This is a genomic window from Streptomyces sp. NPDC087310 (assembly GCF_044744405.1).
Taxonomy (GTDB): Bacteria; Actinomycetota; Actinomycetes; order Streptomycetales; family Streptomycetaceae; genus Streptomyces.
In genome coordinates this window covers 458,445-516,115 of record NZ_JBIUYF010000008.1, presented here as the reverse complement: position 1 = coordinate 516,115, position 57,671 = coordinate 458,445, and the positions used below count along the sequence as shown (strand labels likewise).

47 protein-coding genes and 1 pseudogene (1 of these 48 only partly in view) are annotated in these 57,671 nt (G+C 72.6%); 37 read left to right on the top strand and 11 right to left on the bottom strand.

Going from position 1 to position 57,671, the window contains the following annotated elements; genetic code table 11:
- Both ACIO3P_RS30870 and ACIO3P_RS30865 read left to right on the top strand, forming a co-directional pair.
- Window positions 1-391: the 3' portion of a hypothetical protein gene (locus ACIO3P_RS30870; RefSeq protein ID WP_401854079.1), read on the top strand. It extends 1,688 nt beyond the left edge of the window; 391 of the gene's 2,079 nt are visible here — the last part of the coding sequence; its start codon lies beyond the left edge, outside the window; its stop codon occupies window positions 389-391.
- Between the two features lie 119 nt (window positions 392-510).
- Entirely contained in the window at window positions 511-2,214 is a 1,704-nt protein-coding gene (locus tag ACIO3P_RS30865; RefSeq protein ID WP_401978240.1) for a hypothetical protein, read from the top strand.
- A gap of 119 nt (window positions 2,215-2,333) precedes the next feature.
- Here ACIO3P_RS30865 and ACIO3P_RS30860 read toward each other — a convergent pair whose 3' ends face one another.
- The gene (locus tag ACIO3P_RS30860) at window positions 2,334-4,142 is read right to left on the bottom strand and encodes a glycoside hydrolase family 15 protein (RefSeq protein ID WP_329824672.1); all 1,809 of its coding nucleotides are present in this window, start codon (window positions 4,140-4,142) and stop codon (window positions 2,334-2,336) included.
- A 422-nt stretch (window positions 4,143-4,564) separates the two neighbouring features.
- Between ACIO3P_RS30860 and ACIO3P_RS30855 the strand changes: the two genes are divergently transcribed.
- The 12 genes from ACIO3P_RS30855 to ACIO3P_RS30800 all read left to right on the top strand — a co-directional run bounded on the left by ACIO3P_RS30855 (window position 4,565) and on the right by ACIO3P_RS30800 (window position 19,230).
- The gene (locus tag ACIO3P_RS30855; protein ID WP_329824641.1) at window positions 4,565-6,259 is read left to right on the top strand and encodes a CTP synthase; all 1,695 of its coding nucleotides are present in this window, start codon (window positions 4,565-4,567) and stop codon (window positions 6,257-6,259) included.
- A gap of 100 nt (window positions 6,260-6,359) precedes the next feature.
- Window positions 6,360-6,986, top strand: coding sequence for an NUDIX hydrolase (locus ACIO3P_RS30850; protein WP_329824640.1), 627 nt, complete (start codon window positions 6,360-6,362; stop codon window positions 6,984-6,986).
- Between the two features lie 785 nt (window positions 6,987-7,771).
- The gene (locus tag ACIO3P_RS30845; protein ID WP_401854475.1) at window positions 7,772-9,940 is read left to right on the top strand and encodes a tetratricopeptide repeat protein; all 2,169 of its coding nucleotides are present in this window, start codon (window positions 7,772-7,774) and stop codon (window positions 9,938-9,940) included.
- Between the two features lie 155 nt (window positions 9,941-10,095).
- Window positions 10,096-11,211: an alanine dehydrogenase gene (ald, locus tag ACIO3P_RS30840; protein ID WP_329824639.1), complete on the top strand. Its 1,116-nt coding sequence runs from the start codon at window positions 10,096-10,098 to the stop codon at window positions 11,209-11,211.
- A gap of 383 nt (window positions 11,212-11,594) precedes the next feature.
- Entirely contained in the window at window positions 11,595-12,716 is a 1,122-nt protein-coding gene (locus ACIO3P_RS30835; RefSeq protein WP_329824638.1) for a ParA family protein, read from the top strand.
- Window positions 12,701-13,333: a hypothetical protein gene (locus ACIO3P_RS30830; RefSeq protein ID WP_401792672.1), complete on the top strand. Its 633-nt coding sequence runs from the start codon at window positions 12,701-12,703 to the stop codon at window positions 13,331-13,333. The genes ACIO3P_RS30835 and ACIO3P_RS30830 overlap by 16 nt, the downstream gene beginning before the upstream one ends.
- Before the next feature lie 57 nt (window positions 13,334-13,390).
- Complete coding sequence (locus ACIO3P_RS30825; protein ID WP_401854085.1) at window positions 13,391-14,452, top strand: segregation and condensation protein A; 1,062 nt, start codon at window positions 13,391-13,393, stop codon at window positions 14,450-14,452.
- Window positions 14,449-15,093 (top strand): SMC-Scp complex subunit ScpB, encoded by a 645-nt coding sequence (gene scpB / locus ACIO3P_RS30820; RefSeq protein ID WP_329824635.1) that lies wholly within the window; start codon window positions 14,449-14,451, stop codon window positions 15,091-15,093. Before ACIO3P_RS30825 ends, scpB begins: the two co-directional genes overlap by 4 nt.
- Complete coding sequence (locus ACIO3P_RS30815; RefSeq protein ID WP_329824634.1) at window positions 15,093-16,301, top strand: pseudouridine synthase; 1,209 nt, start codon at window positions 15,093-15,095, stop codon at window positions 16,299-16,301. Before scpB ends, ACIO3P_RS30815 begins: the two co-directional genes overlap by 1 nt.
- 251 nt (window positions 16,302-16,552) lie before the next feature.
- Window positions 16,553-17,326: an NUDIX domain-containing protein gene (locus ACIO3P_RS30810; protein ID WP_329824633.1), complete on the top strand. Its 774-nt coding sequence runs from the start codon at window positions 16,553-16,555 to the stop codon at window positions 17,324-17,326.
- Complete coding sequence (locus ACIO3P_RS30805) at window positions 17,323-18,345, top strand: ADP-ribosylglycohydrolase family protein (RefSeq protein WP_329824632.1); 1,023 nt, start codon at window positions 17,323-17,325, stop codon at window positions 18,343-18,345. Before ACIO3P_RS30810 ends, ACIO3P_RS30805 begins: the two co-directional genes overlap by 4 nt.
- A gap of 3 nt (window positions 18,346-18,348) precedes the next feature.
- On the top strand, window positions 18,349-19,230 hold the full coding sequence (locus ACIO3P_RS30800; protein ID WP_401854087.1) for a DNA polymerase beta superfamily protein: 882 nt from the start codon (window positions 18,349-18,351) through the stop codon (window positions 19,228-19,230).
- A gap of 15 nt (window positions 19,231-19,245) precedes the next feature.
- Here ACIO3P_RS30800 and ACIO3P_RS30795 read toward each other — a convergent pair whose 3' ends face one another.
- On the bottom strand, window positions 19,246-19,953 hold the full coding sequence (locus tag ACIO3P_RS30795) for a DNA polymerase beta superfamily protein (protein ID WP_401854089.1): 708 nt from the start codon (window positions 19,951-19,953) through the stop codon (window positions 19,246-19,248).
- Window positions 19,954-20,053: 100 nt separating this feature from the next.
- On the opposite strand from ACIO3P_RS30795, the gene aroH reads away from it, so the two are divergent.
- From aroH to der, 5 genes are all read left to right on the top strand, one after another.
- Window positions 20,054-20,425 carry a chorismate mutase gene (aroH, locus tag ACIO3P_RS30790; RefSeq protein ID WP_329824629.1) on the top strand — a complete coding sequence of 124 codons (372 nt, stop codon included), beginning with the start codon at window positions 20,054-20,056 and terminating at the stop codon, window positions 20,423-20,425.
- On the top strand, window positions 20,422-21,507 hold the full coding sequence (locus tag ACIO3P_RS30785) for a prephenate dehydrogenase (RefSeq protein WP_401854092.1): 1,086 nt from the start codon (window positions 20,422-20,424) through the stop codon (window positions 21,505-21,507). The genes aroH and ACIO3P_RS30785 overlap by 4 nt, the downstream gene beginning before the upstream one ends.
- Before the next feature lie 177 nt (window positions 21,508-21,684).
- Window positions 21,685-22,392 (top strand): (d)CMP kinase, encoded by a 708-nt coding sequence (cmk, locus tag ACIO3P_RS30780; protein WP_401854095.1) that lies wholly within the window; start codon window positions 21,685-21,687, stop codon window positions 22,390-22,392.
- Window positions 22,350-23,063: a lysophospholipid acyltransferase family protein gene (locus ACIO3P_RS30775; RefSeq protein ID WP_401854098.1), complete on the top strand. Its 714-nt coding sequence runs from the start codon at window positions 22,350-22,352 to the stop codon at window positions 23,061-23,063. The genes cmk and ACIO3P_RS30775 overlap by 43 nt, the downstream gene beginning before the upstream one ends.
- Window positions 23,064-23,134: 71 nt before the next feature.
- Window positions 23,135-24,595: a ribosome biogenesis GTPase Der gene (der, locus tag ACIO3P_RS30770; protein ID WP_329824625.1), complete on the top strand. Its 1,461-nt coding sequence runs from the start codon at window positions 23,135-23,137 to the stop codon at window positions 24,593-24,595.
- A 130-nt stretch (window positions 24,596-24,725) separates the two neighbouring features.
- On the opposite strand, the gene ACIO3P_RS30765 is transcribed toward der, so the two are convergent.
- Window positions 24,726-25,025, bottom strand: a complete 300-nt coding sequence (locus ACIO3P_RS30765; RefSeq protein ID WP_399295083.1) for a hypothetical protein — start codon at window positions 25,023-25,025, stop codon at window positions 24,726-24,728.
- A 152-nt stretch (window positions 25,026-25,177) separates the two neighbouring features.
- Complete coding sequence (locus ACIO3P_RS30760; protein WP_329824623.1) at window positions 25,178-25,969, bottom strand: hypothetical protein; 792 nt, start codon at window positions 25,967-25,969, stop codon at window positions 25,178-25,180.
- A 664-nt stretch (window positions 25,970-26,633) separates the two neighbouring features.
- Here ACIO3P_RS30760 and ACIO3P_RS30755 point away from each other — a divergent pair.
- Complete coding sequence (locus ACIO3P_RS30755) at window positions 26,634-26,849, top strand: I78 family peptidase inhibitor (protein ID WP_329824622.1); 216 nt, start codon at window positions 26,634-26,636, stop codon at window positions 26,847-26,849.
- Window positions 26,850-27,012: 163 nt separating this feature from the next.
- Here ACIO3P_RS30755 and ACIO3P_RS30750 read toward each other — a convergent pair whose 3' ends face one another.
- On the bottom strand, window positions 27,013-28,011 hold the full coding sequence (locus tag ACIO3P_RS30750) for a phosphatase PAP2 family protein (RefSeq protein ID WP_401854101.1): 999 nt from the start codon (window positions 28,009-28,011) through the stop codon (window positions 27,013-27,015).
- Window positions 28,012-28,438: 427 nt separating this feature from the next.
- Here ACIO3P_RS30750 and ACIO3P_RS30745 point away from each other — a divergent pair, with 427 nt between their 5' ends.
- The gene (locus ACIO3P_RS30745; RefSeq protein WP_401854104.1) at window positions 28,439-30,184 is read left to right on the top strand and encodes an MFS transporter; all 1,746 of its coding nucleotides are present in this window, start codon (window positions 28,439-28,441) and stop codon (window positions 30,182-30,184) included.
- Window positions 30,185-30,271: 87 nt separating this feature from the next.
- Window positions 30,272-31,483, top strand: coding sequence for an acyl-CoA dehydrogenase family protein (locus tag ACIO3P_RS30740; RefSeq protein WP_329824619.1), 1,212 nt, complete (start codon window positions 30,272-30,274; stop codon window positions 31,481-31,483).
- A gap of 10 nt (window positions 31,484-31,493) precedes the next feature.
- Here the strand turns inward: ACIO3P_RS30740 and ACIO3P_RS30735 are convergent, their stop codons facing one another.
- On the bottom strand, window positions 31,494-31,931 hold the full coding sequence (locus tag ACIO3P_RS30735) for a cell division protein SepF (protein WP_329824618.1): 438 nt from the start codon (window positions 31,929-31,931) through the stop codon (window positions 31,494-31,496).
- A gap of 276 nt (window positions 31,932-32,207) precedes the next feature.
- Between ACIO3P_RS30735 and ACIO3P_RS30730 the strand changes: the two genes are divergently transcribed.
- From ACIO3P_RS30730 to ACIO3P_RS30700, 7 genes are all read left to right on the top strand, one after another.
- The gene (locus ACIO3P_RS30730) at window positions 32,208-33,395 is read left to right on the top strand and encodes a DUF5685 family protein (RefSeq protein WP_401854106.1); all 1,188 of its coding nucleotides are present in this window, start codon (window positions 32,208-32,210) and stop codon (window positions 33,393-33,395) included.
- Window positions 33,396-33,822: 427 nt separating this feature from the next.
- Complete coding sequence (locus ACIO3P_RS30725; RefSeq protein ID WP_401854108.1) at window positions 33,823-35,829, top strand: FAD/NAD(P)-binding protein; 2,007 nt, start codon at window positions 33,823-33,825, stop codon at window positions 35,827-35,829.
- 7 nt (window positions 35,830-35,836) lie between these two features.
- Window positions 35,837-36,919: an LLM class flavin-dependent oxidoreductase gene (locus ACIO3P_RS30720; RefSeq protein WP_401854109.1), complete on the top strand. Its 1,083-nt coding sequence runs from the start codon at window positions 35,837-35,839 to the stop codon at window positions 36,917-36,919.
- Between the two features lie 68 nt (window positions 36,920-36,987).
- Window positions 36,988-38,295, top strand: a complete 1,308-nt coding sequence (locus ACIO3P_RS30715) for an NtaA/DmoA family FMN-dependent monooxygenase (RefSeq protein ID WP_401854477.1) — start codon at window positions 36,988-36,990, stop codon at window positions 38,293-38,295.
- Window positions 38,292-39,092: a DUF1684 domain-containing protein gene (locus ACIO3P_RS30710; RefSeq protein ID WP_329824614.1), complete on the top strand. Its 801-nt coding sequence runs from the start codon at window positions 38,292-38,294 to the stop codon at window positions 39,090-39,092. The genes ACIO3P_RS30715 and ACIO3P_RS30710 overlap by 4 nt, the downstream gene beginning before the upstream one ends.
- Before the next feature lie 249 nt (window positions 39,093-39,341).
- Window positions 39,342-40,241: a S1 family peptidase gene (locus ACIO3P_RS30705; protein WP_329824613.1), complete on the top strand. Its 900-nt coding sequence runs from the start codon at window positions 39,342-39,344 to the stop codon at window positions 40,239-40,241.
- A gap of 150 nt (window positions 40,242-40,391) precedes the next feature.
- Window positions 40,392-40,871: a hypothetical protein gene (locus tag ACIO3P_RS30700; protein WP_329824612.1), complete on the top strand. Its 480-nt coding sequence runs from the start codon at window positions 40,392-40,394 to the stop codon at window positions 40,869-40,871.
- Between the two features lie 57 nt (window positions 40,872-40,928).
- On the opposite strand, the gene ACIO3P_RS30695 is transcribed toward ACIO3P_RS30700, so the two are convergent.
- The gene (locus ACIO3P_RS30695) at window positions 40,929-41,849 is read right to left on the bottom strand and encodes a DUF4231 domain-containing protein (protein ID WP_401854113.1); all 921 of its coding nucleotides are present in this window, start codon (window positions 41,847-41,849) and stop codon (window positions 40,929-40,931) included.
- Window positions 41,850-42,079: 230 nt separating this feature from the next.
- Between ACIO3P_RS30695 and ACIO3P_RS30690 the strand changes: the two genes are divergently transcribed.
- The 5 genes from ACIO3P_RS30690 to fxsT all read left to right on the top strand — a co-directional run bounded on the left by ACIO3P_RS30690 (window position 42,080) and on the right by fxsT (window position 50,711).
- A complete protein-coding gene (locus tag ACIO3P_RS30690; protein WP_329824610.1) occupies window positions 42,080-42,244 on the top strand; it encodes an FXSXX-COOH protein in 165 nt (54 codons plus the stop codon).
- A gap of 61 nt (window positions 42,245-42,305) precedes the next feature.
- Window positions 42,306-44,615, top strand: coding sequence for a radical SAM/SPASM protein FxsBH, inactivated beta-hydroxylase extension form (fxsBH, locus tag ACIO3P_RS30685; RefSeq protein WP_401854116.1), 2,310 nt, complete (start codon window positions 42,306-42,308; stop codon window positions 44,613-44,615).
- A complete protein-coding gene (locus ACIO3P_RS30680; RefSeq protein WP_329824608.1) occupies window positions 44,608-45,405 on the top strand; it encodes an AAC(3) family N-acetyltransferase in 798 nt (265 codons plus the stop codon). Before fxsBH ends, ACIO3P_RS30680 begins: the two co-directional genes overlap by 8 nt.
- Window positions 45,406-45,439: 34 nt before the next feature.
- A complete protein-coding gene (fsxC, locus tag ACIO3P_RS30675; protein WP_329824607.1) occupies window positions 45,440-46,771 on the top strand; it encodes an FxsC protein in 1,332 nt (443 codons plus the stop codon).
- The gene (gene fxsT / locus ACIO3P_RS30670) at window positions 46,755-50,711 is read left to right on the top strand and encodes an FxSxx-COOH system tetratricopeptide repeat protein (protein ID WP_329824606.1); all 3,957 of its coding nucleotides are present in this window, start codon (window positions 46,755-46,757) and stop codon (window positions 50,709-50,711) included. The genes fsxC and fxsT overlap by 17 nt, the downstream gene beginning before the upstream one ends.
- A gap of 56 nt (window positions 50,712-50,767) precedes the next feature.
- Here the strand turns inward: fxsT and ACIO3P_RS30665 are convergent, their stop codons facing one another.
- Together ACIO3P_RS30665 and ACIO3P_RS30660 are read right to left on the bottom strand one after the other, a co-directional pair.
- Window positions 50,768-51,634, bottom strand: a complete 867-nt coding sequence (locus ACIO3P_RS30665; protein WP_329824605.1) for an alpha/beta fold hydrolase — start codon at window positions 51,632-51,634, stop codon at window positions 50,768-50,770.
- 205 nt (window positions 51,635-51,839) lie between these two features.
- Window positions 51,840-52,162, bottom strand: a pseudogene (locus ACIO3P_RS30660) (TetR/AcrR family transcriptional regulator C-terminal domain-containing protein); the annotation flags it as partial.
- A 24-nt stretch (window positions 52,163-52,186) separates the two neighbouring features.
- On the opposite strand from ACIO3P_RS30660, the gene ACIO3P_RS30655 reads away from it, so the two are divergent.
- Both ACIO3P_RS30655 and ACIO3P_RS30650 read left to right on the top strand, forming a co-directional pair.
- Window positions 52,187-52,333, top strand: a complete 147-nt coding sequence (locus tag ACIO3P_RS30655) for an SDR family oxidoreductase (RefSeq protein WP_401793344.1) — start codon at window positions 52,187-52,189, stop codon at window positions 52,331-52,333.
- Window positions 52,334-52,741: 408 nt separating this feature from the next.
- A complete protein-coding gene (locus ACIO3P_RS30650) occupies window positions 52,742-53,857 on the top strand; it encodes a S1 family peptidase (protein ID WP_401854119.1) in 1,116 nt (371 codons plus the stop codon).
- A gap of 68 nt (window positions 53,858-53,925) precedes the next feature.
- Here ACIO3P_RS30650 and ACIO3P_RS30645 read toward each other — a convergent pair whose 3' ends face one another.
- Window positions 53,926-55,068 (bottom strand): DUF3533 domain-containing protein, encoded by a 1,143-nt coding sequence (locus ACIO3P_RS30645; protein WP_401854122.1) that lies wholly within the window; start codon window positions 55,066-55,068, stop codon window positions 53,926-53,928.
- A gap of 333 nt (window positions 55,069-55,401) precedes the next feature.
- On the opposite strand from ACIO3P_RS30645, the gene ACIO3P_RS30640 reads away from it, so the two are divergent.
- Complete coding sequence (locus ACIO3P_RS30640) at window positions 55,402-56,280, top strand: alpha/beta fold hydrolase (RefSeq protein WP_329824602.1); 879 nt, start codon at window positions 55,402-55,404, stop codon at window positions 56,278-56,280.
- Between the two features lie 34 nt (window positions 56,281-56,314).
- On the opposite strand, the gene ACIO3P_RS30635 is transcribed toward ACIO3P_RS30640, so the two are convergent.
- The gene (locus tag ACIO3P_RS30635; RefSeq protein WP_401854125.1) at window positions 56,315-57,373 is read right to left on the bottom strand and encodes a lytic polysaccharide monooxygenase; all 1,059 of its coding nucleotides are present in this window, start codon (window positions 57,371-57,373) and stop codon (window positions 56,315-56,317) included.
- Between the last annotated feature and the right edge of the window lie 298 nt (window positions 57,374-57,671).

The following is a 57,671-nucleotide window of genomic DNA, read 5'->3' as shown; positions in this document are numbered from 1 at the left end:
GGGGGACCGGCACGGCATCGTCGTACAGAGCTACAACCTGGGGCAGGCGCTGCTCGCCGCCGGACGGGACCAGGAGGCGGCCGACACCCTGACGCGGGCCGCCGCCACGGCGGACGCGACCGGGGACGACGGGATGCGGTCGAAGATCGGCATCCACCTCGCCCGCGCCCAGCGCGCCCTGGGGGACCCCGCGCTCGCCCTGCGGACGATCGACGAGGCCGCGGTGTGGGCCGGACGGCGAGGCCAGTACACCAAGCTCGACCAGGCCCTGGAGCTCACCGCGGAACTGGCCGGCGAGACCGGCGACGACCGGCTCGCGGAGGAGCGCCTGCGCACCCTCCGCGAACTGCGCGCCCGCATGGGCCTGTCCCAGCCGCCGGGACCGGCCTGAGCAGGGCGCCCCGGTCCGGTTCAGTACGATCACCTGCGCACCCCTCTCCCTCCCCGCACCCGACCGCATGCCGCACCTGACCGCATGGCCACGTGAACCATGAACGCAACCGTCCGGAGGTGGCCGTGTTCCCGCCGCTCAGGAGCCGCGCCCGGCACGCCGGTCCGCGCTGGGACACCTACGAGCCGCCCAAGGCCCGGGTCCTGGCCGTCGCCCGCACCCTGACCTCCGCGACCCGGCTGCGGGACGTGACCCGGCTGCTGCGCCCGGAGGACGGGATCGAGGTGTCGTACACCGTCAACCCGGGCTCCGCGTTCGACGCGGGGCTGCCGGAGTACCTGGACGGGCTCGGCGTCACCGTCCTGAGCTGGCGCGAGGCCAGACGGCGCCGCTTCCATCTCGTCGTCGCCTGCGCCGTGCACCGCTCCATGTACCGCAGGGACACCCCGCTCGTGGTGCTGCCCCACGGCGCGGGCTACAACCGGCTCGTCACCGAGTCCACCGGCGACACGTCGTCACCGGCCGGGCTCTCGGCGCGGGAACTGATGCGGCGCGGCAAGGTCCTGCCGTCCTGCATCTGCGTCTCCCACGACGAGCAGATCGCCCGCCTCGCCGTCTCCTGCCCCGAGGCCGTGCCGTACGCGGTCACCGTCGGCGACCCGTGCTTCGACCGGATCAGGGACAGCCTGCCGCGGCGCGACATCTACCGCGAACGGCTCGGTGTCGTCGGCGGGCGCCGGCTCGTCGTCGTCCACTCGACGTGGAGCAGACACTCCCTGCTCGGCCGGTGCCCCGATCTGCCGGAGCGGCTGCTCGCGGAACTGCCCGCCGACGAGTACGCGGTGGCGCTCGTCCTGCACCCCAACGTCTGGGCCCGCCACACCACGGACGGCGTCCTCGAACGGCTGGCCAGGGCCATGGACGCGGGACTCCTCGTGATCCCTCCCCAGGAGGGCTGGCGGGCGGCCGTGGTCGCCGGGGACTGGGTGATCGGTGACCACGGCTCGACCACCTTCTACAGCGCCGCCCTGGACCGCGTGACCCTGCTCGCCGCCACCGGCCTGGACGAACTGGACCCGGCCTCTCCCACGGCGGCCTTCGCCCGGCGGGCGCCCGCCCTCGACCCCGGAGGACCGCTGCTCGAACAGCTCCTGGGTGCCGTGGACCGGCATGTCCCCGGTGAGCTGGACGACGTCTTCGCCCTCCAGCTCGGTGCCCGGGGCGAGGGCGCCGAACGCACCAGGCGGAAGCTCTACTCGTACCTCGAACACCGGGGCGTACGCCTCCCGCCGGAGGCGGGGCCACCGGATCCGGTCCCCGACCCCCGCCCCGTCCCGCACACCGTCTCCGCCGCCCACGACGTCGTCGGCAGCCGCCCGGCGGACGGGGTGGTGGAGCTGCGCCGCTGGCCGGTGGTCCCCGGCCGGCACGAGGCCGGCAGGGGCTTCTACGCGGCCCACGACCACGGTACGGACACCCGGTGGCGCGGATACGCCGAGGTCCTGGCCCGTACGACCGTGGAACCGCTGCTGCCCCCCGCCCGCTGGGCCGCCGTACGGTTCACCGCCCTCCCGGCGCTGAACGTCGCGGTCGCCGCCCTGGGCAGCCGTACGGCGCTGGTCGCGCTGCGCGACGGGACCCTGCTGGAGGCGTCCTCGGCGCGGCCGTGGGGCGGGCACCACGCGCCGCTGGACCCGGTCCTGCTGGGCGCCGCCGTGAACGTCCTGCTGGCGGAGGGGTGTTCCGCGAAGGAGATCGCCGAAGGCGTGACCGTCCGCACCGGGACCCGCGACGTCCGGGTGGAGTTCACCACCCCGCGGTGACCGCGCCGCCTGTCCCACCGGGCCCGACGGCGAGTCCTGACGGCGGGACGGGAAAGGCCCGGACGGGGGCGGCGTGAACCGCTCCGTCCGGGCCCCGCCCGTGGCCTTCGGCCCGGCCGTCAGCCGCCGTACGCGCCCGACGCCGTCAGCCGCAGCGCCGTGTCGATCAGCGGCACATGGCTGAACGCCTGCGGGAAGTTGCCCACCTGGCGCTGGAGCCGGGAGTCCCACTCCTCGGCGAGCAGTCCGAGATCGTTCCGCAGCGCCAGCAGCTTCTCGAAGAGCTTGCGCGCCTCGTCGACCCGCCCGATCATCGCCAGGTCGTCGGCCAGCCAGAACGAGCAGGCCAGGAACGCGCCCTCGTCGCCCTCCAGGCCGTCGACGCCCGCGTCGTCGCCGGACGTCGGGTAGCGCAGCACGAAACCGTCCTCCGTGGACAGCTCGCGCTGGATCGCCTCGATCGTGCCGATGACCCGCTTGTCGTCCGGCGGCAGGAAGCCCATCTGCGGGATGAGCAGCAGCGAGGCGTCCAGCTCCTTGGAGCCGTACGACTGCGTGAAGGTGTTCCGCTCCTTGTCGTACCCCTTCTCGCAGACATCGTGGTGGATGTCGTCGCGCAGCTCGCGCCAGCGCTCCAGCGGCCCGTCCGCGTCGCCCGACTCGATCAGCTTGATCGTCCGGTCGACCGCGACCCACGCCATCACCTTGGAGTGCACGAAGTGCCGGCGCGGCCCGCGCACCTCCCAGATGCCCTCGTCGGGCTGGTCCCAGTGCTTCTCCAGGTAGCGGATCAGCTTGAGCTGGAGGACGGAGGCGTAGTCGTTGCGCGCGAGCCCCGTCATGTGCGCGAGGTGCAGCGCCTCGGTGACCTCGCCGTACACGTCGAGCTGGAGCTGGTGCGCGGCCCCGTTGCCGACCCGGACCGGGCCCGAACGCTCGTAGCCCGGCAGCCAGTCCAGCTCGGCCTCGCCCAGCTCACGTTCGCCCGCGATGCCGTACATGATCTGGAGGTTCTCCGGATCGCCGGCCACGGCGCGCAGCAGCCACTCGCGCCAGGCGCGGGCCTCCTCGCGGTAGCCGGTGCGCAGCAGGGACGAGAGCGTGATCGCGGCGTCGCGCAGCCACGTGTAGCGGTAGTCCCAGTTGCGGCTGCCGCCGATCTCCTCGGGGAGCGAGGTCGTCGGCGCGGCCACGATGCCGCCGGTCGGCGCGTACGTGAGCGCCTTGAGCGTGATCAGCGAACGGATCACGGCCTCCCGGTAGGGGCCGTGGTAGGTGCAGTGCTCGACCCACTCGCGCCAGAAGTCGGAGGTCGCCTCCAGGGAGCCCTCCGGGTCCGGCAGCGCGGGCGGCCGGCGGTGCGAGGGCTGCCAACTGATCGTGAACGCGATCCGGTCACCGGGTGCCACGGTGAAGTCGGAGTACGTCGTCAGGTCCTTGCCGTGCGTCTCCGCCTCGGTGTCCAGCCAGACCGAGTCGGGGCCGGCCACGGCGACCGTACGGTTGTCCACCTTGTGGACCCACGGCACGACGCGCCCGTAGCTGAAGCGCATCCGCAGCGCGGAGCGCATCGGCACCCGGCCGCTGACGCCCTCGACGATCCGGATGAGCTGCGGCGCGCCGTCACGCGGCGGCATGAAATCGGTCACCCTCACGGTGCCGCGCGGCGTGTCCCACTCGGACTCCAGGATCAGGGAGTCCCCGCGGTAACGGCGCCGCGTGGCCCGCGGCGGTACGGAGCCCGCGGGATGCGCGGGCCCCAGTCGCCAGAAGCCGTGTTCGTCGGTTCCCAGCAGAGCCGCGAACACGGCATGCGAATCGAAGCGGGGCAGGCACAGCCAGTCGACTGTGCCGTCCCGGCAGACCAGGGCAGCGGTCTGCATGTCTCCGATGAGTGCGTAATCCTCGATGCGCCCGGCCACGTGCATCTCCAGTCGAACGGCCACGTCCGCCCCGCGGGGCGCTTACTGCGGTCAAGGGTCGTTGACGAGCTCATTTTCCGGGAAATCGGGCGGGGGTGGTGCCGTTTGCCGGCCGGACTCGGCAGCGAATGTTTGAGCAGGATACGACGCACGTCGGGGTTCCGCGTCACGGTCGGAAAATGAGCGGTCCGCCGAACGAGTGGGTCTGAGGGGACGAGGGGGAAAAAGTGTGACGAGGGGGAAAGGGGAGGCGGCGCGTGGCCGGAAGCGGCCTCCCGTCGTCGCTGTTACCCTGGTAGCCCGTGGACCGGTGGACTCCCTGCACAGCACAGAGACCCCGAAACCGCAGCGACGGCAGTCCCTTCGCCTCTCGGCCAGGGACACCGGCACGCACACCGAACCGCGACCACGGGAGCCCCCTCTTGGCCATGCCGACACGATCCTCGACATCCTCGACGACCAAGCACATCTTCGTCACCGGGGGTGTCGCTTCCTCCCTCGGCAAGGGCCTGACCGCCTCCAGCCTGGGCGCGCTGCTCAAGGCGCGCGGTCTGCGGGTCACGATGCAGAAGCTCGACCCGTACCTGAACGTCGACCCCGGCACGATGAACCCCTTCCAGCACGGTGAGGTGTTCGTCACGAACGACGGCGCCGAGACCGACCTGGACATCGGCCACTACGAGCGCTTCCTCGACGTGGACCTCGACGGCTCGGCCAACGTCACCACCGGCCAGGTCTACTCGCAGGTCATCGCCAAGGAGCGGCGCGGCGAGTACCTGGGCGACACGGTCCAGGTCATCCCGCACATCACCAACGAGATCAAGCACCGCATCCGGCGGATGGCGGCCGGCGAGGTCGACGTCGTCATCACGGAGGTCGGCGGCACGGTCGGCGACATCGAGTCGCTGCCGTTCCTGGAGACCGTCCGCCAGGTCCGCCACGAGGTGGGCCGCGACAACGTCTTCGTCGTGCACATCTCGCTCCTGCCGTACATCGGCCCGTCCGGCGAGCTGAAGACCAAGCCGACCCAGCACTCGGTCGCCGCCCTGCGGAACATCGGTATCCAGCCGGACGCGATCGTGCTGCGCGCCGACCGCGACGTGCCGCTCTCCATCAAGCGCAAGATCTCGCTGATGTGCGACGTGGACGAGGCGGCCGTGGTGGCCTGCGTGGACGCCAAGTCGATCTACGACATCCCCAAGGTGCTGCACTCCGAGGGCCTGGACGCCTATGTCGTACGGAAGCTGGACCTGCCCTTCCGCGACGTGGACTGGACGGTCTGGGACGATCTGCTGGACCGGGTCCACAACCCCGACCACGAGGTCACCATCGCGATGGTCGGCAAGTACATCGACCTGCCGGACGCGTACCTCTCCGTGACGGAGGCCATCCGCGCGGGCGGCTTCGCCAACCGGGCGCGCGTCACCGTGAAGTGGGTCACGTCGGACGACTGCAAGACCCCGGCCGGCGCCGCGAAGCACCTCGGTGACGTGGACGGCATCCTGATCCCCGGCGGCTTCGGCGAGCGGGGCGTGACCGGCAAGGTCGGCGCGATCCAGTACGCCCGCGAGCACAAGGTGCCGCTGCTCGGCATCTGCCTCGGTCTCCAGTGCATCGTCATCGACGCGGCGCGCAACCTCGCGGGGATCACCGAGGCCAACTCCACCGAGTTCGACGCGGGCACGGCGCACCCGGTGATCTCCACGATGGAGGAGCAGCTCGCGTACGTGGAGGGCGCGGGGGACCTGGGCGGCACGATGCGGCTCGGTCTCTACCCGGCGAAGCTCGCGGAGGGCTCGATCGTCCGCGAGGTGTACGAGGACCAGCCGTACGTGGAGGAGCGTCACCGTCACCGCTACGAGGTGAACAACTCCTACCGCGCGGAGCTGGAGAAGAAGGCCGGTCTGGTCTTCTCGGGCACGTCCCCCGACAACAAGCTCGTCGAGTACGTCGAGTACCCGCGCTCCACCCACCCCTACCTGGTCGCCACGCAGGCCCACCCGGAGCTGCGGTCCCGGCCGACGCGTCCGCACCCGCTCTTCGCGGGGCTGGTGAAGGCCGCGGTCGAGCGTCGTGAAGGGCTCCGTCAGGAGGCGGGCGAGCCGGTGGCCGCGCGGTCGTAAGGCACGTCACAGGCGATACGGTGGGAGCCGGGGTACGGGCACGTTCACGCGGGCCCGTGCCTCGGTTTCCGCTTGTGTACCACCGTGGGAGGACGCTGCCATGACCATCAAGGACACCCCTGAGGAATGGCGGGTCACCGCGACCACGACGCCCTTCCGCGGCAACAAGACCAGTGTCCGCACGGATGATGTGGTCATGCCCGACGGCACGGTCGTGAAGCGCGACTACCAGGTCCACCCCGGATCCGTCGCGATCGTCGCCCTGGACGACGCGGGCCGGGTCCTGGTCCTGCGCCAGTACCGCCACCCCGTACGCCAGAAGCTCTGGGAGATCCCGGCCGGACTGCTCGACGTACCGGGCGAGAACCCGCTGCACGCGGCCCAGCGCGAGCTGTACGAGGAAGCGCACGTCAAGGCCGAGGACTGGCGGGTGCTCACGGACGTCTACACGACGCCGGGCGGCTGCGACGAGGCGGTACGGATCTTCCTCGCCCGGGAGCTGTCGGAGGCGCAGGGCGAGCGCTTCCAGGTCTCCGAGGAGGAGGCCGACATGGAGCTGGCCCGGGTGGAGCTGGCGGAGCTGGTACGGGGCGTGCTCGCCGGCGAGGTGCACAACAACTGCCTCGCGGTGGGCGTCCTCGCGCTCACCGCGGCGCTGGCGGGGGAGGGCATCGCGGCGCTGCGGCCGGCGGAGGCGCCGTGGCCGGCCCGGCCGTTCGAGTCCTGATCCCGCTCATCCCCCTTATCCCCCTAGGGTCTTTTGATCTGAAGAAATGCTGATCCGATTGGGGGATGCATCGGCCGCGCTCCACCGGTTCCGTCGCAGAGAGTGAACTACGCTCGAACCGTCCGTGCGGAGACCCGCCGGGCTCGGATCGTGCGCAGGCGGACGGAGCGTGGCCCGTGACGGATCAGGCGGTGGACGTGAGTGGCCCCGGCCGTGCGCGAGCCAAGAAGCCCCCGGAGCCGGGGCCGGCCGGGGCCGGGCCGACGGAGTCCGACGCACCGCCGGCCAAGCGCCGAGGCCGTGCCACATCGGCCGCGAAGAAGAAAGGTACGGCCCGGGTGACCATCCCGGAGGGTCCCGAGGATGTGACCGATGTCGTGAGCGGTACGGAGAGCGGCGGCCCCAAGCCGCGCCCGGCCACCCGGCCCGCCCGCACGCGGCGGAAGGCGGCGCCGCCGCAGGAGACCGGCCCCGAACCGCCCGGGGCGGGACCCGCGGAGCCGGAACCGGAGCCCCCGGCCGCCACGCCCCCGGCCCCCACACCCCCGGCCGCCACGCCCTCGGCCGGTCCCGCCGAGCCGGCGCGGGAGCACCCCGGGGACGGGCCGGAGACCGCGGAGCCCGCACCGGTCGCGGAGCCCGCACCGGTCGCGGAGGCCGCGGCCCCGCCCGAGCCCGCGGCCGAAGCGGAACCCGAGCCCGATCCTGTGCCCGAGCCACTGGCCGAAGCGGCACCCGAAGCCGTCGTCGAAGCGGAACCCGAGCCCGAAGCGGCACCCGAAGCCGTGCCCGAGCCCGAGCCGGAAGAGTCCGCTCCCACCCCCGCTCCCGCGCCCGCTCCCGAACCCCAACTCGGGCCCCGTCCCGGTGTCGAAGGGCCGCAGGAGGGGCAACACCCGGTGGCCGACGGGGAGTTCTTCGGGCGGCTGCGGGAACTCAAGGCGCTGCACGGGGACATCGAGCGCGCCGGGCTCAACACGATCTCCGGCCGGAAGGAGCCCCGCGCGCGGGTCCTGCTGATCGCCGGGCGGCCCGGTTCCGGGCGGACCTCGCTCGCGCGGGAGCTGGCCCGGCAGTTGCGGGACGGCTATCCCGACGGGATCGTACGGACCCGCCTCACCGGGTCCGACGGCGAGCCCGTGCCCACCGAGCGGACCGCCCGCGAGATCCTCGGCGCGTTCGGCGTGGCCACGCCGCCCGGCGCGGGGGAGGACGAACTCTCCGAGATGGTGCGCGAGGCGCTGGCGGTGCGCCGGGTGCTGCTGCTCCTCGACGACGCCGTCGACGCCGAGCAGGTCGACCCGCTCGTGCCGGACAACCCGGAGTGCCTGGTCGTCGCCGTCTCGCAGGGGCCGCTGACCGGGATCCCCGACGTACGCCCGTGCACCCTCGGCGGGATGGACACCAAGGCCGCCATCGAACTGCTCACCCGGTTCACCGGCGCCGTACGGATCACGGTGGACCCGCAGGCCGCCGAGTCCCTGACCGAGGAGTGCGGCGGTCAGCCCGCCGCGCTCGTCCTGGCGGGCGGCTGGCTCGCGGCGCGCCCCATGGCCTCGGTCGCCGATGTCTCCAAGCGGCTGCGCGCCCTGCCGCAGGACCCCGAGTGCCCCGTCGGGAACCGTCCGCTCGCCCGCGCCTTCCAGCTCGTGTACGAGAGCCTGCCGCAGTCCGCCGCCCGGATGCTGCGGCTGCTCGCCCTCGCCCCCGCCGGGATCACCGACGCGCACACCGCGTCGGCGCTGGCCGGCTGCTCCATGGCGGACGCCGTGGTCCTGCTGGACGACTTCGCCGCCCGGGGGCTGCTGCGCACCACGGACGACCGGACGGTCCGGCAGGCCGCGCGGCCGTACCCGCCCGCACCCGAGCGGGCGTCCTTCGACCGCTCCCTCGACCAGTACGTCCTGCCGGGCTGCCTCGTCCCGCTGCTGCGCCCTCTGCTGGCCGAGGACCGCCCCGCCGAGGTGCAGCTCGCCCGCGCCCGGATGCTGGAGCGGACCGTACGGCTGCTCCAGTCCTGCCGCGCCGTCACTGACCCCGAGGGTTCCCCGGCCCGCAAGCGGCTCGCCGGGCTGCCCCGCGCGCTGCGCTTCCCGAACGCCGCCGAAGCGGCCGGCTGGCTGTACTCCCGGCAGCCCGCGCTGCTGGCCTCCGCGCGCCTCGCGGTCGCGGACGGCGAGCTGGACACCCTGGCCCGCCGGCTGGTCGCCGCGCTGGTCCGCGCGCTGGCCGCGCACCGGGGGACGGAGGCCGCCGCGCCCGAGCTGTACGGGCTCCACCAGCTCGTCCTCGACATCGCGGAGCGCCACGAGCTGTACCGCGAGCAGGCCGCGGCCCTGCTGAACATCGGCGACCTGGACGCCAGGACCGGCCGTACGCACGACGCGCTCGCCCGCTACCGCGCGGCGCTGGACGCCGGGCGCGCCGCGAACGACCTCTACGCGACCGGGCGCGCCATGGAATCCCTGGGCGGCGCCCACCAGGACCTGCGGGACTGGCAGCGGGCCGCGGACTGGTACGGGCGGGCCCTCTCCCAGCGGCTGAGCCGGGGCGAGCGGGCCGACGAGGCGCGGCTGTACGGCCGCCTCGGCACCGTCCACACGTACGCGGGCCGCTACGGCGAGGCGCTGCGCCACTGGCGTGCCGCCGCCGCGATCCACCGCAGGCTGGGCGATCTGCCCGGTCAGGCGCGGGCGCTCAGCGAGGCGGCCCGGGTCCAGGAGTACGCGGGCCGGCCGCAGGAGTCGCTCCGTACCTGCCAGGAGGCGGTCGAGTGGGCCCGGCTCGCCGGGGACCTGCGGCTCCAGGCCGCGCTCCAGCTCCGGGTGGCGGACACCCTGGACCGGCTCGGAGATCCCGCGGCGGCCCGGCTGCACCGTGCCGCCGCGGATCGCCTTCTCCTGGAAACGGAAGGAAACGCCTACGAAATCCGCAGCGCTTCGGTCGAGGACTGATGTTTTGTAAGGCTAGACAGCAGGAAATCCTTCATTAGACTGGCTCTGCCGCATACGTCAGCGGTGCCTTCCCGTGTGCCACCTGTGCCCGGGTATGTATGGGATTGCGCCCGGAAACCCCGCGGAATCCCCCGAGCCAAGGACCGTGATCTGCCGTGTTGGTCGGTATCCCCCGCGAGGTCAAGAACAACGAGTTCCGGGTGGCCATCACCCCCGCCGGTGTGCACGAGCTGGTGCGCCACGGACACCAGGTCGCCATCGAGCGGGACGCCGGGGCCGGTTCCTCGATCACCGACGGCGAGTACACCGCCGCCGGCGCGCGGATCCTGCCCACCGCCGACGCGGTCTGGGCCACCGCCGACCTGCTGCTGAAGGTCAAGGAACCGGTCGCCGAGGAGTACCACCGGCTCCGCAAGGACCAGACGCTCTTCACCTACCTGCACCTGGCCGCGTCCCGCGCCTGCACCGACGCCCTGCTGGCGTCCGGCACCACCGCCATCGCGTACGAGACCGTCGAGACCGCGAACCGCGCGCTGCCGCTGCTCGCCCCGATGTCGGAGGTCGCGGGACGGCTGGCGCCCCAGGTCGGCGCGTACCACCTGATGAGCTCGGCCGGCGGACGCGGTGTGCTGCCGGGCGGCGTGCCCGGTACGGCCGCGGGCCGCGCGGTGGTCATCGGCGGCGGGGTCTCCGGCTGGAACGCCACCCAGATCGCCGTCGGCATGGGCTTCCACGTGACCCTGCTCGACCGGGACATCAACAAGCTGCGCGAGGCCGACCGGATCTTCGGCACGAAGGTCCAGACCATCGTCTCCAACACGTTCGAACTGGAGAAGGCGGTCACCGAGGCGGACCTCGTGATCGGGGCCGTGCTGATCCCCGGAGCGAAGGCGCCGAAGCTCGTCACCAACGCGCTCGTGGCCCGGATGAAGCCCGGAAGTGTACTTGTCGACATTGCGATTGATCAGGGTGGCTGCTTCGAGGATTCACGCCCCACGACGCACGCCGAGCCGACCTTCCGGGTGCACGACTCGGTCTTCTACTGCGTGGCCAACATGCCGGGCGCCGTACCGCACACCTCCACGTACGCCCTGACCAACGCCACGCTGCCCTACATCGTGGAGCTGGCGAACCGTGGCTGGGCCGGTGCGCTGCGCCGTGACCCGGCCCTCGCCAAGGGGCTCAACACCCATGACGGCCAGGTCGTTTACCGCGAGGTGGCCGAGGCCCATGGGCTGGATCACGCCGAACTGAGCACGCTTCTCGCCTGACGCGTCAACCCACGTCGTCAACATCGTGCCGACGGCCGGACCTTGCGCGGCGAGGTCCGGCCGTACGTGTCCGTCGAACCCTGTGCGAGCGCCGGCCAACTCGCCTCGAACGTAACAATTTCAACCGTTTCGTATGACGGTAAATCCTCGCCGCCCTGCCTTGGTGAGAGGGCTGTGCGCCCTTGACAGAGGGGTGTTCGGTTGCCGACACATCGGGTCCGGTCCGGCGGATTGTGTTGCTGCGGAGTGGTGACACGCCATAGAGTCGCCAACCGTCGGCATGGTGCCACGCTGACCTATCGATAAGTTTCCTGGTCCCGTCCAAGGAGGTAAGACGACTTGTGAATGAGTCGACATTTACTCCCGGGGGTGGTCAACCAGGAATGCCGGTGAGGGGCCAGAGCCCGTCGTCCGGGTTCGAGGCTGTCGGCTCCGTAGCTGTCCGCACCTTCGCCACCCACCAGCACATGACGACAGCCCACCAGATGATGGACGGCCAACACGTGAACGCCATGGCCGGCAACGAGGGTGGCCGAGAGTCCACTTCGTTCGCCGACTTCGACGAAGCGCCCGAGGGGCACTTCTACGACCCTGACGCCGAATACGAGCCGGACCCCGAGTACGCGGCCACCCTCGCCCCCGACGCTGCCCGCCAGCGCCGCGAGCGCATCGGCCCGACCGGGCGTCCGCTGCCGTACTTCCCGATCCCCGGTCCGCTCACCGACCACGGCCCCGCGAAGATCATCGCGATGTGCAACCAGAAGGGCGGCGTCGGCAAGACCACGTCGACCATCAACCTGGGTGCCGCGCTCGCGGAGTACGGCCGACGTGTGCTGCTCGTCGACTTCGACCCGCAGGGAGCCCTGTCGGTCGGTCTCGGCGTGAACCCGATGGAGCTGGACCTCACCGTCTACAACCTGCTCATGGAGCGGGGCATGGCGGCCGACGAGGTACTGCTGAAGACCGCCGTGCCCAACATGGACCTGCTGCCGAGCAACATCGACCTCTCGGCCGCCGAGGTGCAGCTCGTGAGCGAGGTCGCGCGCGAGTCCACGCTCCAGCGCGCCCTGAAGCCCCTGCTGCTCGACTACGACTACATCGTGATCGACTGCCAGCCCTCGCTCGGTCTGCTGACCGTGAACGCGCTGACGGCCGCCCACAAGGTGATCGTGCCGCTGGAGTGCGAGTTCTTCGCGCTGCGCGGGGTCGCGCTGCTCACCGAGACCATCGAGAAGGTCCAGGAGCGGCTCAATCCGGAGCTGGAGCTCGACGGCATCCTCGCCACCATGTACGACTCCCGCACGGTGCACAGCCGGGAGGTCCTGGCACGGGTCGTGGAGGCGTTCGACGATCACGTCTACCACACCGTGATCGGGCGGACCGTGCGCTTCCCGGAGACCACCGTCGCCGGTGAGCCCATCACCACGTACGCCTCGAACTCCGTCGGCGCCGCCGCCTATCGCCAGCTCGCCAGGGAGGTGCTCGCCCGGTGTCACGCCGAGTGAGTCTGCCCGGCGCCGACGAACTGTTCCGTACGACCGGGGGCATGGCGCTGACGTCGTCGTCCCCCGCGGCGCAACGGCGGGGCGCGAACGGCGAACCGCGGGTGCCGGCGCCGGCCGGGGAGAGCGATCCGGCCGGCGACCGGACGGGCCCGGCCGGTTCCGGGACGGCGGAGGAGCACTCCGCGCCGGACCCGGACCCCGCCCCGGCGCAGCCGGCCCGCAGCCGCACCGCCGACGCGGAGCAGGCCGCGACCGCCGTGCAGGCCCGCAGGCCGCAGGAGGGCGGGCCCGCGGGGACCGGACCCGGCGGCGGTACAGGGCCGGGAACGGGCGCGCAGGGGCCGCAGGGCGCACAGCAGGGCGGGCAGCAGCGCCGGCAGCGGCGCGGCGCCAACCGCCGCCCCAGCGGGCGGGAACGGCACGACGAGAAGATCACGGTCTATGTCTCGGCCGAGGAACTGATGGACCTCGAACACGCCCGGCTGGTGCTCCGCGGTGAGCACGGACTCGCCGTGGACCGCGGGCGGATCGTCCGCGAGGCGGTCGCGGTCGTCCTCGCCGACCTCGAATCGCGCGGCGACGCGAGCATTCTCGTACGGCGGCTGCGCGGGCGCTGACGGTAGCCTGCGCGGGCCGCCCCACCACCCGCCGCCCCCGCCGCTCCCAGGACCGCGATGCCCCCGCCGCCCGCCCCCGCCCGTCCGCCGCGCCGCCCGCTGGGCCGCGGCCCCGGCACGTCGGTGCCCGTACCCGACCCGGAGCCGGTGGCCGAGGCGGAGCCCGTACCGGAGCCGGAGCCGGAGCCTGTGGTCGTACCGGAGCCGGAGGCCGATCCGGAGTCGGTGGCCGGGGCGCCGGAGGAGACCGGTGCGTCGGAGGGGACCGGGGCGGCCGGTGGGGACGACCGGCGGTTCACCGTGCGGCTCGCCAACTTCGAGGGGCCCTTCGACCTGCTGCTCCAGCTCATCTCGAAGCACCGGATGGACGTGACCGAGGTCGCGCTCTCCCAGGTCACCGACGAGTTCATGGCGCACCTGCGGGCCATGGGACCCGAGGGGGACCTCGACCAGACCACCGAGTTCCTGGTGGTCGCTGCGACCCTGCTCGACCTGAAGGCCGCCCGGCTGCTGCCCGCCGCCGAGATCGAGGACGAGGCGGACCTCGCGCTCCTCGAAGCGCGGGACCTGCTCTTCGCGCGGCTGCTCCAGTACCGCGCGTACAAGCGGGTCGCCGAGATCTTCGGCGGGCGCCTGGAGGCCGAGGCCCGCCGCTACCCCCGTACCGTCGGCCTGGAACCGCACCACGCCGAGCTGCTGCCCGAGGTGGTCATCAGCGTCGGGCCCGAGGGGTTCGCCCGGCTCGCCGTGAAGGCGATGCAGCCGAAGCCCAGGCCGCAGGTGTACGTGGAGCACATCCACGCGCCGCTGGTCTCCGTACGGGAACAGGCCGGGATCGTCGTCGCCCTGCTGCGCGAGCGCGGCGGGATGAGCTTCCAGGAGCTGGCCGAGGACGCCGGGTCCACCCTCGCCGTCGTGGCGCGCTTCCTGGCCCTCCTGGAGCTGTACCGGGAGCGCACCGTCTCCCTGGACCAGGACGAGGCGCTGGGGCCGCTCCTGGTCCGCTGGACGGGCGGGGACGGCGGTACGGAGCCGTTCGTGACGGACGAGTTCGACCGGCCGCCCGGCGACGGCGCGGCGGCCGCGGGTGCCGAGGACGAGAGCGAGGAGACGGTATGAGCGAGCGGCAGCCGGGGGAAACCACGCGGGACCTGGACCTCAGGCCGGCCCTGGAGGCGGTCCTCATGGTCGTGGACGAGCCCGCCACCGAGGAACACCTCGCCAAGGTCCTCGACCGCCCCCGGGGCGCCGTCGCGGACGCGCTGCGCGCCCTGGCCGACGAGTACACCGTCCAGGGCCGCGGCTTCGAGCTGCGGCTGGTCGCCGGCGGCTGGCGCTTCTACACACGGCCCGAGTACGCCGCGGCCGTCGAGGGCTTCGTGCTCGACGGCCAGCACGCCCGGCTGACCCAGGCCGCGCTGGAGACCCTGGCGGTCGTCGCGTACCGGCAGCCGGTGAGCCGTTCCCGGGTCTCCGCCGTACGCGGAGTGAACTGTGACGGCGTCATGCGCACCCTCCTCCAGCGCGGGCTGGTGGAGGAGGCGGGCGCGGAACCCGAAACAGGTGCGATCCTGTACAGGACGACGAACTACTTTTTGGAGCGGATGGGCCTGCGCGGCCTGGACGAGCTACCGGAACTCGCGCCCTTCCTCCCCGAGGCGGACGCGATCGAGGCCGAGAGCCAGGAAGGCGTCCCGTCGTTCGATCCGGACGCGCCTGACGCCCCGGAAACCCACGCAGACGACAAGACGGACTTTTGATGCGAAGCAACGGCAGGAACAGCGGCGGCTCCAACCGGAACGGCGGAGGCGGGAGCGGCGGCAGCCGGGACGACCGGGAGCGCCGGGACGACCGGGGTGCCGGCGGGCGCGACGACAAGCCGAAGCGGCCGTCCCGTCCGCGTCCCGAGGAGCGCCGTTACGACGTCGGCCGCTCGGGTCCCAGCGGCGGTTCCGGCGCGTCCGGCGCCCCGGGCGGGGCCCGCCGTGCCGGCGGTGCCGGTGGTTCCGGCGGCTCCGGCGACGCACCGCGCCAGGGCGGCGGCGCCCGCGGCGCGGCGGCCAGGGGCGGCGCCAAGGGCGGCCCCAAGCCCGCGCAGAGCGGCGCACGGGGCGGCAAGGGCGGCCCCCGGCGCGGCGCCCCCGCGCGCCCTCGCGAGCTGGACGCCAAGATCGAGCAGCGCAACCGCGACCGGTACGCGGGCAAGCCCGCCGTCGTGACGCCCAGGACCAACCCGGGCGCCGAGCAGGAGGGCGAGCGGCTGCAGAAGGTCCTCGCCCGCGCGGGCATGGGCTCGCGCCGGGCCTGTGAGGAGCTGATCGAGCAGTCGCGCGTCGAGGTCAACGGCGAGATCGTGCTCGAACAGGGCATGCGCGTCGACCCGGACCGGGACGAGATCAAGGTCGACGGGCTGACCGTCGCCACCCAGTCGCACCTCTTCTTCGCGCTGAACAAGCCGGCCGGTGTCGTCTCCACGATGGGCGACCCCGACGGGCGGCAGAACCTCGGCGACTACGTCACCAACCGCGAGACCCGGCTCTTCCACGTCGGCCGGCTCGACACGGAGACCGAGGGCATCATCCTGCTCACCAACCACGGTGAGCTGGCGCACCGGCTGACGCACCCCAAGTACGGCGTGAAGAAGATCTACCTCGCCGCGATCCAGGGCCCGCTGCCGCGCGATCTGGGCAAGCGGCTCAAGGACGGCATCCAGTTGGAGGACGGCTACGCGAAGGCCGACCACTTCCGGGTCGTCGAGAACACCGGCAAGAACTACCTGGTCGAGGTCACCCTCCACGAGGGCCGCAAGCACATCGTCCGCCGGATGCTCGCCGAGGCCGGGTTCCCGGTCGAGCGCCTCGTCCGTACGTCCTTCGGACCGATCCCGCTGGGCGACCAGAAGTCCGGCTGGCTGCGCCGCCTCACCAACACCGAGGTCGGCATGCTGATGAAGGAAGTCGGCCTCTAGGAAGCCCGAGGTCGCCCCGCACAGGTGACCGCCGGTGTCTCTGACACCGGTGGGACGGAAGAGACCGGAAGAGAAGCCCGCGGCCCCCCCGGCCGCGGGCTTCTCTCTTGTCGCGAGGGCCCTCCCCGCTTTATAGTCAACATGACCATTAAGGAGGCGGGCGTGAGTCCAGTGCTGCCTTCCACCGGTGACCGCCGGCGGACCTGGTCCCACGGGGGTGGACCAGGTCCGTCGGCCCGGCGGGAGCGACGATGAGCACGCCCGAGCGGCGCGCCGCCACGGCCGAGGCCACGCCCCCGTACGACGCCGTCCCGTACGACCCGTCCGCCTTCGAGCCCTTCGCCGTCACGGTCGACCTCGCCGTCTTCACCGTCCGCGAGAGCCGGCTGCACGTCCTGCTCGTCGAGCGCGGCGAGGCCCCCTACCGGGGCGACTGGGCGCTGCCCGGCGGCTTCGTCCAGCCGAAGGAGTCCGCCGGGCAGGCCGCCCGCCGCGAACTCGCCGAGGAGACGGGCCTGTCGGAGGAGACCGCGGGCGCGCTCCACCTCGAACAGCTCCGCACCTACAGCGCCCCGGACCGCGACCCCCGGATGCGGGTCGTCTCCGTCGCGTACGCCGCGCTCGTACCGGACCTGCCCGAACCGCGCGGCGGCGGGGACGCCGCCCGCGCCCGGTGGACCGAGTTCAAGGACCGCGGCTCCCTGGCCTTCGACCACGACCACATCCTCGCCGACGCCTACGACCGCGTCGGCGCCAAGCTCGAATACACCTGTCTCGCCACGGCCTTCTGCCCGCCCGAGTTCACCCTGGGCGAGCTGCGGCAGGTCTACGAGACCGTCTGGGGCGTGGCACTCGACCGCCCCAACTTCCGGCGCAAGGTCCTCACCACGCCAGGGTTCGTCCAGGCGCTGGAAGGGCCGCCGCGCCGGACGGGTGGCCGCGGGAAACCCGCCGCGCTCTACCGTGCGGGCGCCGCCACCACGCTGCACCCACCTCTGCTGCGACCGGAAGGACGGACGGCATGATCATCGCGAGGACCCTCACCAAACAGGCCGCGACCGGCACCCTCATCGGGCTGGCGCTCGGCGACGCCCTCGGTTTCCCCACCGAGTTCAGCGACGTTCCCTCGATCCTGGCCAAATGCGGTCCCTGGCGCGAGATGTCCCTGCCGAAGCCCGCCGTCGTCACCGACGACACCCAGATGACGCTCGCGTTCGCCCGCGGCATCAGGACCGCGATGGACCGCGGCGTCCTCGGCCCGATCCGTCTGGAGCGGCCCGTACGCGACGAGTTCGTGGACTGGTACCACTCACCGGACAACAACCGCGCCCCCGGCGCCACCTGCATGAAAGCCTGCATGCTCCTCGACAGCGAGCGGCCCTGGCAGCGCGCCAGCCAGATCCACTCCAAGGGCTGCGGCGCCAACATGCGCGTCGCGCCCATCGGCCTCGTGCCCGGACTCAGCGACGAACAGCGGGCCGGCGCCGCCCAGTTGCAGGCCGCGCTCACCCACGGCCACCCCACCGCCCTCGCCGCCTCCGACCTCACGGCCCGCACCGTCTACCTGCTCTCGCACGGCGGCGAACCCGAGGCGCTGATGGGCCAGCTCCGCTCGTACGCGTACGAGAACCGCGAGCACTACCGCCAGCGCTGGCTCGGCGACCTGTGGACGTACGCCGACGACGCCAGCCCCGAGGAGTTCATCGCCCGCGGCTGGGACGAGTGCCTGGAAGCCCTCGAACGCCTCCAGCAGGCCCTGCGCTCCCCCTCCCCGGAGACCGACCCCTGCCTGGCCACCGGGGACGGCTGGGTCGCCGAGGAGGCCCTGGCCACCGGGCTGCTCTGCTTCCTGCTCTTCCCGTCCGACCCCGTCACGGCGCTGCGCCGGGCCGCCTGCACCCGCGGCGACTCCGACTCCATCGCCACGCTCGCGGGCGCCTTCGCCGGCGCCTACCTGGGCGCGGGCGCCTGGCCCAAGGAGTGGGCCGAGCGGATCGAGTACCGCAGCGACCTCATGTCGCTGGGAGCCCTCTGGGACTCTTGATCCATGCGTACCGAATCCATGCGTACCGAAGAGATGAGCGCGGACGAGCGGGACCACCCGGCGGGGCCGGGCCACGCCGAGGAGGGGAGCCACGCCGAGGCGCGGAGCCGCACCGAGCGCCTGCGCGCCGCCGGGCTGCCGGTCACCGACCTCGGCCCGGTCCTCGCAGCGGAGAGCGACCCGCTGCTGTTCGCCACCGTCTCCGGGGCGCATCTGTACGGCTTCCCCTCCCGCGACTCGGACGTGGACCTCCGAGGCGCCCACCTGCTGCCGGTCGCCGCGCTGATCGGACTCCGCGAGCCGGAGGAGACCCGGTCGCGGATGGGCGACCGGGACGGCGTGGAGACGGACCTCGTCACGCACGACCTGCGCAAGTTCGTCCGGCTGATGCTGCGCCGCAACGGCTATGTGCTGGAGCAGCTCCTCTCCCCGCTGGTGGTCAGGACGTCCGAGGCGCACCGGGAGCTGATCGCGCTCGCGCCCGCCGTACTGACCAGCCACCACGCCCACCACTACGCGGGGTTCGCGCGGACCCAGTGGCGGCTGTTCGAGCGGACCGGCGAACTCAAGCCCCTGCTCTACACCTTCCGCGCGCTGCTCACCGGCGTGCACCTGATGCGCGGCGGCGGGATCCTCGCCCATCTGCCCACCCTGCTCCAGGAGGTGGCGGCGCCGGGCTATCTGCCCGAGCTGATCGCCGCCAAGGCCGAGGCGGAGCACGGACCGGCCACCGGCCCCTGCCGGGACCGGCTGGAGCGGGACGTGGAGGCGCTGCGCGCAGTGCTGGACGAGGCGCGGTCGGCCACCGCCCTGCCCGGCGCCGCCGTCGGCGCCGGGCACGAGGCGCTGCACGACTTCGTGGTCCGCGTCCGGCTGGCCGGCTGATCCGCGGGCTCGGCCCTACCCGCGGGCCGAGGCGCGGCGCGTACGGATCAGGAAGTCCTCCACCCGGGCGCGGTCGGGACCGGCCGGCAGCGGGGAACGCGCGAGCGCCGCGTCCGCCTCGGCGGCCAGCCCGGTCATCCGGCGCTCCACCTCCGGCCAGGGCACCTCGCCGCGCTTGACCGCGAGCAGCGCCTCGCGCTCCGTACCGACGTCGACGACCAGTTCCCCGGTACGGAGCAGATCCCGGCAGGAGCCGAGCAGCCGGAGCAGATGCATGGCGTGCTTCCAGCGCGGCGCCCCGTGGCGCCGCAGGTCCGCCTCCAGCTTCCTGCGCTGCCCGTCCGCGTACCCGATGAAGGTCCGGTGCGCCTGCCGGGAGAGGAACGCGTCGCGCAGCGCCAGCAGTTCACGCCCCGTGGCGTCGAGGTGCTCGACGAGCGGGGAGTGCAGGCACTCCAGCACGTTCGGGTTGGTGCTCAGCGCGAGGGAGCAGAAGCGTTCCAGCTCCCAGGAGAACTGCTCGGGCGCCGGCCCCTCGACATGGGCCGGCGGCTTGTCGAACCCCCAGTACAGCGGCGTCGGGGCGAGGAAGACCCCGCGCCGGTCCGTGTCGCTCCCCTCCGTCGCCAGCCCGAAGGCGCGCGAGCCCATGACGCACGCGTAGACGGTGTGGTCACGGACGAGGGACTCCGGGGCGAGGGACTCCGGCGGGGGCGAGGTCATGCGCGCGAGCGTACGGGGCCGCGGGGCGTCGGGAGCCGCTGGCCTTCGTGCACCAGGTCGTTAGTCTGGACGGAGCACTCGATCATTCAGGGAGAACGTTGTGGCGGTACGAGCGGTTCGCGGGGCCGTCCAGTTGGAGCGGGACGAGTCCGGGCACATGGACGAGCAGGTCAAGCAGCTCCTCACCGCGATCATGGAACGCAACGAACTCACCGCCGACGATCTCATCAGCATCTGGTTCACGGCGACGCCCGACCTGCACAGCGACTTCCCGGCCGCCGCCGCGCGCGGCCTCGGCATCGACGGTATGGCCGATGTCCCGCTGCTCTGCGCCCAGGAGCTGGACATCCCCGGCGCCCTGCCGCGCGTGGTCCGCGTACTCGCCCACATCGAGTCCGATCTGCCCAGGTCCGAGGTGGCGCACGTCTACCTCGGCGCCGCCGCCGCTCTGCGCAAGGACATCGCCCAGTGAGAACCGCCCTCGTCGTCGGGACCGGCCTGATCGGCACCTCGGCCGCACTGGCCCTGGCGGGGCGCGGGGTCACCGTCCACCTCAGCGACCACGACCCCTCCCGCGCCAGGACCGCCGCCGCGCTCGGCGCCGGTACGGACGCGGCGCCCGAGGGCCCCGTCGACCTGGCGATCATCGCCGTACCGCCCCGGCACGTCGCCGTCACGCTCGCGGAGGCGATGCGCGCCGGGGCGGCCCGCGGCTACCTGGACGTCGCCAGCGTCAAGGACGGGCCCCGGCGCGAACTGGCGGCGCTCGGCCTGGACACCACCGCGTACATCGGCACGCACCCCATGGCGGGCAAGGAGCGCTCCGGCCCGCTCGCCGGGACCGCCGACCTCTTCGAGGGACGGCCCTGGGTGCTGACCCCGACCAGGGAGACCGACACCGAGGTGCTCAACCTCGCGCTGGAGCTGGTCTCGCTCTGCCGCGCCCTGCCCGTGGTCATGGACGCGGACGCGCACGACCGGGCGGTCGCGCTGGTCTCGCACACCCCGCACCTCATCTCCTCGATGGTCGCGGCCCGTCTGGAGGCGGCCGACGAGAGCGCCGTACGCCTCTGCGGCCAGGGCATCCGCGACGTCACCAGGATCGCGGCCTCCGACCCCGCGATGTGGGTCGAGATCCTCTCCGCCAACGCGGGCCCGGTCGCCGAGGTGCTGGCCGCCGTCGCCGCCGACCTGGACGAGACCGTCGAGGCGCTGCGCGCGCTCCAGTCCGCCGACGAGGCGAAGCGGCGCGGCGGCGCGGCCGGCATCAAGGACGTCCTGCGGCGCGGCAACGCGGGCCGGGGCCGCGTCCCCGGCAAGCACGGCGCCGCCCCGACGGCGTACGAGATCGTGGCGGTCCAGATCAGCGACCGGCCGGGCGAGCTGGCCCGGATCTTCGCGGACGCCGGCCAGGCCGGGGTGAACGTCGAGGACGTACGCATCGAGCACGCCACCGGGCAGCAGGCCGGCCTGGTCCTGGTGATGGTCGAACCGGCGGCGGCGCCCGTACTCGCCGCGGCCCTGCGCGAACGCGGCTGGTCCATCCGGCAGTGACCGCGCGGTGACCCGCGGTGACATCGGTGCGGATCCGCAGGTGACGGGCGTACCGGGGCCGGACGGGGTCCCGTACGACGGGTGCGATCGGGGCCCTGAAGACTCGGTAACCTTGTGCGGGGGCGTGTGCGCGTCCCCGCACATCCACCCCGTGACTCAGGAAGGTGTCCGCCCCCCGTGGAAGCTACCCCCGCCCGGACCGCCCAGGCCGCTGTGATCGTCGCCATCGACGGGCCCTCGGGCACGGGCAAGTCGAGCACCTCCAAGGCCGTGGCCGCCCAGCTCGGGCTGAGCTACCTGGACACCGGCGCGCAGTACCGCGCGATGACCTGGTGGATGATCAGCAACGGCGTGGACGTCGAGGACGCCGCCGCCGTCGCGACCGCCGCCGCCAAGCCCGTCCTGGTCTCCGGCACCGACCCGGCCGCGCCCACGATCACCGTCGACGGACTGGACGCCGCGGGCCCGATCCGTACCCGGGGGGTCACCGCCCGGGTGAGCGCGGTCAGTGCCGTCCCCGAGGTGCGCGCCCTCATCACCGGCCTCCAGCGCGAGATCGCCGCCGCCGCGCCGCTCGGCATCGTCGTCGAGGGCCGTGACATCGGGACGACGGTCCTGCCGGACGCCGACCTCAAGATCTTCCTCACCGCGTCCCCGGAGGCCCGCGCGGCCCGCCGCAGCGGTGAGCTGACGGGCAAGGAGGCGACCGACGTCGCCGCCACCCGGGACGCGCTCGTCAAGCGGGACGCGGCCGACTCCAGCCGCAAGACGTCCCCGCTCGCCAAGGCCGCCGACGCGGTCGAGGTGGACACCACGGATCTCACGCTCCAGCAGGTCATCGAGTGCGTCGTGACCCTGGTGGAGGAGAAGCGGGCCGCGCGGTGAGCGCGGCGGGCGCGCCGCCCTCGGAGAAGGGCGCGGCGGTCGGCCGGGGTATCGGCATCGGGCTGATGTACGGACTGTGGAAGCCGCGGGTGCTCGGCGCCTGGCGGGTCCCGGCGAGCGGCCCCGTGATCCTCGCGGTCAATCACGCGCACAACATCGACGGTCCGATGGTGATGGGCACCGCGCCCCGGCCGGTGCACTTCCTGATCAAGAAGGAAGCGTTCATCGGCCCGCTCGACCCGTTCCTGCTCTCCATCGGGCAGGTCAAGGTGGACCGTTCGATCGCCGACCGCACCGCGATCACCGACGCGCTCGGGGTCCTGGCGGACGGCGGCGTCCTGGGGATCTTCCCCGAGGGCAGCAGGGGCGAGGGTGATTTCGCCTCGCTCCGTGCCGGGCTCGCCTATTTCGCCGTACGGTCGGGAGCACCGATCGTGCCGGTAGCGGTGCTCGGCTCCACCGAGCGCCCCGGCCGCCTGATACGGGGGCTGCCCGCGCTGCGCAGCCGCGTGGACGTCGTCTACGGCGACGCCTTCGTGGCGGGTGACAGCAGTGGGCGGCGCACCCGCAAGGCCCTGGACGAGGCCACCGTACGGATCCAGGAGCGGCTGACCGCCCACCTGGAGCACGCCCGGCGCTTCACCGGACGTACCGGGTCCACCGGGCCCTGAGACACAGCACGACTTCAGTAGTGCGCCGCGAGCCGTGGCGCACCGATCACGATGAACGAGGTACGGACTTCATGAACGACCACATCGACTCCGGCGACGAGCACGGGGAGCTCGGCGACGCCGAGTACACGGACTTCATGGAGCTTGCCGCTCAGGAGGGCTTCGAGGCCGAGGAGGTGGAGGGCGCGCTGGACGAGGCCGGTCACGGCCCGCTGCCTGTCCTCGCCGTCGTCGGCCGCCCGAATGTCGGCAAATCGACTCTCGTGAACCGGATCATCGGCCGCCGTGAGGCGGTCGTCGAGGACAAGCCGGGCGTCACCCGCGACCGGGTCACCTACGAGGCCGAGTGGGCGGGCCGCCGCTTCAAGATCGTCGACACCGGCGGCTGGGAGCAGGACGTCCTGGGCATCGACGCCTCCGTCGCCGCCCAGGCCGAGTACGCGATCGAGGCCGCCGACGCGGTGGTCTTCGTCGTGGACTCCACGGTCGGCGCCACCGACACCGACGAGGCCGTGGTACGGCTGCTGCGCAAGGCGGGCAAGCCCGTCGTGCTCTGCGCCAACAAGGTCGACGGACAGAGCGGCGAGGCGGACGCCACCGCGCTCTGGTCGCTCGGCCTCGGCGAGCCCCACCCGGTCTCCTCGCTGCACGGCCGCGGCACCGGCGACATGCTCGACGCGGTCCTCGAAGCGCTGCCCGAGGCGCCGGCCCAGACCTTCGGCACCGCGCTCGGCGGCCCGCGCAGGATCGCCCTCATCGGCCGTCCGAACGTCGGCAAGTCGTCCCTGCTGAACAAGGTCGCGGGCGAGGACCGGGTCGTCGTCAACGAGGTCGCGGGCACCACCCGGGACCCGGTCGACGAGCTGATCGAGCTGGGCGGCACGGTCTGGAAGTTCGTCGACACCGCGGGCATCCGCCGCCGGGTGCACCTCCAGGCGGGCGCGGACTACTACGCGTCGCTGCGTACCGCCGCCGCCGTCGAGAAGGCCGAGGTCGCGGTCATCCTGATCGACACGAGCGAGTCCATCAGCGTCCAGGACCAGCGCATCGTCACGATGGCCGTCGAGGCGGGCCGTGCCATCGTCGTCGCGTTCAACAAGTGGGACACCCTCGACGAGGAGCGCCGCTACTACCTGGAGCGGGAGATCGAGACGGAGCTGGCACAGGTCGCCTGGGCGCCCCGGGTCAATGTCTCCGCCCGCACCGGCCGTCACATGGAGAAGCTGGTCCCGGCGATCGAGACGGCGCTGGCGGGGTGGGAGACGCGCGTCCCGACCGGCCGCCTCAACGCCTTCCTCGGCGAGCTGGTCGCCGCGCACCCGCACCCGATCCGGGGCGGCAAGCAGCCCCGCATCCTGTTCGGCACCCAGGCGGGCACGAAGCCGCCGCGCTTCGTGCTCTTCGCCTCCGGCTTCATCGAGGCCGGGTACCGGCGGTTCATCGAGCGCCGGCTGCGCGAGGAGTTCGGCTTCGAGGGCACCCCGATCCACATCTCCGTGCGGGTGCGCGAGAAGCGCGGGCGCAAGAAGTAGCGGGACGGAGCGCTCGGAGGCGGAGCGCTCGGAGGCGGAGCGCCGTACGCGGTGGGGCCCGGCACGGATCATCCGTGCCGGGCCCCACCGCGTACGGCCGAGACGGCGACCGCTCCGGTGTGTGAACGGGTCAGATCCCGCGGCGCGGCCCCGGGGGCAGCGCAGGCCGGTCGGGCCTGGCCATGTGCTGCTGCCGGGGGTCCCGCTGCCAGGACCCCGGGTACTGCGTCTGCGTATGACCGAAACCGCTGTGGCCGCCGTAGACGTGGTGGGATCCGTGCAGCCCGGTGCCGAACGCCGTGAAGCCGAGATTCTCCTCGTTGCTCCGGTCGCCCGGCAGCGCTCTGAAGGACCTGCGGAACTCGGAGTAGAGCGCGTCGTAGATCGGGGTCGTGGAGAACCCGTCCGCTCCGTCCTGCGCCGGGCGCATCGAAGGGATCTGGCTCTGGTACTGCGGGCGGGAGGGGTCGTATGAGTGCACGTACGTGCCAACGACCCCGTCGTCCGTCGGATGCGGGCTGCCCGGGGAATTCGCCGGCTGCGGGAGGGGACGCAGCCGGCGGGTGGGGCGCGTGGCCTCGGTCACGTGCCGGCCAGCGGCATCATGGCGGCGACCAGATTGCCGTTGGCCGCGGCCTTCTCCAGCGCGTCGCGCAGCAGGTCCTCGCGGGGCTGCTGGCCGATGGAGCCGACCGGCGCGGCGAAGACCAGCACCCGCTGCGACTTGTTGGCCGCCGTCCGCCACCCCTCCGTGACCTGGAGCGGCTGGTGGGCCTGCCACCAGGCGGTCGGGGAGGCGCCGTCGCTGCCGGGCTGGAGTACGGCGTGGAGCTGGCCCATGGCGAGCAGCACCGACCAGCCCGGGTTCTGCGCGGGCACCGACTTCAGGGCGTTGACCCGCTGGAAGCCCTGTTCGGTGAGGAGCGACAGGAACTCGTCGGTGGTGGAGTCGGAGCCCGGCCGGGCGATCGGGGCCGTCGGCTCGACGACGAGGGCGGGGTGCAGATCCTCCTCCAGCAGCACCAGACCGCTGGTGACACCGAGCACGGCCTGTCCGGGGGCGGCGTTGGGGGCGGCCGGGGACGGCTGGGGCTGCTCGCCGCCGGTGATCGACCGGACGGCGCCCTGGAGCTGGTCCTCGGCGACCTGGACGACCTGGGAGGGGATACAGGTGGCGTGGGCGAAGGCGAGAACCGCGGTCTCCTCACCCACGAACAGAACGGTGCTGGTCCGCTCCTGTTCGGAGTCGCCGGGGGTCCGGCAGGAGGTGCAGTCGTAACTGCCCGGGGAGTTCTCGCCGGCGAGCAGCCGGTCGGCTTCTTCGTCGCCGATCTCGGCGCGGACGTCCTCGCTGACATCGAGCATGCGCGGCACGGGTGGCTCCTCGAACTCGGTGCGTGGGCCGGGCTGTTCCCGGCTCGTACAGAGACAACGGGCGAGCCGTGGCCCGGGTCACGCGCACAGGCGTACAGAATCGAACCGTTCGGTGTGCCGTCCTGACCGGTGGCCGGAACCCGTACCGCCCGGTCGGCCAGGGAACGGGCGCGTCCACCGGCCCGTCACGCCGCGTACCAGGTCAGAAGGTGTACAGATCGACAAATCGGGATGTCGGTGAGCCGCGGCGGTGGCCGGATCCCGTTGCTTCTTCCGGTGTCCTCCGCGGGCAGGGCTCCCGGCGGGCCGGGCGGGCCGGGCGGGTGGGCGCGGGGCGGCCGGCGTGCGGGTTCTGCGGGGAAAGCGTGAATTCGTCCGGCACTCCCATGGCGCCCTCTTTATGTAACACGAGTTCGTACCCCACTCATTGAGGAGAATTCAGGGAGCCGGAATTTATGTGATCTTCGGGGCTTTGGAATTATCGACGAGTGGGCGGCGACTGGTCCGTAAGAGTGAAGTCGTTCACATCCGGAGAGTGTCGGGAACCTGTGACACAAGCGTGACCGCCGAGGGACGTGAACGTTCCTCTCCCGGTATCGGATGGGCTTCCGATACCCTTCCGCTCCGCTTCCTTCGGGGCTCCCCGGCGCCTACGGTGAGTGGCATGGCACCCATACCGACTCCACCCCGACAGCCCGACGACGCACCCGAGTCCTACGTCGGACTCGACGCCGAGAGCGCCGAGCGGCAGGCGCGCGGGCGCGGCTGGTCCCACCTCAGAGCGCTGCCCCCGGGCTCGATCATCACGATGGAGTTCGTCGTCGGCCGGCTCAACTTCGAGGTCGACGGCGGCAAGGTCATCCGCTGCTGGGCCGGCTGAGCGACACGACGCGCCGGTACGACGAAGCCCCGGCCCCGGTACGGCAGAGCCCCGGCCCCGGTACGACGAAGCCCCGGCCGGAGCCGGGGCTTCGTCATGTCGCGGGGGAGCGGGGGAGCGGGGGAGCGGGGGAGAGGCTGTGCGTACCGCCCCCGCGGGGCGCTCAGCCGCCCGTCACGGGCCGGGAGCGGGGCGGGCGGCGGCTGCCGCCCGCCGGGGTGACCGGGGTCCGCTCCGAGCGCACCGCGTGCTGCCGGGGCTGGGTGGTGAGCGCCCCGGCGCTCCGGCCGCCCGCCGCGCGCCCGCCGTGAGTTGGGCCGACCGCCTCGCAGGGCGTGCCCTCCACGGACTGCTGCGCGCCCTGGGGCACCGTCTCCGGCTGCCTGGCCTGCTCGGACTCCGGCTCCGCCACCGGGACGGCGGATGGGCCACGGCGGGCGCGCCAGCGCTCGCGGACCGCGAAGACCGTCTGCTCGGCGCGGCCGATGAGCGGCTCCGCCCAGGGCAGCCCCAGCAGGATCAGCAGCCCGGCGGCCCAGCCGAGGAGCACATCGCTCAGCCAGTGCGTACCGAGGTAGACGGTGGTCGCGCCGACCCCGAGCGCCACCAGGGACGACATGACCGAGAGATAGCGCCTGGCCCGTGGCGTGGTGGCCAGATAGGCGAGGATTCCCCAGGTCACCACGGCGTTGGCGGTGTGGCCCGAAGGAAATATATCGCCGCCCGCGAAGAGTTCGGCCGAGCCGATCTGCGTCGCGTAGTGGGGGCCGAGCCGCCCGAGGCCGAGCTTGACCGCCCCGACGGTCACGTTGAGCAGCAGCAGCGCCGCCCCGAGGGTCAGCAGCGGTCGCAGCGTGTGCTGGCGCCAGGAGCGCCAGCCCAGCCAGGCCGCGATCATCACGGCGGTCGGGCCGCGCTGGCCGAGCACCACGAAGTAGTCCAGGTAGGGGTGGATGTCCGGCCACTGCTGGTAGGGCCGGAAGAGCATGATCTTCCAGTCGATGATCACCAGCGAGGACGAGACGAGCACGGCGACGACGATGGCGAGATAGAACACCAAAGTCCCGCCGAAGAGAGCCTTACGGGTGCGGCTCATCCGCGGGATCTCTATCTTCGGCGGTTCCGGCTCCCGGTCCAGGCGGGCAAAGATGTCGGTACGCACCTAAAGGACGTTACAGCGAGTGAGTGTGTGACCCGGCCGATCCGGTCCCTTCGTGATGACGATGTGATGTGGACTATGTCTCGGATCACATTTCCGTAAGAGTCGTTCCCGAAATCGCCAGGGCCCTTCGGCCCTATTCATCAGGACTCCGTTCCGGCGACTGTCTTTCCGCGGAACGGAATTAGTTCACCGAGGCGTCGCGCGGAATTTCCCTCACGCTCGTGTCGCGCCCGGGGCCCCGGTCCTGGCGCGGGCGACGTGGCGTACGCCACACTCCCTGGTCAGAGCGGTGAGAGATGCACCACGCGCCACGCGGGAACACTCGCGTACGCTGACGGCTCACTCGCCCGTCGATGCCGGGCCACCCCGCGGGACCCGTGTCCCCGTTGGCCCGCCGAGCGCGAGGGACGCATTGGGAGGTACGCAGATGTCCGGGACCACCACGGCCGGAGCGCGGCTGCGTGCGGCCGGTGGCGGTGCGAACCGCTGGGTCGTCCTGCTGATCCTGTGCGTCAGTCTGCTGCTGGTCGCGCTGGACGCGACCGTGCTGCACGTCGCCGTCCCCGCCGTCACCGCGGACCTCCGCCCGAGCGGGGTCGAGCTGCTGTGGATCGTGGACGCCTACCCGCTCGTCTGCGCGGCGCTCCTGATCCTCTTCGGCACCCTCGGCGACCGCGTCGGACGGCGGCGGGTCCTGCTGACCGGATACGCGCTCTTCGGGGTCGCCTCGGCGCTCGCCGCCTTCGCCGACACCCCACTGGTCCTGATCGCGGCGCGCGCCCTGCTCGGGGTCGGCGGCGCGATGATCATGCCGGCCACCCTCTCCATCCTGCGCGCGGTCTTCCCCGACCGGCGCGAACGGGCCATGGCCATCGGGATCTGGACGGCGGTCGCCGCGGCAGGGGCCGCGGTCGGCCCGGTGCTGGGCGGCTTCCTCGTCGAACACTTCTGGTGGGGCTCCGTCTTCCTGGTCAACCTCCCGCTGTTGGCGCTCCTGCTGCCGCTCGGCCGCTTCGCACTGCCGGAGTCGAAGGGCGCCGGTGACGGCCCCTGGGACGTCCTCGGCGCGCTGCTGGCCGCCGCCGGGGTGCTCGGGGTGGTCTTCGGCGTGAAGCGGCTCGGCGCGGGGGAGGGGCCGCTCGGGCCGATGACGCTCGCCCCGCTGTGCCTCGGGGCCGCGCTCCTCGTCCTCTTCGTCCGGCGGCAGCGGCGCAGGACCCATCCGCTGATCGACGTCCGGATGTTCGGCAGGCCGACGTTCTCCACCTCCGTCGGCTGCATCGTCCTCGCCATGCTCGCGCTGGTCGGCCTGGAACTGATCGCCGTCCAGTACCTCCAGCTCGTGCTGGGACTCAGCCCGCTGCAGACCGGGCTGCGGCTGCTGCCGCTCACCTTCGCCGCCATGGCCGCCGGGGTCACCGGCTCCGCCACCCTGCGCCGGATGGGGCCGCGCCGGATGGTGGCCTGGGGGTTCGTCCTCACCGCCGCCGCCGTCCTGCTGCTGGTCATGATGGGCCAGCACGACCGGCCCGCACTGCTGACCACGGGGTTCGTGCTGCTCGGCTACGGGCTCCAGACCACGCTCTTCGGGGCGTACGAATCGATGCTCAGCGAGGCCCCGCCGGAACAGGCGGGCGGCGCCGCTGCGATCGGCGAGACCTCGTACCAACTGGGCGCCGGCATGGGGATCGCCCTGCTCGGCAGCGTGATGAACGCGGTGTACGCGCCCGCGATGACGTCGTTGAAGGGCGTCCCGGCGACCGCGAGCACGGCCGCCTCGGACTCGCTCGGCGAGGCGTACCAGGTCGCCACCCGGCTCGGCGGGCCCGCGGGGCAGGCGCTGCGGACGGCGGCGCGCGAGTCGTACGTCCACGGTCTCCATGTGACGCTGCTGGTCAGCGCAGGGCTGCTGCTGCTCGGCGCGGTGGCCGCGCTGCGGCTGCCGCGGACCATGGAGTGCCCGCCGGCCGCCGCCGACGGGGAGAAGGGCACGGCCGCCGTGTCCGCCGCCCCCGAGGCACACCCGCCCGCGCGCGGCCCCGGGCAGCGCCGTCCCGCCGACCGCCGCCCGCCCCGTATGCGCACGTCACCGGAGCGGGAGCAGGCCGAAGCGGGCGTACCCGCGGGCCGGGGACCCGCCGCCCGGGCCGGGTCTGGACGATCGGCACGCTGAGCCGTAACGTTCGGCGCCGATGCGGTGTGTCGCGATCGGCTCACCGTCCGTTCCCGTCCGTTCCGTGCGAGCCGCCGGAGGCGTGCCGTGTCCGTACCCTCAGCCGCCAAGCCGCCGCCCTTCGACCCGGGCGACCCCCTCGGGCTGGACGATCTGCTCGACCCGGAGGAGCTGGCGATCCGGGACACCGTGCGCGCCTGGGCCGCCGACCGGGTGCTGCCGTACGTCGCCGAGTGGTACGAACGCGGCGAGCTGCCCGGCATCCGCGAACTGGCCAAGGAACTCGGCTCCCTCGGCGCGCTCGGCATGTCCCTGACGGGGTACGGCTGCGCGGGCGCGAGCGCCGTCCAGTACGGACTGGCCTGTCTGGAACTGGAGGCCGCCGACTCCGGCGTCCGCTCCCTGGTCTCCGTACAGGGCTCGCTCGCCATGTACGCGATCCACCGGTACGGCTCCGAGGAGCAGAAGGAGCGGTGGCTGCCCGGGATGGCGGCGGGCGACACCCTCGGCTGCTTCGGTCTCACCGAGCCCGACCACGGCTCCGACCCGTCGGGCATGCGGACGTACGCCCGGCGCGACGGCGCCGACTGGGTGCTCGACGGACGCAAGATGTGGATCACCAACGGCTCGGTGGCGGGCGTCGCCGTCGTCTGGGCGCAGACCGACCGCGACGGCGGCGGCGCCGGGATCAGGGGCTTTCTCGTGCCGGCCGGGACCCCCGGCTTCTCCGCGCCCGAGATCCGTCACAAGTGGTCGCTGCGCGCCTCGGTCACCAGCGAACTGGTCCTGGACGGCGTACGGCTGCCCGCCGACGCCGTACTCCCCGGGGTCACCGGGCTGCGCGGACCGCTGAGCTGTCTGAGCCACGCGCGCTACGGCATCGTCTGGGGCTCGATGGGCGCGGCGCGCGCCAGTTTCGAGGCGGCGCTCGGCTACGCGCGGACCCGGGAGCAGTTCGGCCGGCCGATCGGCGGCTTCCAGCTCACCCAGGCCAAACTCGCCGACATGGCGCTCGAACTGCACAAAGGGATCCTGCTCGCCCACCATCTGGGGCGGCGGATGGACGCGGGCCGGCTCCGCGCCGAACAGGTCAGCTTCGGCAAGCTGAACAACGTGCGGGAGGCGATCGAGATCTGCCGGACCGCGCGGACGATTCTCGGCGCCAACGGGATCTCGCTGGAGTATCCCGTGATGCGCCATGCGACCAACCTCGAATCGGTGCTCACCTACGAGGGCACCGTCGAGATGCATCAGCTCGTGCTGGGCAAGGCGCTCACCGGGCTCGACGCGTTCCGGTGAGCCGCCCTGCTCAGCTCTGGTTGAAGAAGCCGTCCTGCGGGCGGCCGACGGCGTCACCGGTGACGATCTCGGTGTCGGCCGGGCTGAGCAGGAAGACCCGGGTGGCGACCCGGTCGATCGAACCGCGCAGACCGAAGATCAGCCCGGCGGCGAAGTCCACCACACGCTTGGCGTCGGCGGGCTCCATGGCTGTGAGGTTCATGATGACGGGGGTGCCGGCCCGGAAGAGTTCGCCGATGGCACGGGCGTCCCGGAAGGACTCCGGGGAGACCGTGGCGATTCTGCGGTCCTGCTCCTGGGCGGTGGACTCGGGGGCGACCCGCATGCGGGGCTCGCTCCGCCAGGTCTCGCCACTCTCAGCACCCTCGGCGTACTCGTCGTCGTAGTAACGCTCGTCGTTGTCCTCGACGAGGCCCAGCCAGGCACTCGCCTTGCGCACCGATCCCATGGACGCCTCCTTTCACCGCGGTCACTTGACGTTCCCTATCCCTATCGTCGTCCATCATGCGGATCGCGCGCCAAGGGGATAGTCGGCGCGCAGGCGATTCGTGACGGTACTGGTGCAGAAGATGTGGCGATTCGTCAAGGTTCTTCCAGGATACGGGCCCTGAGATGGTGCAAAATAATACGTTCCGGCCAGATGGGTGACGTTGACGTCGTCCGAGTGAACGGATCACTCGATACGATGCGTCGCGCACCAACGAACGACACTCGGGGGAACGTCGTGTTCGGAATCGTCAGGCCCTGCACGCATCGGCTCGGCAGTGGACTCAAGGCCGAGTGGACGGCCCATCTCTGCGGGCTCTGCCTGGCACTTCGCTCCGATCACGGCCAGTTCGCCCGGATCGTCACCAACTACGACGGCCTGATCGTCTCGGTCCTGACGGAGGCTCAGGCCGGCCGGACCCCGGAGCTGCGCCGCATCGCCGGGCCCTGCCCGCTGCGCGGCATGCGGACCGCGCCGGTCGCCCGCGGCGAGGGCGCGCGGCTCGCCGCCGCCGTCTCGCTGGTGCTGGCCTCGGCGAAGATACGGGACCACGTCGCCGACGGGGACGGGCTGTTGCGGCGCAGGCCGCTGGCCGCCGCCGCGCGCCGGGTCGCCACCGGCTGGGACCGGGCGGGCGCGCGGACCGGCGCGGAGCTGGGCTTCGACACCGCCGTCCTGGTGGACGCCGTCGACCGGCAGCCGGGGATCGAGGCGCTGGCCGGGCCCGGCACCCCGCTGCTCACCGTCACGGAACCGACCGAGACCGCCACCGCGGCGGCCTTCGCGTACACCGCCGTCCTGGCAGGGCGGCCGGGGAACCGGGCGCCGCTGGCCGAGGCGGGGCGGCTCTTCGGACGGCTCGCGCATCTGCTGGACGCCGTGGAGGACCAGGGAACTGACGCCGCCTCAGGCGCGTGGAACCCGCTCACCGCGACGGGCACCTCCCGGGCGGAGGCCCGCCGTCTCGCCGACGACGCCGTGCACGGCATCCGGCTCGCGCTGCGCGACGCGGAGTTCACCGACGACCGCCTGGCACATGTGCTGCTCGCCCACGAACTGCGCGCCTCGGTCGACCGCGCCTTCGGCACGCCGGGGTGCGCGCACCGCGAAGGCGGCGCCCCCGGCACCCCGGGCGCCCCTCCGGACATGCTGCCGCCCGGCACCCCGGGGGGCCGGTACAGGTCGCCGCAGAAGCGCGGGTTCCTGGCCGGCTGCGCGGTCTTCACCGGGCTGTGCTGCACCTGCCAAATGTGCTGTGCGAAGGAGTACGAGGGCCCCTGGTCGCGGGAGAAGCACGAAGGTCTCTGCCGTGACGGCGACTGCTGCGAGGCGTGCGGTGATTGCTGTGACGGTTGCGGCAACTGCTGTAGCTGCGGGGAGAGCTGTGGCAACTGCTGTAGCTGCTGCGACTGCGGAGGTGTCTGACGGCGCCCGGAGGCGCGCGTCGGACGACGGCTACGAAGGGAGCGGGCGGTACGAGGGGAGGGGAAGAGCCTGGAGCGCTGCGTGTGAAGGCACGCGGGGAACGGCGCGGCGAGCGCCGGGAGAACAGGGGCGGAGCAGGGCGTCAGCTCAACAGGAAGAGGACCACACGCGACCGAAGTCGATGTGGGAGCGCGTGACGAGCCACTGCTTCGCATGCATGAGCCAAGTGGAACAGGCATCCGTTTCCGAGTCAACCGGCCCCCCGTCGCGCTGAGACGGACGGCTCACAGTACGGACAAGCTTGACAACAGGCCGTACACCCCGCATAGCCTCGTCCCCGCAGACGGACCCCGCTGAGGGGCTCGGTCCGTCCGTGTTCCGCGTGAAGGCACCCCGTGTTCGATCTCTGCATCCACGGAGCCTTCCCATGCCCCCGTCACCGGATCCGGCCACCCTCCGCACGCCCCCCGTCACCCCGTCCGTCGTCGTGGTCGGCGCGGGCCCGCGCGGCACCGGCTTCCTGGAGCGGATCGCCGCCAACGCGCCGTCCCTGTACGACGGTCTGCCGCTGGACATCCATCTCGTCGACCCGTTCCCGCCCGGCGCCGGCCGGATATGGCGCCGCGACCAGTCCCCGCTGCTCTGGATGAACTCCATGGCCGAGGACGTGACGATGTTCACCGACGACTCGGTCGTGCTGGAGGGCCCCGTACGCCCCGGGCCCGCGCTCGACGCCTGGGCCCGCGACATCACGGCGGGCCGCACCCGTCTCGCCGCCGCCTCCCCGGCCGAGTCGGCGGCGGACCGGGCCGGGCTCCTGGCCGAGATCGCCGCCCTCACCGGACAGAGCTTCCCCAGCCGCCGGGTCCAGAGCGCCTATCTGAGCTGGGTGTACGAGCGGACGGTGGCCGCCCTGCCGTCCGGCGTCCGGGTCCATCTCCACCCCACCCACGCGCTGCGCGTCTCCGGGCAGCGCGAAGGACGCCAGCGCGTGCTGCTCGCCGGCCGCGCCGAACCGCTGGAGGCCGATCTCGTCGTCCTGACCCTCGGCCATCTCGACGCCGAACCCGACCGGGAACAGATGGAACTGGCCGGATTCGCGCGCCGCCACGGGCTGCGCCACCTGCCGCCGGACTTCACCGCCGACAGCGACCTCACCGCCCTGCCCGCCGGTGAACCCGTCATCGTGCGCGGCTTCGGCCTCGCCTTCGTCGACCTGATGGTGCTGCTCACCGAAGGGCGCGGCGGCCACTACACCGGGGGCGGGGACCCCGTCGACGAGCTGGTCTACCACCCGTCGGGGCGCGAACCCGTCCTCCACGTCGGCTCGCGGCGCGGCGTCCCGTACCACTCCAAGATCGGTTACGGACTGGCCGGTGAACGGCCCCCGCTGCCGCGCTTCCTCGGGCCCGCGCAGATCGACGCCCTGCTGGCGAGGGCCGAGCGGCCCGACTACGCCCGCGACATCCGGCCACTGGTCGAGAAGGAGCTGGGCTTCGCCCACTACCACCGGCTCTTCACCGCCCACCCCGGGCGCACCCGCGTCGGCTGGGCGGACTTCGAGGAGAGGTACGCGGCGGCCGACCCCGGGAGCCCGTCACTCGACGCCCTGGTGAGCGCCGCCGTACCCGACCCCGCCGACCGGCTCGACCTCGCCGCGCTCGACCGGCCGCTGGACGGGGCGCGCTTCGCCTCGTACGACGCGCTCCAGGGCGGCCTGCGCGCCTACATCACCCGGGACCTGGCCCGCCGGCACGACCCGGCCCACAGCGCGGACCTCGGGGTCTTCCTCGGGCTGCTCTCCGTCTACGGCCAGCTCGTCCGCCTCGGCGACCTCGGCGACCCCGGCGGGCGGTGGCACGGCTTCTTCAGCTATCTCGCCTCCGGCCCGCCGGGCCCCCGGCTGCGGCAGCTCCTCGCGCTCTCCCGGGCCGGTGTCGTCCGCTTCCTCGGCGCGGGCACCACCGTCGAGGCCGACGAACGCCGCGCTGTCTTCCGGGCCGGCAGCGCCTCCGTACCGGGGGAGTACGTCGAGGCGCGCGCCCTGGTCGAGGCCCGGCTCCCCGACCCCTCGCCGGAGCGCACCCTCAGCCCGCTGCTGCGCTCCCTGTACGACGAGGGGGCCGTCGCGATCTCCGCCGCCGGGCTGGTCCGGGTCGACCCCGGGGACGGCAGGCTCGTGGAACGCGACGGCCGCCCGCACCCGCGCCGTTTCTCGCTCGGCCCGTACACCACCGCGCGCTCCAGCGGGGCGTTCACCCGGCCGCGTACCGGCGGACCCGCGTTCCGCCAGAACGACGCCACCGCGCGGACCGCCCTCACCCTGCTCGCCGAGGCGTCCGCCCGCACGGTCCGCACGCCGTCCCCGGACGCCGCGCGCCGTCTCCTCACTCTACGGACGGGCCCGACCAGCCCGTCGGAAGCCGGAAGGTAGGCCCGTCATGTCCGCCACCCGCCCCCTGCACCTCGCCGCCGAGATCGGCGGCCCGCCCCGGTACGACGCCGCGTCGTACGGGGAACTCGCCCGGCTCGCCGAGCGCGGCTCCCTCGACTTCGTGACGCTCAGGGACTCCTTCGAGCGCCCGGGCCTCGACGCGCTCGCCGTGCTCGCGCGGGTCGCCCCCGCCACGGAACGCGTCGGACTCGTCCCGACCGTCACCACCACCCACACCGAGCCGTTCCACCTCTCCACGGCCGTCGCCACCCTGGACTGGGTGAGCCGTGGCCGGGCGGGATGGCTTGTCGACGTGTCGACCACCACCGCACAGGCCCGGCTCTTCGGGCGCCGGCCCGCCGCGCCCGCGTCCGCCCTCTGGCGGGAGGCGGGCGAGGTCGCCGACGTGGCCGCCCGGCTCTGGGACAGTTGGGAGGACGACGCCGAGATCCGCGACACATCGACAGGGCGCTTCATCGACCGCGCCAAGCTCCACCATGTCGACTTCCAGGGCACCACGTTCGGCGTGCGCGGCCCGTCCATCGTGCCGAGGCCGCCCCAGGGGCACCCCGTCACCGTGGTCGACATAGCGACCGGACGCACCCCCGCCCTCACCGACGCCGCCGCCCGGCACGCCGATGTCGTCCTGATCAGGGCGGGCCGGCCCGAGGAGGCGGCGGCCCTCCGCGAGCGGCTGCGGGCCCGCGCAGCCGCCCACGGCCGTGCCCCCGGCACCCTGCGGGTACTGGCCGCGCTCACCCTCGACTTCCACGACGGCGAACGCCCGCCGGAGGCGGGCCCGGTGAACGGGGCGCACACCGCCGCCGGCGCGGCGGGCGCGTACTACCGGGGCGGCCCCGTCGACCTCGCCGACCTCATCACCCGCTGGCACGCCGGCGGCGCCGTCGACGGCTTCCACCTCACCCCCGTCGAGCCCCACCGCGACCTCGAACGCCTGGTCAACGGCACCGTCGCCCTCCTCCAGCACCGCAGCCTCTTCCGCACCTTCCACCCGGGCGGCACCCTCCGCGAACACCTGGGCCTCGCCCGGCCCGCCAACCAGTACACGACCACCGGGGGAGCGTCATGAGTACCGAGCCGACACAGCGGACCGGGGCCACCCCGCTTGCGCGGACCGGGGCCGGGGCGCGCAAGCGGATCCATCTCGCCGCGCACTTCCCCGGGGTCAACAGCACCACCGTCTGGGCCGACCCCCGCTCCCGCTCCCAGATCGACTTCGCCTCCTTCGAGGCGCTCGCCAGGACCGCCGAGCGCGGCACCTTCGACTTCTTCTTCCTCGCCGAGGGGCTGCGGCTGCGCGAACACAACGGCCTCATCCACGATCTGGACGTCGTCGGCCGCCCCGAATCGCTCACCGTGCTGAACGCGCTGGCCGCCGTCACCGACCGGCTCGGCCTCGCCGCCACCGTGAACGCCACCTTCAACGAGCCGTTCGAACTGGCCCGCAGGCTCGCCACCCTCGACCACCTCAGCGCCGGCCGCGCCGCCTGGAACGTCGTCACCTCCTCCGACGCCTTCACCGGGGAGAACTTCCGGCGCGGCGGCTATCTCGACCGGGCCGACCGCTACACCCGGGCCGCCGAGTTCGTCCGTACCGCCCGCGAGCTGTGGGACTCCTGGACCCCGCCCGCGCCCGGCGCCCCGCACGGCACGCCCCGGCCCTTCGCGCACTCCGGGCCGCAGTTCGACATCGCGGGCGAGTTCACCGTCCCGCGCTCCCCGCAGGGCCACCCCGTGATCATCCAGGCGGGCGACTCCGACGAGGGCCGCGAGTTCGCCGCCTCCGCCGCCGATGTGATCTTCACCCGGCACGGCACCCTGGAGGCGGGCCGCGCCTTCTACGCCGACACCAAGGGACGGCTGGCCGCGTACGGCAGGAAGCCGGACGACCTCAAGATCATGCCCGGGGTCACCGTCGTCCTCGGCGACACCGACGCCGAGGCACGGGAGCACGCCGCCGCGATCCGCGCACAACAGGTCTCCCCGCAGAACGCGCTGCTCGCCCTGGAACAGGTCTGGGGCCGCGACCTCTCCGGCTACGACCCGGACGGACCGCTGCCCGAGATCGACCCCGACCCGGACTCCACGCTGGTCCAGGGCCGGGTACGGGTCGGTGACCCGCTCGCGGTGGCCGCCAGGTGGCGGGCGCTGTCCGAGGCCAAGGGGCTGTCCATCCGACAGACCGTCATCGAGACCACGGCACGCCAGTCCTTCGTCGGCACCCCGGAGACCGTCGCCGAGGAGATGGACGCCTTCGTGTCCGGTGACGCGGCCGACGGCTTCATCCTCGTACCCCATCTCACCCCGGGCGGGCTCGACGACTTCGTCGACCGGGTGGTCCCGCTGCTCCGGGAGCGCGGCGCCTTCCGTACGGAGTACGAGGGCACCACCCTGCGCTCCCACCTCGGGCTCCCCGACCCCGTATGGAAAGGTGCAACAGCATGACAACGGAACCATCGCCCGACCCCGCCCAGGAGTGGGTGAGCTGGCACGCACACCGCATCGTCACGGTCGCCGCCCCGTACGGACCGCTCGCCCTCACCGGCACCCACTGGCTCGCCGACCACCCGGACGGGACCCTCCCCGGGCTCCCGGGGGTGTGGCGCGAGGACGGCGACGCGATCGTGCTGAGCGCGGCGGCCGGGGACGGGCTGACCGCCGACGGCGAGCCCCTCACGGGAGAGATCGAACTCGGCGCCGACACCGGCCCCTTCGACGAGTCCCGGATCGCCGCAGGCCCGCGCAGACTGGTCGTGCTGCGCCGCGAAGGGCTGTGGGCCGTACGGGAGTTCGACCCCGAGTCGGCCGCGCGCCGCGCCTTCCGCGCCATCGAGGCCACCCCGTACGACCCGGCCTGGACACTGCCCGGCCGCTTCCGGCCGTACGGGGCGAGCCGCACCGTACGCGTCGGGAACGCCGACGGCCGGGAGCGGGGCCTCGGCCTCGGCGGCGAGATCGCCTTCACCGCCGACGGTACGGAACACACCCTCCAGGTCGCGGTGGAGCCCGACGGCTCGCTGTGGGCGGTCTTCGCCGACGCCACCAGCGGCCACGGCACCTTCCCCTTCCGCTTCCTGCGCCCCGCCGCCCCGGCCGAAGACGGGACGGTGACGGTCGACTTCAACCGCTCGCTGCTCCCGCCGTGCGCCTTCGCCGACCACTTCATCTGCCCGTTCCCGCCGCCCGGCAACACGCTGCCGATCGCCGTCCCGGCGGGCGAACGCGCGGTCCTCACCGACTGACCCCGACCCGTCTCCCGCGGCCGGGGCGCCACCCCACGCGGCGCCCCGGCACCGTACGCCCCACTGGTCGTCCATGCGGCCAAATCCCGCCCTTGCGGGGGGAGTTGAGGCCGCCAATACTCCCGTGCAGCGCCGGTCGGGGCGCGGCGTCCCCGGGTGACCCCCGGGGCCTCCCGCGCCGTCGGCCGCGCCTCACGGGCCCCTGAACCCCACCAACGGGCCCCCGATTCCCTTCGGGAGGAACGACCAGTGAGGATCAAGCGCACCACCCCCCTCAGCGGCGTGGCAAGACGCGTACGCCTGATCGCCGTCACCACCGGAATAGCCGCGGCGGCGGCCCTCGCGATACCCACCGCGAACGCCGCCCAGGCCACCACGTTCAGCGCGAGCCAGCTCACCGCGGCGAGCGAGGCCGTGCTGGAAGCCGATGTCGCGGGCACCGCCTGGGCCGTCGACCCGGCGACCAGGTCCGTTGTCGTCCAGGCCGACTCCACCGTCACCACGGACGACATCGACTCCATCGAGCGGGCCGCCGGCGCCAACGCGGGCGCGCTGCGCGTCGAGCGCACCACGGGCACGCTCTCCAAGCTCATCTCGGGCGGCGACGCCGTCTACGCCACGAGCTGGCGCTGCTCGGCCGGGTTCAACGTCCGCAGCGGCACCACGTACTACTTCCTGACGGCGGGCCACTGCACCGAGGGCCTGCCGCCCTGGTACACCAACTCCGCGCACAGCACGAGCATCGGCCCCTCGGCCGGCACCAGCTTCCCCGGCAACGACTACGGCCTCGTGCGGTACTCGAACACCGCGCTGGCCCACCCGGGCACCGTCGGCAGTGTCACCATCACGGGCGCGGCCAACGCCACCACCGGGATGTCCGTCACGCGCCGGGGCTCCACGACCGGCATCCACAGCGGTTCGGTGACGGGCCTCAACTACACGGTGAACTACGGGAGCGGCGATGTCGTCAGCGGCCTGATCCGCACCACCGTCTGCGCCGAACCGGGTGACAGCGGCGGGGCGCTCTACTCCGGCTCGCTCGCCATCGGGCTCACCTCGGGCGGCAGCGGGAACTGCACCTCGGGCGGCACCACGTACTTCCAGCCGGTGACGGAGGCCCTGAGCGCCTACGGGGTCACGCTCGTCTAGGGTCTTTCGCCCGGGTCCGGCTTTCGTCCGGATCCGGCTGGATCAGTCGCGGGGCGAGTCTCCGTCCGGATCGCCGGGCGGGGGCTCGCCTCCCTGTCTCTGAGAGAATGCCAGGGTGTGCGCCGCAGAGGAACCGGGGGCCGTGAAGCAGTGAAACGCATCGGAGTGACCGGCCACCGCGACATCCCTGCCGAGGCGTACGCGCACATCAGGGCCGCCATCGTGGCCGTACTGCACGGCCAGAGCGGGTCGATGGAGGCGCTCTCCAGCCTCGCGGCCGGCGCCGACCAGCTCTTCGCGGTCCTCGCCCTGGACCACGGCGCGGAGCTGACCGTGGTCATCCCCAGCGGCGACTACGAGGACGGCTTCGAGGACCCGGCCGAACTCGACGGCTACTTGAGGCTCAAGGACCGGGCCACGCTGGAGGTCCGGATGGCCTACCCGCACTCCACCGACGAGGCGTACTACGCGGCGGGCACCTACATCGCCGACAACTGCGACCGGCTGCTCGCCGTCTGGGACGGCCGCCCGGCCCGCGGTCTCGGCGGAACGGGCGACATCGTGCGGTACGCGCGCGAGCGCGGGAAGCCGGTCACGGTGATCTGGTGCGAGGGCGTCGAGCGCGCCTGAGGCGGCGCACCCGCGCCCCTGTGCCCGTACCGCCGCGCCGCGTTCCGGACGGGCGGCTCAACTGCGGTGCCGTACCAGCCAGTCCGTGTGCTGCGGCGAGACGATCCGCTCGGTCTCGTACACCGCGTTGGCCCACTGCTCCTCGGTGACCATCGTCTCCATCGCCGTATGCATCGCCGCCAGGTCCTCCTCCACCAACGAGTGCGCGGAGATGAGGGGTTGGTGGCGCCGTATCTCGCTCCACGCCAGACAGGCCGCCGCCGACGCCGACAACAGCCCCAGGAAAGCACCCGAGTCGGTGACCGAGAACGTCCGCAGTACGGCCAGCAGCAGCGCCAGCAGGGTCAGCAGCGCGATGGTGGCCGACCAGAGGGTGGTGGCCCGGCGGGAGACGACCGTTCTGCGGTGGTACCAGTTGCGCTGCTCGATCAGCCGGTCCCTGACGTACGTCTCCTTGCGGGCGCCGAAGGGCTTGTCCCGCAGCATCCGCATCGCGGGCGTGATGAGCTCCCCGGAGGCGCCCCCTCCCGCGCCCGAACCCTCCTGAGGGCTCTCCCGGGGGTCCTCCCAACCCACCTTCCGTAACTCGGCGAGCCCGGCCTCCATCCGCGTGGCGAACAACTCGGCGGCCCCGGCGGCCCCGGAGTCGAAGGGCGCGCCGTGCACCGCGTAGCGCCAGGAGAGTGACTTGATGAACTCCGCCGCGGAGCGGTTGAGTTGCCAGTGCGACTTCGCTCGCTGGCCCGCGGAGCGGAACGTGACCAGAAGCACACCCGCGTACGCCAACGCGCCGAGTGCGCTGAGGAGTTGGAACGATCCCCCGACCTTCCCCTGCCAGGGCAGCGAGGTCAGCAGCGCGCCCAGCACCAGCAGCAGGAGCTGGCGGCGGGTGGCGTTGACCGCTTCGCGCTGGCGGCGGACGGCGATCGCGTCCGCGTGATGGAAGAGAACCGGCAGATCGGCGTTTCGGAAGACCATGCTGTGCAGTGGTCCGCGTAAGTCGGCCATGCGCGCCCCCGTCTGCTGTTTTGTTGTCACTCGATCAGCGGAACGATCAGCCCCGCACCCGTTCGTGAACTCCCGGCAACGCTTTTGTCTCGTCCCCACGTGCCGAGTTGCCGCACGGGTTCATGAGAGTAAAGTCGAGCCGCTGACACTGCAACGGTGCGGTGTCTCCTGTACGACCGACATGATCAAGGACGGCCGCCGTGACCTCTCAGACCTCTGTCGCCTTCGCCACCGCGAAGAAGAACCGCGTCCCCCTCGCAGAGATCGATGTACGCGACGCCGGTGTCGCCAAGAAGCTCGGCCGTGTACTGCCCATGCCCAGCGGCCGTGTCGCGCGGGTGTCGAGCTTCAACTCGGCGCTCTAGTCAGCGTTCTTGAGTGTTCTGGAGCGTTCTGGACTGGCGAAACGCGCTCTAGACTGGCGGAATGACAGGACCCCTGGTCCCTTTCCGCGAGATCGTCCTGAAGGTCCACAGCAGGTGCGATCTGGCGTGTGACCACTGCTACATCTATGAACACGCCGATCAGAGCTGGCGTACCCGCCCCAAAGCGATCTCTGACGAAGCGATTTCCCGGACAGCTCTGCGACTGGCCGAGCATGCCACCACCCACGCCCTGCCCTCCGTGTCAGTGATCCTGCACGGAGGGGAGCCACTGCTCGCCGGCCCCGCCCGGCTCAGGCGCGTGTGCGAGGAACTTCACCACGCCCTCGACGGCGTCGCCGACCTCGACCTACGCATCCACACCAACGGGCTCCAGCTCTCGCCCCGCTATCTCGACCTCTTCGACGAGTTCGGCGTCCGGGTGGGCATCTCCCTCGACGGCGACCGTACGGCCAACGACCGCCACCGCCGCTTCGCGGACGGCCGCAGCAGCCACCCTCTGGTCCTCAAGGCCGTCGAACTCCTCCGGCAGGACCGCTACCGCCATCTCGACCTCGGGCTGCTCTGCACGATCGACGCCGCCAACGACCCCGTCGCCGTGTACGACGCGCTGGACGCGCTCGACCCGCCGCGCATCGACTTCCTGCTGCCGCACGCCACCTGGGACGAGCCGCCGCCACGCCCGGACGGCTCGCCCACCGCGTACGCCGACTGGCTGCTCGCCGTCTTCGACCGCTGGGACGCGCGGGGCCGGCCGATGCCCGTACGCCTCTTCGACTCGGTGCTCTCCACCCTGACCGGCGGCCCGAGCCTCACCGAATCGCTCGGCCTCGCCCCCACCGATCTCGTCGTCGTGGAGACCGACGGCACCCTGGAGCAGGTCGACTCCCTCAAGAGCGCCTACGAGGGCGCCGCCGCCACCGGGTTCGACGTCTTCGCGCACACCTTCGACGAGGTCGCCGCCCACCCCGGCGTACGGAGCAGACAGCTCGGGCTCGCCGGTGTGAGCGAGGAGTGCCGGCGCTGCCCGGTCGTCCGCTCCTGCGGCGGCGGCCTCTACACCCACCGCTACCGGTCGGGGTCCGGGACGCCCCCCGGCGGCTCCGGCGGGCCGGGCGGATTCGGCGGGCCGGGCGGCCCCGGCGGCCCCGGCGGGCCGGGCGGATTCGACAACCCCTCCGTGTACTGCGCCGACCTGATCGCCCTCATCGGCGGGATCGAGTCCCGTACCCGCGCCGAGACCGTCCCGCCCGCCGTCGGCCACCCCGCTGAACTCCTCGACGCCCAGCACGAGCTGACCCGCTCGATGCTGGCCGAGCTGCACGCCGCGCTCGACGGCCGGGGCGGCGAGCCCTGGCAGGAGGCGTGGGAGCTGGCGAACGCCGTCGAACGGCGCTCCGACGGGCTCGACACCCTCTTCGCCCACCCCTACACCCGCACCTGGCTGGCCGAGGCGATCGCCGCCGCCCGCGACGGGCGGCCCGACGCGCCGGGCCTCGCGCGCCGGGTACAGGCGTATGTCGCCGCCGCCGTCCTGCGGGGCGGTCTGGACACGCCCGTACGGGTCCACCACCGGGACGGCGTGCTCGTCCTGCCCACCCTCGGCGCCCTGCGGCTCGGCCCGCCCGGCGAGAGCGGCGAGGCCGAGGTACGCCTCGCCGAGAAGGGGTTCGTGGTGCGCACCGGCACCGCGGAACTGCGGGTCGTCCGCGCCGACGAGACCGCCGGACCCTGGCGCCCCGTGCGCCGCCTCGGCCGGGACGGGGCGCCCGACCTCGCCCTGGACGACATCGACCCGTACCGCGACACCTTCGACGCCCCCGCCCACCCCGGGCTCGGCCGGGACGAGGCCGCCGACTGGAGCGGCCGGCTCGCGGCGGCCTGGGCGCTGCTGCGCGACGCCGTCCCCGACCAGGCCGCGCAGGCCGCCGTCACCCTGTCCACGCTGACGCCCCTCGCGCCCGTGACGGCCCCGCGGGGCCCCGCCGGACGCGCCGCGAGCCCCGCGTACGGCTACGGGGCGCTCGGCGTCCCCGTGGCGGGCGATCCCGTGGCCCTGGCGCCCGCCCTGCTGCGCGGCTTCCGCCGGGCCACCCTGCGGGCGCTGACCGAGGTCACCGATCTCTACGCGCTGGACGGCGCGTGGCAGCGCCCCGCGCCCTGGCGTGAGCGACCGGTGCCCGTCTCCGAACTGCTCGCCGGGGCCCACGAACGCGTGGGACTCGCCGCCTACGACCGCCGCCACCGGGACCACGCCCTGCGGGCGCTGGACACCCTTCAGGACGCGGCGGAACTCACCGTCGGCGGGAAGAGCCTGCTGACCACACTGCGCGCGGAGGCCGACCGTGTCTGACACCCCCCGTGATACGGAAACCCGTTCCACCGCCGAGGAGTTGGCCCGCGAGCTGACCGCCCTGGGGGTGACCCCCGGAACGACCCTGCTCGTCCACGCCTCGCTGCGCGGCACCGGCCTCGACGCCGACACCCTGCGCACGGCCCTGCTGACGGCGCTGGGGGAGGACGGCACCCTGGTCGTGCCGGCCTTCACCGAGGAGAACTCCGACTCCTCCACCGCCCACCGGGCCCGGATCTCCGGACTGACCCGCCGCCAGGCCGCCGCGTTCCGCGCCCAAATGCCCGCCTTCGACGCGGCGACCACCCCCTGCACGGCGATGGGCCGGCTGGCCGAGTCCGTACGCACCGCCGAAGGGGCCGTACGGAGCACCCACCCGCAGACCTCGTTCGCCGCGCTCGGGGCGCGCGCGGCCGAACTGCTGGCGGACCACCCGCTGCACAGCCACCTCGGCCCGGAATCCCCGCTCGGCGCGCTGGCCGGGGCCGACGCCCGGGTTCTGCTGGTCAATGTGGGGTACGGCGCCTGCACCGCGTTCCATCTCGCCGAGTACCGGCCCGGCGCGACCACACGTTCTTATCACTGTGTGGTGAAAGCGCCGGACGGATCACCGCGCTGGGTGGAATATGAGGATGTGCACCTCGACGACAGTGATTTCGCAGCGATTGGGGCCGCGTTCCCCTGGGGACTTGAGCAGAAGGGACAACTGGGCGGGGTGGTCGGGCGCCTCTTCCCGATGAAGGACGCGGTGGCGCACGCCACGGTGTGGATGGCCGAGAAACGGCGTTGAGCGACGTGGGTGTTCACCACAGGACGGGGGTCGTGTGCACGCGTCACCGCAGCAGCGAGCGGCCGACCATCGGCCGTACTTCTTCCTGAGCTACGCGCACACACCGAGGGACGGCGCCTCCGGGGCCGACCCGGACATGTGGGTGCAGAAGCTCTTCCGGGATCTGTCCGAGCACGTGATGGCCATGACGGATCTGCCCGCCGGGGCCCAGGCCGGATTCATCGACCGTGAGATGCGCTCGGGCGAGGGCTGGTCGGAGCGGCTGGCCGATGTGCTCGCCACCTGCCGCGTCTTCGTGCCGCTGTTCTCGCCGCGCTACTTCGCCAGCGAGATGTGCGGCAAGGAGTGGTACGCCTTCGCCCAGCGCGTCATCTACGAGCAGGCCAAGAACAACACCACGGCCGAGGCGATCGTCCCGGCTCTCTGGGTGCCCGTACCGCCCCGGCACCTGCCGGGCCCCGCCGAGCGGTTGCAGTTCAACCACCGTGACTTCGGGGACCGTTACGTCACCGACGGACTGTACGGGCTGATCAAACTCCGGATATTCGAGGACGAGTACCAGCGGGCCGTCTACGAACTCGCCAAGCGCATCGTCAGCGTCGCCGACACCTCCGCGATAGGCCCCGGGCGCCCCGTCGACTACCGCAGCGCGCCCAGCGCCTTCGGCGCCAGCGGCGGGCCCCGCCCGATGCAGGTCACCGTGGCCGCGCCCACCCGGCACGGGCTGCCGGAAGGCCGTACGGCCGACTACTACGGGGGCATGGCACAGGACTGGAACCCCTACCACCCGGACTCGGCACGGCCGTTGGCGTATGTCGCCCGGGATCTGGTGCGCTCCCTCAACTACCAGGCGGACATCGTCTCGTTCGACGAGGTGTCCGTACCCCACGAAGGCAAACAGGCCCCCGTACGGCCGGAGATACTGCTGGTCGACCGGTGGGCCCTGAACGACGAGGAACAGCGCGAGCGGCTCGCCGCGTTCGACGCCGAACACCGGCCCTGGGTGAGCGTCGTCGTCCCGTGGAACCGCGAGGACGAACAGAGCCGGGCGGCCCAGGCCGAGTTGAGCGAGAAACTCGAACGGACCATGCCCAAGAAGATGGGGCAGGGCCGCGCCGCCTGCCGGGCCGCCGCCAAGGGCGTGCCCAGCATGGAGGCGTTCGGCCAGATACTTCCCCAGGTCGTCGAAGCGGCGGCCCAGCAGTACCTGCGGCACGCGGAGGTCTATCCGCCGGCCGGCGGCAGCCACACCGAACGGCCCAGACTGCGCGGCCCGATGGCCGCCGAGTACGCCACGACGCACTACGTTCCCCAGACGCACGACCTGGCGCCCGATGCGGAGGACACGGATGACAGCACGTCGTGACGGACGCATCGTCACCTTCTACTCCTACAAAGGCGGTACGGGCCGCACCATGGCCCTCGCCAACACGGCCTGGATCCTGGCCGCCAACGGAAAGCGCGTCCTCGCGGTCGACTGGGACCTGGAAGCACCCGGCCTGCACCGCTTCTTCCACCCCTTCCTCGACCCCTCGACCCTCGGCGCGACCACCGGGGTCATCGACCTGATCACCGAGTACGCCTGGGCCGCGACCAGCCCCGTGGAACGCCCCGACGACTGGCACCGCGAGTACGCGCGGATCCAGCCGCACGCCGTCTCGCTCACCCCGGAACACCTCGGCTGGGAGTTCCCCGACGGCGGCACCCTCGACTTCGTCTCCGCGGGACGGCAGAACCGCGAGTACTCCGCGACCGTCTCCACCTTCGACTGGGACAACTTCTACGACCGGCTCGGCGGCGGCCACTTCTTCGACGCGCTGCGCGAGGACATGAAGGCCCACTACGACTACGTCCTCATCGACAGCCGCACCGGGCTCAGCGACATCGCCGACATCTGCACCGTCCACCTGCCCGACGTCCTCGTCGACTGCTTCACCCTCAGCGACCAGTCCATCGACGGCGCCGCCGCCGTGGCCCGCCAGATCGACGAGCGGTACGGCGGCCGGGGCATCCGGATCTTCCCCGTACCGATGCGCATCGACGAGGGCGAGAAGGAGAAGGCGGACGCCGGACGCGCCCTGGCCCGGCTGAAGTTCGACCGGTTCCCCGCCGGACTCACCGGGGAACGCCTCACCGCCTACTGGGGCGCGGTGGAGATCCCGTACCGCCCCTACTACGCGTACGAGGAGACCCTGGCGACCTTCGGTGACGAGGCGGGGCTCTCCAACTCCCTGCTCTCCGCCTTCGAACGGCTCACCGCCTATGTCACCGAGGGCGCCGTCACCACGATGCCCGCCGTCGGCGACGAGGCCAGGCTGCGGATCAGGGACGCCTTCACCCGGCGCAGGCCCGCCCTCCCCGCCGACCTCTACCTCAGCTATGTGGCCGAGAACCGGATGTGGGCCGACTGGATCGAATCCGTCCTCACCCGGGCCGGGTTCCGCGTCGTCCCGCGCGACGCCTCCGCCGACCAGCCCACCGCGCCCAAGGGCGGCGACACGGGATCGCTCTCGATCCACCACGACAACGCCACCCGCACGGTCGTACTGCTCTCCGCCGCCTACCTCAAGTCCGCGCGGGCCGTCGAGGTCTTCTCGCGCTCCGCCTCCGAGGACCCCGGCGGCGCCCGGCGCCGGCTGCTGCCGGTGCGCGTCGGCGACGTACGGCTCACCGCCCCGTACATCGACCGCAACCCCGTCGACCTCTTCCGCCTGGACGAGACCCACGCCACCACCGCGCTGCTGCGCGCCCTGGAACGGCCCGTCCAGCTCGCCGACGCCGTCGCACCGGGGCCGCGCTTCCCCGGCACCGTACCCAAGATCTGGAACGCGCCGGCCCGCAACCCCGGCTTCACCGGGCGCTCCGCCGTACTGGAGCGGATGCGCGACCAGCTCGGCGGCGGCATGGCCGTCGTCCTGCCGCAGCCGCAGACCCTGTACGGACTCGGCGGCATCGGCAAGACCCAGGTGGCGCTGGAGTACGTGCACCGCTTCATGGCCGACTACGACCTGGTCTGGTGGATCTCCTCGGAACAGACCGCCGACGTGGTCGCCTCCCTCGCCGAGCTGGCCGTACGGCTCGGCGCCCGGGGCGGCGACGACATGGCAGCCGCCTCGATGGAGGCCGTCGACCTGCTGCGGCGCGGTGTGCCGTCCACCCGCTGGCTGCTGGTGTTCGACAACGCGGACGACCCCGAGCTGGTCCAGCGCTACTTCCCGCCCGGCGGCCCCGGCCATGTCCTGGTCACCTCCCGCAACCAGACCTGGTCGCAGTACGGCGACGCGCTGCCCGTCGACGTGTTCCTGCGGGAGGAGTCCGTCGAACACCTCCAGCGGCGCGCCCCCGGGCTGAACCTCGTGGACGCCGACAAGGTGGCCACCGCCGTCGGGGACCTGCCGCTCGCCGTCGAACAGGCCGCCGCCTGGATCGCGGAGACCGCCACGCCCGTCTCGGAGTACCTGGACCAACTGGGCCAGCAGGCGGCCGGGGTGCTCTCCCTCAACCAGCCCGCCGGCTACCCCGAGCCCGTCGCCGCGACCTGGAACATCTCCATCGACCGGCTCAAGGAGCGCTCACCGGCCGCGGTACGGCTGCTCCAGCTCTGCGCCTTCTTCGCCCCCGAGCCGATCTCCGCGAACCTCCTCTACAGCAAGGAGATGATCGAGGCGCTCAAGCCGTACGACGTCTCGCTCCAGGAGACGCTGGTGCTGGGCCGGGTCATCCGGGAGATCGGCCGGTTCGCGCTGGCCAAGGTGGACCAGGTCGGCAACAGCATCCAGGTGCACCGGCTGGTCCAGGCGATCATCCGCGCCCAGCTCACCGAGGAGGAGCAGCGCGACGCCCGGCACGCCGTCCACCGGATCCTCGCGGGTGCCAGGCCCGACGGCGATGAGCCGATCGACAACCCCGGCACCTGGGACCGGTTCAACACGATCTGGCCCCACCTCATCACCTCGGAGGCGAGCCTCTGCCTGCGCCCCGAGACCCGCAGGCTGCTCATCGACCGGGTGCGCTACCTGTGGAAGCGCGGCGATCTGCCGGCCGCCTTCGAACTCGCCGGCGAACTGCGCGACCTCTGGCGCGAGACGCTCGGCAACGACGACCCGCAGTACCTGTATCTCCGCTTCCACCTCTCCAACATCCTCCGCTCGCAAGGCCGTTACGTGGAGGCGCGGGAGCTGGACGAGGAGACCCTGACCCGGCAGCGCAGGGTGCTCGGGTCGACGCACCCGCACACGTACATGACCACCAGCGGCCTCGCGATGGACCTCGGCACGCTCGGCGAGTACGCCAAGGCGATGGAGCTGGCGACCGAGGCGCACGAGGGGTTCAGCGGGATCTTCCACGAGTCCCACCCCAGGACGCTCGCCGCCGCCAACAACCGGGCGCTGAACCTGCGCATGGTCGGCCGGTACGCCCAGGCGCGCGAGATGGACCAGGAGGTGTTCGACCGGCGGACCGAGGTGCTGGGCCCCGAGCACCCGTACACGCTCTCCTCCGCCACCAGCCTCGGGCGCGACCTGCGGGAGATCGGCCGGTACGAGGACTCGGTCGCGCTGCTCAGCCGGACGTACGCCCTCTACAAGGAGCGGATGGGACGGGCGTTCCCCGGCACCCTCGCGGCGGCCAAGAGCCTGGCCGTGTCGCTGCGCAGGGCGGGGCTCCTGGAGGACGCGCGGCGGCTGACCACGGCCACCAGGAACCGCTACCGGGCCAAGTACGGCGCGGACATCAACCCGGACATGCTCGCCTGCGACCTCAACATGGCGGCCGACCACTTCGCCGCCGGGGAGCCGGTGGCGGCCAGGGACCTGACGCAGGAGGTCGTCGACCAGTATCTGCGGGTGCCGGGCGCCCGCCACCCGTACACCCTCGCCGCGATCAACAACCTCGGCCTCTTCCACTGGGGGTGCGGGGCACCGGAGTTGGCCCAGCAGCTCCTCCAGGGCGCGCTGCGGACGATGCGGGAGGTGCTGGGCGACGAACATCCGCACACGCTCTTCTGCACGGTCAGCCTCGCCAACGCCAAGGCGGACCTGGGCGAGTTGGACGAGGCGCTGGTGACCGAGCGGAGCGCCGTCGCGGGGCTGCGCGTCTCGCTGGGCGCGCGCCATCCGGAGACGCTGGCCGTCACCTCCAACATGTGCGTCACGCTGGGGGCGCTCGGCCGCAAGGGCGAGGCTGCGCAGCTCCGGGTGGAGACCGTGGAGGAACTGGTCAGGCTGCTCGGCGAGGAGCACGCGCTGACCCGCTTCGCACGGGACGACCGGCGGGTCTACCGGGACCTGGAACCGCTGGCGGTGTGAGACCCGCCAGGGGTACGGCGCCGGGCCCGCGCCCGGCGCCGTACCCCTCGGCCCGCTCAGTCGGCCAGGAGCCAGGTGAGGCTTCTGGGCAGGGCGTGCAGGGAGGCGAAGTGCGCCGCGGCCGGCTCCAGGACGACCGTCGCGCCCGGGATGCGCTCCCCGAGCCAGCGGGCGTGGCCGACCGGCGAGAAGACGTCCTTCTCGCCGTGCCACAGCAGCACCGGCGTCCGGATGTCGGCGGGGTCGAACCCCCACGGGCTGGCGAAGGCCACCGCGTCGTCGATCCAGCCGTACGCCGAATCGCTCAGCCCCTCCTGGTAGTTGCGCAGCAGCATCATTCTGAGCCCGGCGTCCGAGACCACCATGCGGTCCGAGTCGGTCAGCTCTCTGCGCAGATCGTCCAGCAGTTGCACCGGGTTCTCGCGGATGGCGGCGGCCCGCGGGATGAGCCGCGCCGCCACGCCCGCCGGGTCCTTGGCCGCGGTGGTGTACGCCGCGACGTTGGACGCCGCCATGCCCTCGAACCAGTCGAGGCCGTCCGCGTCCCAGGGCGCGAGCGGCACCAGCGCGGCGGCACGGGTCACCCGCTCCGGCATCAGCGCGGCGCACGCCAGGGCGTGCGGGGCGCCGCCGGAACGGCCCGCGACGGCGAACCGGTCGAGGCCGAGGGCGTCGGCGATCGTCGCCACGTCCTGGGCCACATCGGCCACACTGCGCCCTTCGAGCCGGTCGGAACCGCCGTAACCCGGCCGGTCGTAGGCGATGAGCTGCATGCCCCGCTGGTACAGCACCATGCCGCGCGGCGCGGGTCCGAGCCTGCTGCCCGGCGTGCCGTGCAACAGGAAGACCGGTCTGCCCCGCGGATCCCCCAGACGCTCCACCATCAGATGCCGCCCGTCCGCCGCGCGCACCCGACGTCGCAACCCCCTGCCCCTTTCATCCGGCGTGCTCCGATGTACATGCCCCATGCAGGCACCGTGACCCTGCATTCCCCTCCGCCGTGGTGCTTACCCCTCGGCGCCCATGACCGGCTCGATTCCCTCGTAGGAGAGCCCGGTTCAGGACGATTGTCCCGGCTCGGAGCTGATTGCGTAAGGGCGGCCTGAGCGAACGCGCCGGTGGTACGGGGGCGTATCTGGCGAGCATGGTCTGGACGGCCTGTTCGACGGCGTCATGGACGTCGGAGGGTGCGGGGTTCCAGTCGGTCAGCAGCATGCGGGGCCACAGGACGTAGTTGGCGATCATGCCGAGGAACTGGTTCGCGGCGCTCGCCGCGTCCGGGACATCAGCGTTGCCCGCCTCGTGCTCGGATTCCAAGTAGTGCTGAACGGAGGTGAAGTAGGGCGCAGTTTGCCGAGCTGGAACTGCATCCGCCCCAGTTCGGGAAAGCGAGGCAGTTCGGCGATGACGATCCGGAACAGGGCTGTCATGCCGCCACCGACTTCAACGGCGGAGCGATGCGGGACGACGCCGGAATGCGCCAGGTTCTGGCCGGACAGACCGCGCTCGGCCGCGTCGGCGAACCTGAGGAGATCGGCGACGCCATCGCCACGCTGGCCTCCGAGGGCCTGCGCTGGGTCACCGCCCAGCGCATCGAGGTCTCCGGCGGCGCCCTCCTCTGAGCGACCGGGCGCGATGGCGTTGAGGACCGGACCGAGCGCGCCGGGCTGGTCCTCCCATCGGGTCGCGGTCGACGTCGGTACCGTCCGCCGGGACCGCCGGTACCGACGTGAACGGGTGCGGAAGTGGCGGGAGTTGTTTCCGGACAGGTCCAGTCCTTACCCGTGGGTGATGTGGTGGTTGCGGCAGGTGTTCGCGAAACGGAACGGATGGTCGGGGGCATATGTCATGCCCCTGCCATGTAGGCGCCGTCGCGTCGCGCGGAGGGCGCCCGGACGGGGCTCCCGGCCGCGGGCGAATACGCCGGAGCGCAATGTGTCGGTCATGTGTGCGTCCTGAAGTCGACCTTGTGTGCGACAGCCCGATCTCGGAATAGTGGGCGCCTCGTCCTCCGTGCCGGTGCACCCCACATGGGCCGGCACGGTCCCCACAGGAGGTTGACGTTGAACCATCGGCGTATGTCCAAGAAGCGCACCACGATCGCGGGCGGCGCGGCGATCGCCGTGATAGCCGCGGGTTTCACCTTGCAGAATGCGAACGCCAGTGAGGAAACCCCTCAGTTCACCGTGAAGACCCTGACGGCGACGGCGGCCGGAAAGCTCGGCTCGACCCTCGGCAAGGACCTCGGTGACGCCACGGCCGGCTCGTACTACGACGCCACGGCCAAGGCCCTCGTGGTGAATGTCGTCGACCAGCAGGCGGCCGAGAGGGTCCGTCAGGCGGGCGGCAAGGCGAGACTGGTTCAGAACACCCTCGCCGACCTCAAGAGCGCCCGGCAGACCCTCACCGCCGACGCGTCCGTCCCTGGCACGTCGTGGGCCGTCGACCCGGTGGCCAACAAGGTGGTCGTCACCGCCGACCGTACGGTCAAGGGCGCGGCCTGGGAGAAGCTCAGCGGCGTGGTGGAGAAGCTCGGCGCCAAGGCCGAACTGAAGAAGACCGCCGGGGAGTTCAAGCCGTACGTCGCGGGCGGCGACGCCATCACGGGCGGCGGCTCGCGCTGCTCGCTCGGCTTCAACGTGGTCAAGGACGGCGAGCCGTACTTCGTGACCGCCGGGCACTGCACGGAGTCCATCCAGAGCTGGTCCGACACGCAGGGGCAGCAGATCGGGACGACCGAGGGCTCCACCTTCCCGGGCAGCGACTTCGGTCTGGTCAAGTACACCGCCGAGGTGGACCACCCGAGCGAGGTGAACCTGTACGACGGCAGCAGCCAGGAGATCACGCGGGCGGGCGACGCGACGGTCGGCCAGCAGGTCGTCCGCAGCGGCTCCACGACGCAGGTGCACGACGGTGAGGTCACCGGTCTCGACGCCACCGTGAACTACGGCAACGGCGACATCGTCAACGGCCTCATCCAGACCACCGTCTGCGCCGAGCCGGGCGACAGCGGCGGCTCGCTCTTCGCCGGGGACACCGCGCTCGGACTGACCTCGGGCGGCAGCGGTGACTGCTCCTCGGGCGGCGAGACGTTCTTCCAGCCGGTGACGGCGGCGCTCGCCGAGTACGGCGCCGAGATCGGCTGACCGTACGGCACGGAACGGCGGAGGGCCCGGCGCACCGAAGGGGTGTGCCGGGCCCTCCCGCGCGTCGGTCAGACGGACGGCCCGGCGGCGGTCGCACCATCGGGGCCGGTTCCGGTTCCGGTGCCGGTCCCAGGGCCGGTGCCGGTCCCAGGGCCTGTTCCGGGGCCCGTGCCTGTTCCGGCGTCAGGGCGCGCCCCGCGGTCCGGCCCGGCCGGGCGGCCCTTCGTACGGAACGCCGACCTGACCAGTGTGACCGCCGTACCGGCCACCGCCCAGGCGGAGAGCACCAGCAGCGGCCCGGTGATCGCGTTGCCCCGGAAGTACGCGATCGACCGGGCGACCCAGGTGGCCGCGCCCGGCGGCAGCGCGGGGCTGATCGCCCGCCAGAAGTCCGGCAGCATGGGCGGCGGGTAGGCGCCGCCCGCGCTCGGGTTCCCGGCGATCACGACGATCAGCACGGCCAGCCCGATCCCGACGACCCCGCAGAGCGCCTGGAGCGCCAGCGTGAGCGCGCCGACCGCGAAGACGGTGAGCGCGCCGAGCCCCCACAGCGCCGCCACACCGCCCGGCAGCGCCCCCAGCACCGGGCCGGTGATCACCGCGCCGAGCAGGCCGCCGACGATCGCGTACGCCGCCAGCGCGGCCAGCCGGATCACGGCCCTGCTGAGGTTGGCCGGCCGGGCCCCGTGGCTGATCGCGAGGACGGCGGCGCACAGATAGCCGCCGACGCACCAGCCGACCGCCAGGTAGAAGGACGAGAGGCTGCCCGCGTCCCGGATGGAGGCCGGTGCGATGTCCGTCAGCCTGAGGGAGCGCTGCTGCTGCGACTCCAGGCTCTCGAAGATGTTCACCAGGGCCCGGGTCTCGTTGGTGCCCTGACCGGTGGCCACCAGCAGTGTGTCGCTGATCGACTTCGGCCGGACGACGAGCGCGGCGTCGATGTCGCGGTCCATGATCTGCTGCCGCGCGGTCTTCTCGTCGGGCAGTGTGCGCGGGTCCAGCGGCTTGCCCGGCAGCCCCTTCAGCGCGGTGGTGAGCTGGGCCGCGCTCCGGCCCGGGGCGACGACGGCGACCTTGACCTCCGTGGGCTTCGGGCTGTGCAGCGCGCCCACGTAGGACGCGATGAACAGGAGCTGCAGCGCGAGCACACCGAGGACGAGCAGGGCGGTCCGTACGGAGACGGCGTTCTTCACCTCGTCGACGAAAGTCATGCCCCCACGCTCCGGGGCCGACGGTGTGCGCGCAGGCGGGAGGGGGCTGAATGGCCGAGGGCCGGGTGTGCGGCCGGGGCGGTGCGCCGACCGGGGGAGGAAGAGGGCGGGCCGGGGCGGTGCGCCGACCGGGGGAGAGAGGGAAGGCGGCCGGGCGGCGCCGTAGCGCACTACGGCGGGTCGCGCCGGGGTGCGCCGTCATCTTTTACCGACGCGTAACTTCCTTCTTCACCTTACTCCTGCGTAACTTGACGGTAGTTCACCCCTCAGTGTGGTCCGGGCCACAGGGCTGACAGTCATCGCCATTCCCTTGAGCCGCAAGGAGATCGCCCGATGCTGCCCTGGAAACGCGTGCTCGGACCACTGGTCACGCTGCTGCTGGCCGCTACCGTCACGGTCACCCCCGCCGTGGCCGCCACTCCCACCGCCGTCCCCGCCGCCGCTGCCGTCACCAGCAGCGGCTGGAACGACTACTCCTGCAAGCCCTCCGCCGCCCATCCCCGCCCGATAGTCCTCGTCCACGGCACCCTGGCCAACTCCGTCGACAACTGGCTCGGACTCGCCCCGTACCTGGTGAACCGCGGATACTGCGTCTTCTCGCTCGACTACGGCCAGCTCCCCGGCGTCCCCGTGCTGCACGGTCTCGGCCCCATCGACGCCTCGGCCGCACAGCTCGCCACGTACGTCGACAAGGTGCTCGCGGCCACCGGCGCGCCGAAGGCCGATCTCGTCGGCCACTCCCAGGGCGGCATGATGCCGCGCTACTACCTGAAGTTCCTGGGCGGCGCGGCCAAGGTGAACGCCCTCGTCGGGATCGCGCCCTCCAACCGGGGCAGCACCCTGCTCGGGCTCACCAAGCTGCTGAGGTACTTCCCGGGCGCGGAGGACCTGCTGACCGAGAAGACCCCCGCGCTCGCCGACCAGATCGCCGGATCGCCCTTCCTCACCAAGCTCAACGCGGGCGGCGACACGGTGCCCGGGGTCCGCTACACCGTCATCTCCACACGGTACGACGAGATCGTCACGCCGTACCGGTCACAGTTCCTGACCGGTCCCGACGTACGCAACGTGCTGATCCAGGACCTGTGCGCGGCCGACGTGTCCGAGCACGCGACGCTCGGACTCGTCGACCGGATCGCCTTCCACGAGGTGGCCAACGCACTGGACCCGGCCCGGGCGACGCCGACCACCTGCGCGTCGGTGATCGGCTGACCCCGTCAACCCCCGCGTCCGGTACGGGCGCGGCTCAGCGGCCGTGGCGTCCCGTCGTGGCCGCCCGGCGCCGCACCGTACCGAACGTCACCGCGGCGCCGAGGGCGAGGGCCGCCGCTCCGCCGACCGCGAGATACGGGGTGGTGGCGTTGCCGCCGGTCTCGGCGAGGTTCACCTGGCCGCCCGAGGGCTGCTGCGCCGACTGCGCCGACGGGGCGCCGGCGGCCTTCACCTCGGGAGCGCCGGTGGCGTCGTCGGACTCCGCCTTGTCGGCCTCGGTGGCCGGGGCGGCGGCCTCCGAGGCGGGCGCCTTCTCGGGGGTCGCGGTGTGACCGGCGTCCCCGCCATGGCCGTTGTGGTCGACGGAGGATTTGTCCGTCCCCTCCTCGATCGTCCGGTCCGTCGGCGCGGAAGCGACCGGGGCGGCGGTGGGGGCGGCGCCCGCCGCGCCACCGCCGTCCTGGCCGAAGACCACGTCGGAGCACGTGTAGAACGCCTCCGGGCTGTCCGAGCGCTGCCAGATCGAGTAGAGGAGGTGCCGGCCCGAGCGGTTCGGCACCACGCCGTCGAAGACGTAGGCGCCGTCCTCCAGCTTCGGGTCGGTGACCGTCAGGAAGGGCTTCTCCTCCAGGTCCGACCACTTCAGCGGCTGCGTGGGGTCGTAACCGTCCTTGGTGAGGTACAGCTCGAAGGAACCCTTGTGCGGCGCGGTGGCCTTGTAACGGAAGGTGCGGTTGCCCGCGTTCATCGGCGACGACGGCCAGTCGGCGCGCGCCAGGTCGAGCCCCTTGTACTTGTCACGGCCCGCGCCGCACAGTTTGCCGTCCGGGATGATCTGCCGGTGGTTCCCGGCGGCGTCCGGGATGTTGACCTCGTTCCAGTCGTAGAACGCCTGCGTCCCACTGGCCGCGACAGCCGCTTTGCACGCCTCGGAGCGCGGGCTCTCGGGCCCCTCGGCGAAACACCCGGCGACCCGGCTGACCGGGTCCGTCATCGAACCGTGGGCGACTGCGGGCGCGGCGGTGAGACCGGCCAGCGCGAGCGGGGCGAGGCCGAGGACGACGATCCCGGTGGCCGTGCGTCGAGCGGTCATGGAATGGAACTCCTTCGGAGGGGGACGAGCGTGAGACCGCCGGAGCGGCAGGCGGCCTCCCCGCCGCCGTGCCGCTCCAGCGCTCAGAAAACTAGCCGCTCAAAACCCCGGAATCGCCGGTGAGAAGGGCGCGGAGCCCATCCTTATGCCGCAATTAAGGTGCGGCTAAGAGGGGCCTGAGAAACAGGCGAGGCACACGCCCGCGCGACCTGCGCGCCGGGGCGGACCCGACTCGCCGGCACCGATGGTCACCCTCGCGGACGGGGCGGCCAGTCGTGCCATGGTGCTCGGCGAAGCG

What these genes read in the sequence shown, in the direction of transcription:
- ACIO3P_RS30640 (WP_329824602.1), top strand. Translation starts at nt 55,402, where the DNA reads ATGCTGCCCTGGAAACGCGTGCTCGGACCACTGGTCACGCTGCTGCTG.
- ACIO3P_RS30825 (WP_401854085.1), top strand. Translation starts at nt 13,391, where the DNA reads ATGCCCCCGCCGCCCGCCCCCGCCCGTCCGCCGCGCCGCCCGCTGGGC.
- ACIO3P_RS30755 (WP_329824622.1), top strand. Translation starts at nt 26,634, where the DNA reads ATGGCACCCATACCGACTCCACCCCGACAGCCCGACGACGCACCCGAG.
- fxsT (WP_329824606.1), top strand. Translation starts at nt 46,755, where the DNA reads ATGACAGCACGTCGTGACGGACGCATCGTCACCTTCTACTCCTACAAA.
- ACIO3P_RS30635 (WP_401854125.1), bottom strand. Translation starts at nt 57,373, where the DNA reads ATGACCGCTCGACGCACGGCCACCGGGATCGTCGTCCTCGGCCTCGCC.
- ACIO3P_RS30815 (WP_329824634.1), top strand. Translation starts at nt 15,093, where the DNA reads ATGCGAAGCAACGGCAGGAACAGCGGCGGCTCCAACCGGAACGGCGGA.
- ACIO3P_RS30645 (WP_401854122.1), bottom strand. Translation starts at nt 55,068, where the DNA reads ATGACTTTCGTCGACGAGGTGAAGAACGCCGTCTCCGTACGGACCGCC.
- ACIO3P_RS30810 (WP_329824633.1), top strand. Translation starts at nt 16,553, where the DNA reads ATGAGCACGCCCGAGCGGCGCGCCGCCACGGCCGAGGCCACGCCCCCG.
- ACIO3P_RS30655 (WP_401793344.1), top strand. Translation starts at nt 52,187, where the DNA reads ATGCGCCAGGTTCTGGCCGGACAGACCGCGCTCGGCCGCGTCGGCGAA.
- ACIO3P_RS30805 (WP_329824632.1), top strand. Translation starts at nt 17,323, where the DNA reads ATGATCATCGCGAGGACCCTCACCAAACAGGCCGCGACCGGCACCCTC.
- ACIO3P_RS30795 (WP_401854089.1), bottom strand. Translation starts at nt 19,953, where the DNA reads ATGACCTCGCCCCCGCCGGAGTCCCTCGCCCCGGAGTCCCTCGTCCGT.
- ACIO3P_RS30765 (WP_399295083.1), bottom strand. Translation starts at nt 25,025, where the DNA reads ATGCGCCCGGCGCAGGACGGAGCGGACGGGTTCTCCACGACCCCGATC.
- ACIO3P_RS30650 (WP_401854119.1), top strand. Translation starts at nt 52,742, where the DNA reads ATGGGCCGGCACGGTCCCCACAGGAGGTTGACGTTGAACCATCGGCGT.
- ACIO3P_RS30720 (WP_401854109.1), top strand. Translation starts at nt 35,837, where the DNA reads ATGTCCGCCACCCGCCCCCTGCACCTCGCCGCCGAGATCGGCGGCCCG.
- ACIO3P_RS30695 (WP_401854113.1), bottom strand. Translation starts at nt 41,849, where the DNA reads ATGGTCTTCCGAAACGCCGATCTGCCGGTTCTCTTCCATCACGCGGAC.
- ACIO3P_RS30745 (WP_401854104.1), top strand. Translation starts at nt 28,439, where the DNA reads ATGTCCGGGACCACCACGGCCGGAGCGCGGCTGCGTGCGGCCGGTGGC.
- ACIO3P_RS30735 (WP_329824618.1), bottom strand. Translation starts at nt 31,931, where the DNA reads ATGGGATCGGTGCGCAAGGCGAGTGCCTGGCTGGGCCTCGTCGAGGAC.
- der (WP_329824625.1), top strand. Translation starts at nt 23,135, where the DNA reads ATGAACGACCACATCGACTCCGGCGACGAGCACGGGGAGCTCGGCGAC.
- ACIO3P_RS30725 (WP_401854108.1), top strand. Translation starts at nt 33,823, where the DNA reads ATGCCCCCGTCACCGGATCCGGCCACCCTCCGCACGCCCCCCGTCACC.
- fxsBH (WP_401854116.1), top strand. Translation starts at nt 42,306, where the DNA reads ATGACAGGACCCCTGGTCCCTTTCCGCGAGATCGTCCTGAAGGTCCAC.
- ACIO3P_RS30860 (WP_329824672.1), bottom strand. Translation starts at nt 4,142, where the DNA reads ATGCACGTGGCCGGGCGCATCGAGGATTACGCACTCATCGGAGACATG.
- ACIO3P_RS30800 (WP_401854087.1), top strand. Translation starts at nt 18,349, where the DNA reads ATGCGTACCGAATCCATGCGTACCGAAGAGATGAGCGCGGACGAGCGG.
- ACIO3P_RS30850 (WP_329824640.1), top strand. Translation starts at nt 6,360, where the DNA reads ATGACCATCAAGGACACCCCTGAGGAATGGCGGGTCACCGCGACCACG.
- scpB (WP_329824635.1), top strand. Translation starts at nt 14,449, where the DNA reads ATGAGCGAGCGGCAGCCGGGGGAAACCACGCGGGACCTGGACCTCAGG.
- ACIO3P_RS30855 (WP_329824641.1), top strand. Translation starts at nt 4,565, where the DNA reads ATGCCGACACGATCCTCGACATCCTCGACGACCAAGCACATCTTCGTC.
- ACIO3P_RS30835 (WP_329824638.1), top strand. Translation starts at nt 11,595, where the DNA reads ATGCCGGTGAGGGGCCAGAGCCCGTCGTCCGGGTTCGAGGCTGTCGGC.
- ACIO3P_RS30710 (WP_329824614.1), top strand. Translation starts at nt 38,292, where the DNA reads ATGACAACGGAACCATCGCCCGACCCCGCCCAGGAGTGGGTGAGCTGG.